The organism is Pseudomonas sp. LB3P58, assembly GCF_054897895.1.
The window spans coordinates 4,816,288-4,873,958 of the sequence record NZ_JBUBVE010000001.1; the positions used below are offsets into that span (position 1 = coordinate 4,816,288).

The 57,671-nt window shown below is 59.3% G+C and carries 49 protein-coding genes and 4 pseudogenes (2 of these 53 only partly in view); 26 read left to right on the plus strand and 27 right to left on the minus strand.

Annotation, left to right across the window (positions count from 1 at the left end):
• Positions 1–161, minus strand: the start of a protein-coding gene (locus ACYZTZ_RS22410) for an HD domain-containing phosphohydrolase (protein WP_461999738.1). It extends 1,204 nt beyond the left edge of the window; 161 of the gene's 1,365 nt are visible here — the first part of the coding sequence; the start codon lies at positions 159–161; its stop codon lies beyond the left edge, outside the window.
• A 260-nt stretch (positions 162–421) separates the two neighbouring features.
• Between ACYZTZ_RS22410 and ACYZTZ_RS22415 the strand changes: the two genes are divergently transcribed.
• The 6 genes and pseudogenes from ACYZTZ_RS22415 to ACYZTZ_RS22440 all read left to right on the plus strand — a co-directional run bounded on the left by ACYZTZ_RS22415 (position 422) and on the right by ACYZTZ_RS22440 (position 8,820).
• The gene (locus ACYZTZ_RS22415; RefSeq protein WP_461999739.1) at positions 422–2,728 is read left to right on the plus strand and encodes a GGDEF/EAL domain-containing response regulator; all 2,307 of its coding nucleotides are present in this window, start codon (positions 422–424) and stop codon (positions 2,726–2,728) included.
• On the plus strand, positions 2,725–4,599 hold the full coding sequence (locus ACYZTZ_RS22420; protein WP_461999740.1) for a putative bifunctional diguanylate cyclase/phosphodiesterase: 1,875 nt from the start codon (positions 2,725–2,727) through the stop codon (positions 4,597–4,599). The genes ACYZTZ_RS22415 and ACYZTZ_RS22420 overlap by 4 nt, the downstream gene beginning before the upstream one ends.
• A gap of 44 nt (positions 4,600–4,643) precedes the next feature.
• Complete coding sequence (locus ACYZTZ_RS22425) at positions 4,644–5,603, plus strand: cytochrome-c peroxidase (RefSeq protein WP_461999741.1); 960 nt, start codon at positions 4,644–4,646, stop codon at positions 5,601–5,603.
• The gene (locus ACYZTZ_RS22430) at positions 5,600–7,411 is read left to right on the plus strand and encodes a DAHL domain-containing protein (protein ID WP_461999742.1); all 1,812 of its coding nucleotides are present in this window, start codon (positions 5,600–5,602) and stop codon (positions 7,409–7,411) included. Before ACYZTZ_RS22425 ends, ACYZTZ_RS22430 begins: the two co-directional genes overlap by 4 nt.
• A gap of 590 nt (positions 7,412–8,001) precedes the next feature.
• Positions 8,002–8,088: pseudogene (locus ACYZTZ_RS22435) on the plus strand (hypothetical protein); the annotation flags it as partial.
• Between the two features lie 57 nt (positions 8,089–8,145).
• A complete protein-coding gene (locus ACYZTZ_RS22440) occupies positions 8,146–8,820 on the plus strand; it encodes an ATP-binding protein (protein WP_462000703.1) in 675 nt (224 codons plus the stop codon).
• On the opposite strand, the gene ACYZTZ_RS22445 is transcribed toward ACYZTZ_RS22440, so the two are convergent.
• A complete protein-coding gene (locus ACYZTZ_RS22445) occupies positions 8,813–10,138 on the minus strand; it encodes an APC family permease (protein WP_461999743.1) in 1,326 nt (441 codons plus the stop codon). The genes ACYZTZ_RS22440 and ACYZTZ_RS22445 overlap by 8 nt on opposite strands.
• Positions 10,139–10,306: 168 nt before the next feature.
• Positions 10,307–11,128, minus strand: coding sequence for a carbon-nitrogen hydrolase family protein (locus ACYZTZ_RS22450; protein WP_461999744.1), 822 nt, complete (start codon positions 11,126–11,128; stop codon positions 10,307–10,309).
• Between the two features lie 125 nt (positions 11,129–11,253).
• On the opposite strand from ACYZTZ_RS22450, the gene ACYZTZ_RS22455 reads away from it, so the two are divergent.
• The 4 genes and pseudogenes from ACYZTZ_RS22455 (at position 11,254) to ACYZTZ_RS22470 (ending at position 14,047) form a co-directional block, all read left to right on the plus strand.
• Complete coding sequence (locus ACYZTZ_RS22455) at positions 11,254–12,054, plus strand: helix-turn-helix transcriptional regulator (protein WP_008147857.1); 801 nt, start codon at positions 11,254–11,256, stop codon at positions 12,052–12,054.
• 33 nt (positions 12,055–12,087) lie between these two features.
• Positions 12,088–12,829: pseudogene (locus ACYZTZ_RS22460) on the plus strand (glutamate synthase-related protein); the annotation flags it as partial.
• Positions 12,830–12,919: 90 nt separating this feature from the next.
• Positions 12,920–13,705 (plus strand): annotated as a pseudogene (locus ACYZTZ_RS22465) (glutamate synthase-related protein); the annotation flags it as partial.
• 57 nt (positions 13,706–13,762) lie between these two features.
• Positions 13,763–14,047: a putative quinol monooxygenase gene (locus tag ACYZTZ_RS22470; protein WP_056742041.1), complete on the plus strand. Its 285-nt coding sequence runs from the start codon at positions 13,763–13,765 to the stop codon at positions 14,045–14,047.
• 9 nt (positions 14,048–14,056) lie between these two features.
• Here the strand turns inward: ACYZTZ_RS22470 and ACYZTZ_RS22475 are convergent, their stop codons facing one another.
• The 3 genes from ACYZTZ_RS22475 to ACYZTZ_RS22485 are packed head-to-tail and all read right to left on the minus strand — an operon-like array spanning position 14,057 to position 16,885.
• Positions 14,057–15,571 (minus strand): glucosyltransferase domain-containing protein, encoded by a 1,515-nt coding sequence (locus ACYZTZ_RS22475; protein WP_461999745.1) that lies wholly within the window; start codon positions 15,569–15,571, stop codon positions 14,057–14,059.
• Position 15,572: 1 nt separating this feature from the next.
• Positions 15,573–16,514, minus strand: a complete 942-nt coding sequence (locus tag ACYZTZ_RS22480; RefSeq protein ID WP_461999746.1) for a glycosyltransferase family 2 protein — start codon at positions 16,512–16,514, stop codon at positions 15,573–15,575.
• Positions 16,511–16,885 carry a GtrA family protein gene (locus tag ACYZTZ_RS22485; protein ID WP_461999747.1) on the minus strand — a complete coding sequence of 125 codons (375 nt, stop codon included), beginning with the start codon at positions 16,883–16,885 and terminating at the stop codon, positions 16,511–16,513. The genes ACYZTZ_RS22480 and ACYZTZ_RS22485 overlap by 4 nt, the downstream gene beginning before the upstream one ends.
• A 240-nt stretch (positions 16,886–17,125) precedes the next feature.
• On the opposite strand from ACYZTZ_RS22485, the gene ACYZTZ_RS22490 reads away from it, so the two are divergent.
• A complete protein-coding gene (locus ACYZTZ_RS22490; protein WP_461999748.1) occupies positions 17,126–18,250 on the plus strand; it encodes an OpgC family protein in 1,125 nt (374 codons plus the stop codon).
• 54 nt (positions 18,251–18,304) lie between these two features.
• Here ACYZTZ_RS22490 and ACYZTZ_RS22495 read toward each other — a convergent pair whose 3' ends face one another.
• Entirely contained in the window at positions 18,305–19,726 is a 1,422-nt protein-coding gene (locus tag ACYZTZ_RS22495; RefSeq protein WP_461999749.1) for an amino acid permease, read from the minus strand.
• A gap of 407 nt (positions 19,727–20,133) precedes the next feature.
• Between ACYZTZ_RS22495 and ACYZTZ_RS22500 the strand changes: the two are divergent.
• Positions 20,134–20,235, plus strand: a pseudogene (locus ACYZTZ_RS22500) (hypothetical protein); the annotation flags it as partial.
• Between the two features lie 498 nt (positions 20,236–20,733).
• Here the strand turns inward: ACYZTZ_RS22500 and ACYZTZ_RS22505 are convergent.
• Both ACYZTZ_RS22505 and purL read right to left on the minus strand, forming a co-directional pair.
• Positions 20,734–21,045 (minus strand): NGG1p interacting factor NIF3, encoded by a 312-nt coding sequence (locus tag ACYZTZ_RS22505; RefSeq protein ID WP_461999750.1) that lies wholly within the window; start codon positions 21,043–21,045, stop codon positions 20,734–20,736.
• A gap of 20 nt (positions 21,046–21,065) precedes the next feature.
• Positions 21,066–24,962, minus strand: coding sequence for a phosphoribosylformylglycinamidine synthase (purL, locus tag ACYZTZ_RS22510; protein ID WP_461999751.1), 3,897 nt, complete (start codon positions 24,960–24,962; stop codon positions 21,066–21,068).
• Between the two features lie 274 nt (positions 24,963–25,236).
• Here purL and mltF point away from each other — a divergent pair, with 274 nt between their 5' ends.
• Complete coding sequence (gene mltF / locus ACYZTZ_RS22515) at positions 25,237–26,697, plus strand: membrane-bound lytic murein transglycosylase MltF (protein ID WP_461999752.1); 1,461 nt, start codon at positions 25,237–25,239, stop codon at positions 26,695–26,697.
• A 142-nt stretch (positions 26,698–26,839) separates the two neighbouring features.
• Here mltF and pdxJ read toward each other — a convergent pair whose 3' ends face one another.
• The 8 genes from pdxJ to lptF all read right to left on the minus strand — a co-directional run bounded on the left by pdxJ (position 26,840) and on the right by lptF (position 35,251).
• Entirely contained in the window at positions 26,840–27,583 is a 744-nt protein-coding gene (gene pdxJ, locus ACYZTZ_RS22520) for a pyridoxine 5'-phosphate synthase (protein WP_095130562.1), read from the minus strand.
• 49 nt (positions 27,584–27,632) lie between these two features.
• A complete protein-coding gene (gene recO, locus ACYZTZ_RS22525; protein WP_461999753.1) occupies positions 27,633–28,316 on the minus strand; it encodes a DNA repair protein RecO in 684 nt (227 codons plus the stop codon).
• Positions 28,317–28,478: 162 nt separating this feature from the next.
• Complete coding sequence (era, locus tag ACYZTZ_RS22530) at positions 28,479–29,381, minus strand: GTPase Era (RefSeq protein ID WP_461999754.1); 903 nt, start codon at positions 29,379–29,381, stop codon at positions 28,479–28,481.
• A complete protein-coding gene (gene rnc / locus ACYZTZ_RS22535) occupies positions 29,374–30,063 on the minus strand; it encodes a ribonuclease III (RefSeq protein ID WP_010463056.1) in 690 nt (229 codons plus the stop codon). Before rnc ends, era begins: the two co-directional genes overlap by 8 nt.
• 184 nt (positions 30,064–30,247) lie before the next feature.
• Positions 30,248–31,102, minus strand: coding sequence for a signal peptidase I (gene lepB, locus ACYZTZ_RS22540; RefSeq protein ID WP_461999755.1), 855 nt, complete (start codon positions 31,100–31,102; stop codon positions 30,248–30,250).
• Between the two features lie 5 nt (positions 31,103–31,107).
• On the minus strand, positions 31,108–32,907 hold the full coding sequence (lepA, locus tag ACYZTZ_RS22545; RefSeq protein WP_008151572.1) for a translation elongation factor 4: 1,800 nt from the start codon (positions 32,905–32,907) through the stop codon (positions 31,108–31,110).
• 171 nt (positions 32,908–33,078) lie between these two features.
• The gene (gene lptG / locus ACYZTZ_RS22550; RefSeq protein ID WP_461999756.1) at positions 33,079–34,140 is read right to left on the minus strand and encodes an LPS export ABC transporter permease LptG; all 1,062 of its coding nucleotides are present in this window, start codon (positions 34,138–34,140) and stop codon (positions 33,079–33,081) included.
• Positions 34,133–35,251 (minus strand): LPS export ABC transporter permease LptF, encoded by a 1,119-nt coding sequence (lptF, locus tag ACYZTZ_RS22555; protein ID WP_461999757.1) that lies wholly within the window; start codon positions 35,249–35,251, stop codon positions 34,133–34,135. Before lptF ends, lptG begins: the two co-directional genes overlap by 8 nt.
• Before the next feature lie 306 nt (positions 35,252–35,557).
• Here lptF and ACYZTZ_RS22560 point away from each other — a divergent pair, with 306 nt between their 5' ends.
• From ACYZTZ_RS22560 to rlmF, 5 genes are all read left to right on the plus strand, one after another.
• Complete coding sequence (locus ACYZTZ_RS22560; protein ID WP_461999758.1) at positions 35,558–37,048, plus strand: leucyl aminopeptidase; 1,491 nt, start codon at positions 35,558–35,560, stop codon at positions 37,046–37,048.
• Positions 37,049–37,108: 60 nt separating this feature from the next.
• A complete protein-coding gene (locus ACYZTZ_RS22565) occupies positions 37,109–37,537 on the plus strand; it encodes a DNA polymerase III subunit chi (protein ID WP_461999759.1) in 429 nt (142 codons plus the stop codon).
• Positions 37,538–37,545: 8 nt separating this feature from the next.
• Positions 37,546–37,941: a DNA polymerase III subunit chi gene (locus tag ACYZTZ_RS22570; protein ID WP_461999760.1), complete on the plus strand. Its 396-nt coding sequence runs from the start codon at positions 37,546–37,548 to the stop codon at positions 37,939–37,941.
• A 233-nt stretch (positions 37,942–38,174) separates the two neighbouring features.
• Positions 38,175–41,021, plus strand: a complete 2,847-nt coding sequence (locus tag ACYZTZ_RS22575; protein ID WP_461999761.1) for a valine--tRNA ligase — start codon at positions 38,175–38,177, stop codon at positions 41,019–41,021.
• Between the two features lie 268 nt (positions 41,022–41,289).
• The gene (gene rlmF / locus ACYZTZ_RS22580; RefSeq protein ID WP_149419039.1) at positions 41,290–42,312 is read left to right on the plus strand and encodes a 23S rRNA (adenine(1618)-N(6))-methyltransferase RlmF; all 1,023 of its coding nucleotides are present in this window, start codon (positions 41,290–41,292) and stop codon (positions 42,310–42,312) included.
• A gap of 103 nt (positions 42,313–42,415) precedes the next feature.
• On the opposite strand, the gene ACYZTZ_RS22585 is transcribed toward rlmF, so the two are convergent.
• Positions 42,416–42,697, minus strand: coding sequence for an HU family DNA-binding protein (locus ACYZTZ_RS22585; protein ID WP_007905514.1), 282 nt, complete (start codon positions 42,695–42,697; stop codon positions 42,416–42,418).
• Positions 42,698–43,092: 395 nt separating this feature from the next.
• On the opposite strand from ACYZTZ_RS22585, the gene yejK reads away from it, so the two are divergent.
• Both yejK and ACYZTZ_RS22595 read left to right on the plus strand, forming a co-directional pair.
• A complete protein-coding gene (gene yejK / locus ACYZTZ_RS22590; protein ID WP_008147593.1) occupies positions 43,093–44,097 on the plus strand; it encodes a nucleoid-associated protein YejK in 1,005 nt (334 codons plus the stop codon).
• A complete protein-coding gene (locus ACYZTZ_RS22595) occupies positions 44,097–44,447 on the plus strand; it encodes a glutaredoxin family protein (protein WP_056743579.1) in 351 nt (116 codons plus the stop codon). The genes yejK and ACYZTZ_RS22595 overlap by 1 nt, the downstream gene beginning before the upstream one ends.
• Positions 44,448–44,495: 48 nt before the next feature.
• On the opposite strand, the gene ACYZTZ_RS22600 is transcribed toward ACYZTZ_RS22595, so the two are convergent.
• From ACYZTZ_RS22600 to ACYZTZ_RS22620, 5 genes are all read right to left on the minus strand, one after another.
• Entirely contained in the window at positions 44,496–45,431 is a 936-nt protein-coding gene (locus ACYZTZ_RS22600) for a glutathione S-transferase family protein (RefSeq protein WP_461999762.1), read from the minus strand.
• An 88-nt stretch (positions 45,432–45,519) separates the two neighbouring features.
• Positions 45,520–45,840 (minus strand): GIY-YIG nuclease family protein, encoded by a 321-nt coding sequence (locus tag ACYZTZ_RS22605; protein WP_461999763.1) that lies wholly within the window; start codon positions 45,838–45,840, stop codon positions 45,520–45,522.
• Positions 45,841–45,880: 40 nt separating this feature from the next.
• A complete protein-coding gene (locus tag ACYZTZ_RS22610) occupies positions 45,881–46,351 on the minus strand; it encodes a nuclear transport factor 2 family protein (RefSeq protein ID WP_461999764.1) in 471 nt (156 codons plus the stop codon).
• Positions 46,352–46,463: 112 nt separating this feature from the next.
• Positions 46,464–47,780: a CynX/NimT family MFS transporter gene (locus ACYZTZ_RS22615; RefSeq protein ID WP_461999765.1), complete on the minus strand. Its 1,317-nt coding sequence runs from the start codon at positions 47,778–47,780 to the stop codon at positions 46,464–46,466.
• Positions 47,770–48,429, minus strand: a complete 660-nt coding sequence (locus ACYZTZ_RS22620) for a FadR/GntR family transcriptional regulator (protein WP_461999766.1) — start codon at positions 48,427–48,429, stop codon at positions 47,770–47,772. Before ACYZTZ_RS22620 ends, ACYZTZ_RS22615 begins: the two co-directional genes overlap by 11 nt.
• 167 nt (positions 48,430–48,596) lie before the next feature.
• Here ACYZTZ_RS22620 and ACYZTZ_RS22625 point away from each other — a divergent pair, with 167 nt between their 5' ends.
• Entirely contained in the window at positions 48,597–48,908 is a 312-nt protein-coding gene (locus ACYZTZ_RS22625) for a type II toxin-antitoxin system MqsR family toxin (protein WP_461999767.1), read from the plus strand.
• Positions 48,905–49,387: a type II toxin-antitoxin system MqsA family antitoxin gene (locus tag ACYZTZ_RS22630; RefSeq protein ID WP_461999768.1), complete on the plus strand. Its 483-nt coding sequence runs from the start codon at positions 48,905–48,907 to the stop codon at positions 49,385–49,387. The genes ACYZTZ_RS22625 and ACYZTZ_RS22630 overlap by 4 nt, the downstream gene beginning before the upstream one ends.
• A gap of 58 nt (positions 49,388–49,445) precedes the next feature.
• Here ACYZTZ_RS22630 and ACYZTZ_RS22635 read toward each other — a convergent pair whose 3' ends face one another.
• The 4 genes from ACYZTZ_RS22635 to ACYZTZ_RS22650 form a co-directional block, all read right to left on the minus strand.
• On the minus strand, positions 49,446–50,210 hold the full coding sequence (locus ACYZTZ_RS22635; RefSeq protein WP_008147575.1) for an amino acid ABC transporter ATP-binding protein: 765 nt from the start codon (positions 50,208–50,210) through the stop codon (positions 49,446–49,448).
• Between the two features lie 10 nt (positions 50,211–50,220).
• Positions 50,221–51,318, minus strand: coding sequence for an amino acid ABC transporter permease (locus ACYZTZ_RS22640; protein ID WP_046048227.1), 1,098 nt, complete (start codon positions 51,316–51,318; stop codon positions 50,221–50,223).
• Positions 51,319–51,328: 10 nt separating this feature from the next.
• Positions 51,329–52,510 (minus strand): amino acid ABC transporter permease, encoded by a 1,182-nt coding sequence (locus ACYZTZ_RS22645; RefSeq protein WP_046048228.1) that lies wholly within the window; start codon positions 52,508–52,510, stop codon positions 51,329–51,331.
• 65 nt (positions 52,511–52,575) lie between these two features.
• Positions 52,576–53,604 carry an amino acid ABC transporter substrate-binding protein gene (locus tag ACYZTZ_RS22650; RefSeq protein WP_033056430.1) on the minus strand — a complete coding sequence of 343 codons (1,029 nt, stop codon included), beginning with the start codon at positions 53,602–53,604 and terminating at the stop codon, positions 52,576–52,578.
• A 467-nt stretch (positions 53,605–54,071) separates the two neighbouring features.
• Here ACYZTZ_RS22650 and ACYZTZ_RS22655 point away from each other — a divergent pair, with 467 nt between their 5' ends.
• The 4 genes from ACYZTZ_RS22655 to ACYZTZ_RS22670 form a co-directional block, all read left to right on the plus strand.
• Positions 54,072–54,728 (plus strand): alpha/beta hydrolase, encoded by a 657-nt coding sequence (locus ACYZTZ_RS22655; protein ID WP_461999769.1) that lies wholly within the window; start codon positions 54,072–54,074, stop codon positions 54,726–54,728.
• A 98-nt stretch (positions 54,729–54,826) separates the two neighbouring features.
• Positions 54,827–56,314, plus strand: a complete 1,488-nt coding sequence (rhlB, locus tag ACYZTZ_RS22660) for an ATP-dependent RNA helicase RhlB (RefSeq protein ID WP_461999770.1) — start codon at positions 54,827–54,829, stop codon at positions 56,312–56,314.
• A gap of 126 nt (positions 56,315–56,440) precedes the next feature.
• On the plus strand, positions 56,441–57,388 hold the full coding sequence (locus tag ACYZTZ_RS22665; protein ID WP_461999771.1) for an ornithine cyclodeaminase family protein: 948 nt from the start codon (positions 56,441–56,443) through the stop codon (positions 57,386–57,388).
• A 166-nt stretch (positions 57,389–57,554) separates the two neighbouring features.
• A protein-coding gene (locus tag ACYZTZ_RS22670; RefSeq protein WP_461999772.1) for an NAD(P)/FAD-dependent oxidoreductase crosses the window boundary here: on the plus strand, positions 57,555–57,671 show its 5' portion. 1,011 nt of this gene lie beyond the right edge of the window; the window shows 117 of its 1,128 coding nt (coding positions 1–117); it begins with the start codon at positions 57,555–57,557; its stop codon lies beyond the right edge, outside the window.

Here is a 57,671-nt window from a genome sequence, read left to right on the forward strand (position 1 = left end):
TGCTCCATGACCTCCAGCGCCTGGGCACCGCTGGTGGCCAACAGCAACTCGTAGGGCTGGCCGCGTAACAGGCGACGCAGGCTGTTGAGGATTGACTCCTCGTCATCGACCAGCAGCACCTTGGGTTTATCGTTCAAAGTCGTGGGGAGTTGCTCTTCCATGGCGTCACCTCAAGTGAAACGGGCACATCGTTGTGGCAGGCCCCGAGGCAAACATCCCCTATTGCCGGAGCCTGACCTACAGGCTAGATGATTTTCAGCCCGCCACCGGAAATGATTCAGTTCATTGAGTTGCGCGAAGTGCTGGACTGACGACTATGCTCAGCTGACTCGGATCCAAATCTGTACGTTCGGCCAGGTGATCAGGGAAAGGAAGCCCCTTCTATGAGTACACCGCATCAAACTGCTGCCGGTACTGGCGTATGTCGATAAAAACGCTGCTGGCACGGACCAACCGACGGATTCTTATCGTCGACGACACGGCCTCGATTCATGCGGACTTCGCCAAGATCCTCAGTCCGCCATCGATCGATGACGACAGCCTGATCAGCGCCGAAAATGCCCTTTTCGGCACTCCTGCGGCGCTATCGCTGCAGAGCTTTGTGCTCGACTCGGCGTTTCAGGGCCACGAAGCCCTGGACAAGGTCGAGACGGCGCTGGCCAACGACATGCCCTATGCGATGGCCTTCATCGACATGCGCATGCCGCCGGGCTGGGACGGGCTGGAAACCATCGAACGGCTGTGGCAGGCCGATCCCAAGCTGCAAGTGGCGCTCTGCACCGCGTATTCCGACTATTCCTGGGAAGACATCGACGAACGCCTGGAACTGGGTGATCGCCTGCTGATTCTGAAAAAGCCCTTCGATGCCATCGAAATCCGCCAGATGGCCAGCGCACTGACGGCCAAGTGGCAAATGACCGAAGACGCAGAACTGAAGATGTCGCTGCTCGAACAGGCGGTCGAAGAACGCACCCGAGAGCTGTCCGACGCCAACATCATCGTGCAGAACAGCCCCACCATTCTGTATCGGTTGCGCGGCGAGCCGTCGTTTCCGTTGATGTATATCTCGCACAACATCACCAAATACGGTCATGTCGCGGCGAAACTGGTCGCCTCGGCCAACTGGGCCCAGGAACTGATCCATCCCGATGATCAAACCAAGGTCGACACCGCCATGGCCCGGGTGCTGGACCGTCATGCAGCGGGCGCTTCCATCGAATTCCGGATGCGCACTGGCGAAGGAGCCTGGCGCTGGGTCGAAAACCGCTACATCCCGGTGCGCGACGATGAGGGCCGTTTGCTGGAAGTCGAAGGCATCATCATCGACATCACTGAACGCAAACTGGCCGAAGAGAAAATCGCCCTGCTGGCCCGCACCGACGGGCTGACCGGGCTGGCCAACCGTGCAACGCTGATCGAGCGGTTGCACCAGGCATTCGCCTCTGCGCGTCGGGGGGCGGCACCGTTCGCCATGTTTTACCTGGACCTGGATCACTTCAAACGCATCAACGATACCCTCGGCCATCCGGTGGGCGACCTGTTGCTGCAAGAGGTTTCCCGTCGGATCAAAGCCTGCGTGCGCGAAAACGATGTGGTTGCCCGACTCGGCGGTGACGAGTTCGCGATCTTGCAGCTGGACGTCGGTGACCCGACCCAATCCGCAGCCCTGGCCGCCAAGATCCGCGATACGTTGGTACTGCCCTACTCCCTGGACGGCAATGATGTGCGGGTCTCGGTGAGTATCGGCATCAGTAGCTGTACCCCGGAAAGCACCAGCGCCGACGGTCTGCTGACCCAGGCCGATATGGCGCTGTATCGCTCCAAGGAACAGGGCCGCAACCAGTACCACTTCCATTCCGAGGAGATCAATCAGGAGGTGGTCGAACGCATGACCATCGCCAGCGACTTGAGAGCGGCCATCGAACACCAGGAACTCGAACTGCATTACTGGCCGGAAGTGGACCTGAGCAGCGGCAAAATCCTCGGCATGGAAGCGCAGGTCAGCTGGAACCACCCTGAGCGCGGTTTACTGGAAGCCCCGGCGTTCCTGCCCGCTGCGGAAAAGACCGGCACCATCGTCGCACTCGGTCACTGGGTGCTGGATCGAGCCTGCCAGCAAATGCGCCAATGGCGCGACGAAGGCATGGCGCCGCCGGTGATTGCGATCAAGCTGTCCCTGGCCCAACTCAAAAGTGGCCCCGAACTGATCTATGACGTGCTGCGCACCACCGCACGCTGGGAACTCTGCCCCTGGGACCTGCGCTTCGACGTCACCGAAGCGACGCTGGCCCAGACCAAATGGACCCACAACGATGTGCTGCCGCGCCTGCGTGAACTGGGGGTGAAGATCGCCATCGACGACTTCGGCACCGAATACTCCTCGTTCGACTACCTCAAGACCTACCAGGTCAATCACCTGAAACTCGCGCAGGCCTTCATCGACACCGCCGCCCGCGATCCGGCCAGCGCGAACACCCTGCGCGCCATCATCAACTTCGCCCGTGAAGTCGGGATCGGCATCATTGCCGAGGGCGTCGAAACCCAGGAACAACGCAGCTCGCTGATGGCCACCGGTTCACCGATGAACGCCCAGGGTTACTTCTTCAGCAAAGCGGTCAGCAGCCAGCAGGCCGCCGAGCTGCTGAAGGCCGGCAGCATTGTGCCCCCGAACCATGACATCGGGCCGATCCGGGACAACCCGCCACGCTTCACGGAGGACAAAGGATGAAAACGCCTTTCGTGCGGACCAACCGGCGCATCCTGATCATCGACGACACGCCCTCGATTCATGAGGATTTTCGCAAGATCCTCGGCCCTGAGGTTGAATGTGAACAGACCCTGGCCGGCGCTGAAGAAGCCCTGTTCGGCACCGTGCAGCTTGATCGGCTGACGTTCCAGCTCGACTCGGCCTACCAGGGTCAGGAAGCCCTCGAACTGGTCACGCGCGCACGGGCCGAAGGTCGCCCCTATGCCATGGCGTTCACCGACATGCGCATGCCACCGGGCTGGGACGGACTGGAAACCATCGAACAACTGTGGAAGGCCGATCCTCACCTGCAAATCGCGTTGTGCACGGCCTATTCCGATTACACCTGGGAAGACATGGCCGAACGGCTGGAGTTCGGCGACCAGTTGCTGGTACTGAAAAAACCCTTCGACAGCCTGGAAATCCGTCAGATGGCCAGTGCCCTGACCTGGAAATGGCAGATGGCACAGGACGCGGCAACGAAAGTCCTGAACCTGGAGCAAACCATCGAGGCGCGGGTCCACGAATTGCTCAAGGTGTCGCACCTGTTGCAGTACGACGTACTGACCGAGCTGCCCAACAGCACATTGCTCGGTGACCGGTTGAACCAGTCCCTGGCCCTGTCCCGGCGCCATGACAAGCAACTGGCCGTGATGTTTCTGGGCCTCGATCGCTTCAAGCGCATCAACAATGCCCTGGGTCATCCGGCCGGTGACGAAATGCTTAAACAGGTCGGGCGCAATCTGGTGGCGACAGTGCGCGAGTCCGACTCGGTGTTCCGCTACGGTTCAGATGAATTCGTGGTGATCCTCGCCGATGTCCGCCATCCCCAGCAGACCAAGGGCATCGCCGAAAAACTCTTGAACGCCATCCGCGCGCCCCAGCACATCGCCGGCCATGACCTGAGCGTGACCGCCAGCCTGGGCATCAGCATTTACCCGGACGACGGCTTCGATGCCATCGCGCTGATCAAGAAAGCCGAAACCGCGATGCGCAACGTCAAGGAAAGCGGCCCGAACGATTTCAGTTTTTTCATCGACGAGATGAACCAGCGCGCCCGGGATCAGCAAAGCATCGAGAGTGGCATTCGCCTGGCACTGGAACGCAACGAATTTGTCCTGCATTACCAGCCAAAACTGGACCTGGGCAGTGGCCAGGTGGTCGGTGCCGAGGCGCTGATTCGCTGGCAAAAACCGGGGCACGGTCTGATCTACCCCACGGATTTCATCAGTGTGGCCGAAGACAGCGGTTTGATCGTGCCGTTGAGCAAATGGGTGCTGGCCGAGGCGTGCCGACAAGCCTGCGCCTGGCAGGCCGCGGGGCTGCCGAAGATCTGTATGTCGGTGAACATGTCGGCCATCGATTTCCGTCAGCGGGACTTTGTCGACGGCATCGAACAGACACTCAAACAAACAGGTCTGGAGCCGGCCTTGCTGGAGCTGGAAATCACTGAAGGCGTGTTGATGCAGAACATCGAAACCACGGTGAACGCCCTGACCCGGCTCAAGGTCATGGGCGTGCGACTGGCCATCGATGACTTCGGTACCGGTTATTCCAGCCTGAGCTACTTGCGGCGCTTTCCCATCGACGTGCTGAAAATCGACCAGTCGTTCATTCGCGGTTTAAGCAGAGACAGCAACGACGCCGCGCTGGTCAGCGCCATCATCAGCCTGGGCCGGAGCCTCAAGCTGACCATCATTGCCGAAGGGGTGGAAACCCTCGAACAACTGGATTTCCTCAAGGCCCATCAATGCGAGGAAGGCCAGGGTTACTACTTCAGCAAAGCCGTGGAGCCGGACGCCTTCGTCCGGTATCTGGGGTCGGTGAAGCCCTCTTCATCCGCAGCCACGTGAACGATGCGCAACGACACACAGGCCCTACGCCAAGGAATTATCAGATGTCGCCTTCCTTTCTCCGTCTGCTATTGGCGCCGTTGTTCGGACTCTGCCTGAGCGCTGGTGCCGCGCCGCTGAATGAAGCGCTCAAACCACTGCCGGCGGTGCCCCAACAGAATCCGCTGCAGGTCGAACTCGGTCGTCAGTTGTTCAATGAACCGCGCTTGTCGGTCGACAGCTCACTGTCCTGCGCCAGTTGCCATCGACTGGAAAACGGCGGCGCCGACAACAAGGCGTTTTCTATCGGTTTCGCCGGCCTTCCGTTGACGATCAACACCCCCAGCGTATTCAACGCCAGCCTGAACTTCCGGCAATTCTGGAACGGCCGCGCCGACACCCTGGAAACCCAGATCCACGGCGTGGTGCAAAGCCCCAGTGAAATGGGCAGTAACTGGGAGCATGTGGTGCAGATGCTGAGCGCCGATCCGGCTTATCAGACCTCGTTCGCCAACGCCTACCCGGACGGCGTGACCATGAACAATGTGCAGAATGCCCTGGCCACCTATGAACGCACGCTGATCAGCGCCAACTCGCGTTTCGACCAATACCTGCAAGGCGATACCGACATTCTCACCCTCGACGAGAAATACGGTTACCAACGCTTCAAGGACTACGGCTGCATCGCCTGCCATCAGGGCGTCAACATCGGCGGCAACATGTTCCAGAAGTTCGGGGTCATGGGCGACTACTTCAAGACTCGGGGCAATCCCACCGAAGCCGACCTGGGCCGCTATCTGGTCACCAAAGACGAAGAGGACCGCAACGTGTTCAAAGTCCCGAGCCTGCGCAACGTCGCCGTGACCGCGCCGTACTTTCACGATGCCTCGGCCAAAACCCTCGAAGAGGCGGTGGATGTGATGTTCAAGTTCCAGCTCGGTCGTACTCCCTCTGCCGACGACAAGACGCTGATCATCAAATTCCTCAAGACCCTGACCGGTGAATGGGGAGGCAAGCCCTTATGAAAACGTCTAACCGCAGCAACCTGGCGTTGCTCGGCGTCGTGGCCCTGATGCTGGCTTCAGTGCTGCTGTTCCTGTACCTCAAATCCAGCTCGAACCAGACGACGACCTACACCGAATCCCGGGACTTGATCGGCCGGATCAAGCAGCTGAACGCACAATGGGAAACCGAGATCCTCAAGGCCAGGGTCGCCATCAGTCATAACTACGATCCATTGGTCTCACCACTGACCGAGATAACGACCCTTTGGGAGCGGTTCGACACCATGGAGTCGAACCATGGCCGCAACGACTCGCCCATCTGGCGCGCCAGCCATGATGCGTACCTGACCGCCATTCAGGAAAAGACCCGCTTGGTGGAGCAGTTCAAGTCTCACAACGCCGTGCTGCGCAACTCACTGGCGTTCCTGCCCACCGCCGAGGACGACATTCAGGAACAGCTGTCCCGGTTGGTGGATGAGGACCAACTACAACTTCAGAACATTGCCACCGACACGTATGACTTGCTGCTCAGCAGCCTGGAATTCGCCCAGGTCACTTCCGATGACAGGGCCGCCGACATCCTGCTCGGGCTGAACAAACTGGGGGTGAACAAACAGCGTCTACCTGAACAGTTCCACAGTACGATCGATATTATGAGCAACCACATCGCGTTGATCCTGCGCGAACAACCCGTGGTCAATCGGTTACTGGAAAACATCGAAGCCGTTCCCGTGGCCCAACGCCTGGACGACATTACCAACCTGCTGAACACCGACCAGCAGCGGGCCGACGCGGTCGATCAGCGATATCACTTCTACATGCTGTTGTTTTCGGTGCTGCTGGTGTTGCTGCTGGTGTACCTGGCAATTCACCTGATGCGTAGTTTCACCGTGATCAAACGCGTCAACAAAGCCCTGCAAAGCGCCAATGAGGACCTCGAACTGCGCGTTGAAGAGCGCACCCGCGAACTCAAGGATACCCAGAGCGAACTGCTCGACACCGCGCGTCAGGCCGGCATGGCCGAGATCGCCACCAATGTGCTGCACAACGTCGGCAACGTGCTCAACAGCGTGAACATTTCGGCCGACCTGGTGACCCGCAAACTGCGCGCCAGCAAAGCGCAGGGCCTGGGCAAGGCCATGCAGCTGATCAACGAACATCCAGGCGACCTCGGCACCTTTCTGACCGAGGACGCGAAAGGCAAGTTGCTACCGGGTTACCTGAATCAACTGGTGGACGCGATAGCCCTGGAACAACAAGGCATGACCGAAGAACTGGCCCAGCTGACCAAAAGCGTGGACCACATCAAGGACATCGTCGCCACCCAGCAATCCTACGCGGGCGCCAACAGCCTGATGGAACCGCTGCACATCAGCGAATTGCTGGAAGACGCCCTGCGCATGAACTCTGGCGCCCTGACCCGACACCACGTCACGGTGGTCAAGGAGTACAGCGATGTGCCGCGGGTCATGGGTGACAAGCACCGGTTGCTGCTGATCCTGATCAACCTGATCAGCAACGCCAAATACGCCATGTCCGACCTCAGCAACCGCCCGCGGCAAATGACCCTGGGGGTCAAAATCGTCGAAGACAAGACCCTGCAAGTCAGCGTCAAGGACGACGGCGAAGGCATCGCCGAGGAAAACATGACGCGCATCTTTGCCCACGGTTTTACTACCCGCAAGGAAGGACACGGCTTCGGCCTGCACAGCTGCGCCCTGGCCGCCATTGAGATGAACGGCCACCTCACCGCCCATAGCGACGGACCGGGCAAGGGCGCGCTGTTCACGTTGCAGATCCCGCTGAAAACCGTCAAGGAGGAAGCATGAGCGAGCTTTCGAACCGACGCATTCTGCTGATCGATGACACCCTGTCCATTCACGTGGATTTCCGCAAGATTCTCATGCCCATGCCGGAGCAGACCGTCGAACTGGACGAGATGGAGGCCGCGCTGTTTGGCAGCGAAGTGAAATCAACCAGTGCGCTGTTCGAGCTGGATTCGGCCTATGGCGGCCAGGAAGGCCTGGGCAAACTGAACGAAGCCTTGCAGGAAAACCGCCCCTACGCCCTGGCCTTCGTCGACATGCGCATGCCCGAGGGCTGGGACGGTGCGCAGACCATCGAACATTTGTGGCAGGCCGACCCGAGCCTGCAAGTGGTGGTGTGCACCGCCTATTCCGACTACTCCTGGGATGAATTGCTCGATCGATTGCAGGCCCATGACCGGCTGCTGATCCTGAAAAAGCCGTTCGACAATATTGAAGTCCAGCAGATGGCCAACACCCTGCTGACCAAATGGGACATGACCAAACGGGCCAGCGTGCAGATGGACCATTTAGGGCAAATGGTCGAACGCCGAACCCGACAGTTCACAGAGGCCAGCGTTGAGTTGCAGCGGGAAATCGACGAACGCAAACAGCTGGAAACCCAATTGGTGCAATCGGAAAAACTCGCCTCATTGGGGCAACTCGCGGCTGGCGTTGCTCATGAAATCAACAACCCCATCGGCTTCATTTCCTCCAACCTCGGCACCCTGGATGGCTACTTCAAACAGCTGCAGGAAATGCTCGACGCCTATCGGGATGCGGAAGAGGCAATCGGCTCCAGCGAGCTCGTCGAACGTTTGCACCAACTGCGCGAACGGGTCGAGCTGGAGTTCCTGCGCGAGGACATTCCACTGCTGATCAAGGAATCCAAGGACGGCATCAACCGGGTCGGGCAGATCGTCAAAGACCTGAAGGACTTCTCCCGGGTGGACTCCAATCAGGAATGGCAGTGGGCCAATCTGCAACAGGGCATCGAATCGACCTTGAACATTGTCGCCAACGAACTCAAGTACAAGGCCGATGTGCTCAAGGAATATCAGGTCCTGCCCGACATCGAATGCCTGCCTTCGCAAATCAATCAGGTGATCATGAACCTGATCGTCAACGCCTCTCAGGCCATCGGCCCGGAGCGCGGCACCATCACCTTGCGCACCGGGCTTGAAGCGGAAACGGTATGGATCGAGGTCGCAGACACCGGCGCCGGCATTGCGCCGGACTGCCTGCAGAAAATCTTCGACCCGTTCTTCACCACCAAACCGGTGGGCCAGGGGACAGGGCTGGGGTTGTCCCTGTCCTATGGCATCGTGAAAAAACATCGGGGGGATATTACGGTGCGCAGTGAAGTTGGCGTGGGGACCACGTTTCGGGTCCAGTTGCCGATTCACCAATCCAAACCGTTCCCGCCTACGTAGCCTCCTGGAAATCCATCTCCGGCGGCTGGCGACGGAAGCCACCGGTCAGCACCGCCAGGTACACCACGCCAATCGCCAGCCAGCTCAGGCCCAGATAGATCGCCAGGTGATCGAGGCTGACCATCAGCCACAAATCCGCCACCAGACCGATAAACGGGAACAGCAGGAACAACACGAATTCACGCAGCCCTTTGTTTTCACCGCCGATCCAGTAGTGAAAGATCACCGACAGGTTCACCAGACTGAACGCCAGGAACGCGCCGAAGTTGATGAACGAGGTCGAGGTGGTGACGTCCAGCTTCAGTGCCAGCAACGCGACCACGGCGCACAGCAGGATGCTGTTGACCGGCGTGCCAAAGCGTTCATGCAAAGTGCCGAAAAACGATTTTGGCAGCACACCGTCACGGCCCATGGCGAACAACAGTCGCGAGCCGCTGGCCTGAGCCGACAGGCCCGACGCAAACTGGCCGACGATCAAGCCGATCAGGAAGATCGACACGAACAGGTCACCACCAATGTTGCGGGCAATTTCATAGGCCGCCGAGTCGACGCTGTCGAACTGGAACGACGGATGCGCGATCTGCACGAAGTACGACACACCGACGAAGATCAACCCGCCGATCAGGGTGATCAGCATGATCGCTCGCGGGATGGTGCGGCGCGGGTCGCGGGTTTCTTCGGTCAGGGTGCTGACCGCGTCAAACCCGAGGAATGAATAACAGGCGATGGCTGCACCGCTCATGATCAGCGGCATCTGCATGTCACCGTTGAAGAACGGTTTGACCGACCACAACGGCGTGCTCGCATCGCCACCGACGTAATGAACGCACAGCGCAACGAAGGCGATCAGCACCAGGAACTGCACCAGCATCAGTAACGCGTTGATACCGTTGGCCAGTTTCAGACCGACGATGTTGATCGCACTGGTGATGCCGATGAAGGCTAGCACCCAGATCCACTGCGGCACGGCCGGGAATGCGGAGTTGAGGTAGGCCGCGCCGATCAGCCAGATCGCCATCGGCAGGAACAGGTAGTCGAGCAGCACGGCCCAACCGGCGATGAAACCGAGTTTCGGGCTGATCGCCTTGCGGACATAGCTATAGGCCGAGCCAGCGACGGGAAACGCCGAGGCCATTCGGCCGTAACTCATGGCGGTGAAAAACATCGCCACCAGCGCCGCCAGATAAGCGGCCGGGACCATGCCGGCGGTGGATTGAGCGAGGATGCCAAAGGTGCCGAGCACGATGATCGGCGTCATGTAGGCGATGCCGAACAGCACCACCGAACCCAATGACAGGGTGCGTTGCAAACGAGCCATGAGCGACTACTCCGAATTTATTAGATTTATGGCAGAGCCGAGTTCGGCGCAATGATCGTTCCCACGCTCCGCGTGGGAATGCAGCCGGGGACGCTCCGCGTCCCAAAAGCGGACGCGGAGCGTCCGTAGATGCATTCCCACGCAGAGCGTGGGAACGATCGGTCTTCTTCAGTTTTTAGGAATCATCAGCTCCCGCAATCCACAAGCATGCTCAACAATCTCCCCAGGCAACCGCAGCCGCTGATCATCCAGATACCGATAATCCTGCCGCGCCGCCGTCAGCTGATTCAGGTCCAGCTCCACTGCAAACTGCCCCTCCTCGCGCCCGGCTTCGAACAACAAAGTCCCCAGCGGATCCACCAGCGCACTGCCGCCCGCAAACACCAACCCGCCATCGCCCTCTACCACCCGGTTGACCATTAGCGCAAACGCCTGGTTTTCCTGGGCGCGGGCCATGATCGCGGTGCGGTGAGTCGGGCCGTAAGGGTCCATGTTGCCGTTGGTGACGATCAACAGTTCGGCACCCAATTGCGCCAGGGCCCGGGCGGTTTCCGGGAACTCGATGTCGTAGCAAATCAACAGGCCAACGCGCACACCGTTCCACTCACACGTGGCGTAACGGTCGCCGGCCTCGAACACACCGCGATCCGATGCCCAGAGGTGCGTCTTGCGGTATTTCAGCGCGATACCTTCGGGGGTGATCAGCAGCGTGGTGTTGTAGAAGCAGCCGTTGTCGTTCTCGGCCATGCCGATCACCACGGCGATGTTGCGTTCACGGGCCGCAGCCAACACTGCGCTGACGGTCGGACCGTCCAGCGGTTCGGCGGTTTCGGCCAACGCCTCGAGGGACGGAAAGCCCATCAGGTGAGTTTCGGGAAACACGATCAACTGCGTATCGGCAGCACAGGCAGCCATCGCCTTCAGAGCGCGTTCGAGGTTGTAAGCCGTGTCGTTGTCACGGCCCGCCAACTGGGCGAGTTCGACTTTCATGGGTATTCCTTGTTCTTGACCAGGCTGGCAGAAAGATTGCCCGGTCGGTGTCTGTGCGCCAGTATGCGCAGCAAGCCACCGGCCGGGAAATCACGCCGCTGGGGTAACCCGATAGGGGTAGAGGCATGACACTTTCGTTAGACGACATCGCGTGGCACCGCTCGGTCGGGCAACTGATCGATGCCCTGGACAAGCCCAATTTCTGGACGCAGCTGGTACGGTTGCTGGATCAGTACGTGACCTTCGACAGCTGGGTAGCGCTGCTTTTCAGCGCCGATCAGCACCCGCAAGTGTTCGCCGAATGCCCCGGTGCAGACGGCAGTCCTGATCAGTTGTTCCAGGATTACCTGCGCGGTTTGTACCTGCTCGACCCGTTCTACATCGCCTGTCGCGAGCAGTCGCGCACCGGGCTCTATCGCCTGTCGGAAGTGGCACCGGAGCATTTCGAGCTGACCGAGTATTACCAGCGCTACTTTCGTCTGAATGTGGTCGCCGACGAAATCCAGTTCAATTGCCAGCTCGAAGGCGACCGCACGCTGTGCCTGTCACTGGGCAGCAAGCAACGTTTCAGCGGCCAGCAGATCGCCTTGCTGTCGCTGATCCAACCCTGGGTGCTCGGCCTGTTGCGCCAGCGCCTGCCCTACGAAATCAACGAAGTCGTGGCCCTCGCGCCGGCACCGCCGCAAGTCGACTGGCGCGTGCAGCTGGAGGCGTCGGTGCAGCAACTCAAAGGCGCGCAACTGACCGCCCGGGAGCTGGATGTCGGGCGCTTGATGCTCAGCGGTTGCTCCAGTAAAGAAATCGCCCGTAAGCTGGAAATCTCTGTCGAAACCGTGAAAGTCCATAAGAAACACATGTACAGCAAACTGGGGATCAAATCCCAGTCAGAGCTGTTTTCGATTTTTCTCCAGGCACAAAATGCCTGACTGCCCCACCGAGTCCGAACCCAAGGAAACCGTATGAGCCTGTCACTCCTGAGCCGCTACGCCTTCTTTGCCGTCTGTGTGATTTTCACCCTTGCCAGTCTGCCCTTCCTGGAGCACGACTGGCTCTGGCCGATCACCGTCGTCACCGGCATTCTCAGCCTCGTGGGCCTGTTCGATCTGCTGCAAAGCCCTCACGCCGTGCGCCGTAACTACCCGATCCTCGGCAACATCCGCTATCTGGTGGAGGGTATTCGCCCGGAAATCCGCCAGTACCTGCTCGAATCCGACAGCGACGCCCTGCCCTTCTCCCGGGCCCAGCGTTCGCTGGTCTATTCACGGGCCAAGAACGAAAGCGCCGACAAACCCTTCGGCACGTTGATCGATGTGTATCAGTCGGGTTTCGAATTCATCGGCCACTCCATGCGCCCGGCGCCGTTGAGCGACCCGAACAGTTTCCGGGTAACGGTCGGCGGCCCGCAGTGCACGCAGCCATACTCGGCGTCCGTGTTCAACATCTCGGCCATGAGCTTCGGCTCCCTCAGCGCCAACGCCATTCGCGCGTTGAACCAGGGGGCGAAACTCGGCAACTTCGCCCACGACACCGGCGAAGGCAGCATCAGCGCCTATCACCGGGAAAACGGCGGCGACCTGACCTGGGAACTCGGCAGCGGCTACTTCGGCTGCCGCACCGCTGACGGGCGCTTCGACCCTGAACGCTTCGCGGCACAAGCGCAGACGCCCCAAGTGCGGATGATCGAAATCAAGATGAGCCAAAAGTTATATTGTCAATGTGATGACCTAAAAAAATCTAACATTTTTTACACATTGAGTGCTTGAAAATAGCGCCTCACAGCGTAAATTTAGCATCTCGCCGTCGCGACACAGCGCGTTTTCCACACCGATCGAACTGATGCACTTCATCCAGCAGTTGCGCGAACTGTCTGGCGGCAAACCGGTGGGTTTCAAGTTCTGCCTGGGCCACCCGTGGGAATTCATGGGCATCGCCAAGGCCATGCTGGAAACCGGCATCCTCCCCGACTTCATCGTGGTCGATGGCAAGGAAGGCGGCACCGGCGCCGCGCCCGTGGAGTTCACCGACCACATTGGTGTACCGATGCGCGAAGGCCTGCTGTTCGTGCACAACACGCTGGTCGGCCTGAACCTGCGGGACAAAATCAAACTCGGCGCCAGCGGCAAGATCGTCAGCGCCTTCGACATTGCCAGCGTCCTGGCCATCGGCGCCGACTGGGCCAACTCGGCACGCGGCTTCATGTTCGCCATCGGCTGCATCCAGTCGCAAAGCTGCCACACCAACAAATGCCCGACCGGCGTCGCCACCCAGGACACCCTGCGCCAACGCGCACTGGTGGTTCCGGACAAGGCCCAACGCGTCTTCAACTTCCACCGCAACACGCTCAAGGCCCTTGCCGAAATGCTCGCCGCTGCCGGGTTGGAACATCCTTCGCAATTGTCGGCCAAGCATTTGGTGCGGCGCATGTCGGCGACCGAGATCAAACTGTTCTCGCAGTTGCATGTGTTCCTGAAACCGGGGGAATTGCTGAGCGGTGAAGTGAATGGCGAGTTTTACTCGCGGATGTGGCAGATGGCGCGGGCGGACAGTTTTGAGCCGAATGAGTTGGCTGCCGCGTAAACAACGTTTGAACGCCAACCTCATCGGGAGGTTGGCATTACATCAAGGAAGAACACCATGCTGAAAGTCATCGCTCAGGATTTCATCAAACCCGAACACATTGAAACCGTTCGCCCGTGGTACGCCGAACTGGTCGAGAAGACTCGACTGGGACCTGATTGCATCGCTTACGACTTGTTCATCGATCAAAAAGACCCCGGGCACTTTATCTTCATCGAACAATGGCCGAATCAGGCGGCGCTGGATGCTCATTGCCAGTCGGAGCATTTTCGGCGGCTGGTACCGCAGATCAACGCTTACCAGGCCAGGGATTGCATTGTCGTGCGGATGGATGCGTTCTGACGCCCGCCGTCACCAGTGCAGCGTCTTAATCGGCGCTGGCTCTTTCATGACAATAAAACCGTAATCCCCCAGCAGATAAATTCGGTAGTACAGGTTCTCCACCACCGGTGGATAACCCTGATAACCCACCCGGGTCGCGTTACGTCGTTCCTTCTCCGCAACAACGTTCGTGATGCCCACTTTCGGCAGGTTCTCGGCCAGCATGAAGAAGTCGATATTCAGCAGATAGTGCAGCACCGGCATTTGCTTGAACGAGCCCGCCGCCCCCCGCAGCCAGTGATCGGAATAGGTCACTGACATGTAAATGCGCTTGGCCTCGAGCAGCTGTCGATTCGACGCGATGTCGTGTTCAAGACTCAATAGCGCGCTGGCCGCGAAGGCTTTCTGCACGGTCAGCACGCGCCCATAGGCGTACGACAGCGAAAGCATCGCCAACATTGGAACCATCAACAACAGCGGCAACCGCTGGTGGATTCGTGCCAGCGCCAGATGGCTCAAATAGAACAACAGCACCAACAGGACCGCGAAGCCCATCAGGGTCCTGGCGCCTTCATTGAAGTCCCGGAAAAACAGCGCCATACCCGACACCAGTAAGGTCACGACCGGTAACGCCAGCACACAGATCAGGCCGATCAGCATTTTGTTCGCTGTGCTGTCCTGACGCGCCACGACGTTGAGCCCCAGGCGAACCGCGCCGGCAATGGCACACAGCAGCAACCCGGCGAACACCCAGGCAAATCCGCCGTGAAACAGCAGCACGACTTTTTCCAGCACTCTGGCGATGTTGACGTGCAGTTGCAGCAACGGCTCCGCGGTCCAGTTCAGCAGCTGGGTGCGATTCTGCTGAGTGAACGGATAAGCACTGACGGCGTAAATCAGGCAGCCCAGGAAGGCCTGAGCGATTTTCCAGCCGATCAACTCGCACCACTTCGGCCAGGCCAGTTTGTCATTGGCGCCCCTGAGCACTTCCAGGCAACACAACCCGAGAAACACATTGAAGCTCACCTGATAGAGCCCCAGCGCCAGCGCAATCAGGAACGAAGGCACCAGCCAATGAACGATGCGCGAGGGATGACGAAAGGTGATCGCATAGATGACCGCCACCACGCTCAACGCCATGGCGGGCCCGTCGTATTGATAAGACAGGTTTTGCAGAAAGAACGGGTTGTACCAGAGCGGCAACGGCACCAGGCAGCAGGCAATCGTCGGTTGCGGGTAGTAATGAAACGTCAGGCTGGTCAATGCCGCGGCCATGGCGAGCGAGGCGATCAACAGTGGCAGCGGAAAGATGTTCGGCGCGGCATTGCTGAAGGTCAGTGCGTTGTAGAACAGCTCGGTGAATAACCGTCCCTGCTCCGCCCAGGCCGAACCGGCCGCGGCCGACAACGATCGCCAGTTGTCGTCGATATACGGATAGTCCGCGAGGATCAGCGGCACCACATACACAAAGGTCGCCAACAGAAAAAACAGCCAGACCTGCCGACGCCCGAGTTCCTTGCTGAAAAAGTCGCTGAACCTGCCCATGCTAAATTCCGAGCCGGTCTTTGCCGCCGACGACGTCTTTCACCACATAGCGTGGCCGATGCTTGGCTTCGATGTAGATGCGGCCGACGTACTCACCGAGGATGCCGATGCCGATCAGCTGCACGCCGCCGAGAAACAGAATGGCGGTCATCAACGACGGGTAACCGGGGACGCTGTTGCCGAAGAAAATCTTGTCCAGCACCATGTACACCGCGTAGAGCACTGCGAAGATCGAAATACCGCCACCGACGTAAGTCCATAAACGCAACGGCACCGTACTGAACGAGGTCACGCCTTCCAGCGCCAGGTTCCAGAGCTTCCAGCCATTGAACTTGCTGGTGCCCGCCACTCGCTCAGCTCGCTCGTACTCCACCACCACGGTGTTGAATCCGGCCCATGACAGCACGCCCTTCATGAACAACTGGTGCTCGGGAAGCGCACGAATCACGTTGACCACCTTGCGATCCATCAGCCGGAAATCCCCGACGTTTTCTTCGATGCGGGTGTAAGCGATACGGTTCAGCACACGGTAGAACAGCGACGCGCTATGGCGTTTCAGGTAACTGTCGGCGGTGCGATCCCGGCGTTTGGCGAGCACCACATCCGCGCCTTTTTGCCATTCGCCAATCAGCCGCGGGATGACGCTGATCGGGTCCTGCAAATCGACATCCATGGGAATCACCGCATCGCCGGTGGCATATTCCAGGCCGGCGAACAACGCCGGTTCCTTGCCGAAGTTGCGTGAGAAGTTGATCAGCAAGACCTGTTCATCGGCCTGCGCCAAGACCTTGACCTCCTCAGCCGTCCGGTCGGAACTGCCATCGTTGATGAACACGATTTCGATCTCGGCCTGGTCAAGCCTCAACTCGCGACGCACTGCCTGATAAAACAGGCTGATCGCCTGTTCTTCATTGAATACCGGAACGATCAACGAGACTTTCATGCGTTACGCTCGCGAAAGACCACGTACTTTGAAAACAGAAAGCCAAGCACCAGGCTCAATGCCGAAAAGATAGCCACCGTCAGCAGGCCGTGAAGTCTCCACACGTCGCCTGCATGGCCGACGCCCAGACTCAGCGCCCCCATGGCTCCCAAGAATAGAAGATAACCGCCGACCGACGCCTTGGTATCGAAGGTGTACAGCGCATTCATGTAGAAGGAAAACGAGGCAGCAACGCAGAAGGCAGCCAGGTTACTGACAGCCTGACTGAGGCCGGCACCCACGCTCAGCAGGAAAAAAATTTGCCAGTGGATCAGCGTGTTGGCGACCCCGACCACCGTGTAGCTGGAAAATCCTTTCCACAAAAGTTTCATGGTGACCCTCCTGTTTCACGTCATAAAACTTTGAACCTGTCTACTGTCAGAAATCACAGGTCTGACCGCCTTTCAGACCAGCGGTTAAGGCTTTCCTCACGCCAGGAGACATCCCGTAATATCCCGGTTTTGCAATTACCTGCGAATCACGCCACCCTGCGCGCCGCCGATATGCGGCGCGCAACCTTTGGCGCCTTCGGCTACTCCTTATTCTCAACACCCGTTCACGAGCCCGCCGTCATGACGTTTGAGCGCGACCACCGAATCGACTTTTTTCGCGGCCTGGCACTGATCTTCATTTTTTGGGATCACGTGCCTCACAACCCCCTTGGCCAAATCACCCTGCGCAATGTCGGTTTCAGCGATGCCGCAGAAATATTCGTGTTTCTCGCCGGCTACGCGGCCGTTCTGGCCTACGGCAAAATCCTTGCGCGCGATGGCTACCTGATCGCCTGCGTGAAGATTCTGCGGCGCGCCTGGGTGCTCTACGTGGTCCATATTTTCCTGCTGGCCATGCTGATGGGCATCGTGTTCTTCGCCAACAGCCATGTGGAAACCCGCGATCTGGTGGAGGAAATGGGCCTGCATCACTTCATCACCAACCCCCAGCAAGCGTTGACGGATGAGTTACTGCTGCGCTTCAAGCCGAACCTGATGGACCCGCTGCCGCTGTACATCGTGCTGCTGGCGGGATTGCCACTGGTCCTGCCGTTGCTGGTGCGCAAGCCGTGGGCGGTCGTGGCGGTGTCATTGGCGGTGTACTTGCTGGCACCGCGGTTTGGCTGGAACCTTGCGGCCATCAAGGACGGTGTGTGGTACTTCAACCCCGTCACCTGGCAACTGCTGTTTATCCTCGGCGGCTTTGCGGCGATTCACGGGCTGCGGCCACGGTTGCCCGACACTCGCCCGCTGTTGCGCCAGCCCTTGTTTGTCAGCGCGGCGGTGTACGTGGTGGTGACCGGCGTGATTACTGTCTCCTGGCGGTGGTCGGAAATACACGATGCCCTGATGCCAGCCAGCCTGAGCAACCTGCTGTACCCGATCAGCAAGACCGATCTGTCGCCGGTCCGTCTGCTGCACTTCCTGGCGCTGGCTTATGTCACCGCCAGGCTCTTGCCCGGCAACGGCTGGACACAAAACTGGCTGGCGCAGCAATGCTGTCGCATGGGGCGCTACTCACTGGAAGTTTTCTGCCTCGGCGTGCTGTTGGCGCCCTTGGCGGACATGCTCAACGCCCTGACCGACGATGCGTTTGCCATGCAGGTTTTCACAGCGTTGGTGGGTGCCGGGGTGATGGCGTTGCTGGGCGCGTGGCTGGACTTCAATAAACGCCTGAACCGATCAGTGCAAACCGCCACAGCCTGAAATGCAAAAGCCCCGGCCAATGGACCGGGGCTTTTTCATTTCAAGCGTTACGCCTTACGACGCCGAACGCACCGCACCCTGCGACACATTGGTCGGTTGCAGCTTGAACACGTAGAACAACACCGTCAGCAGGACCAGGAACGCCGGGCCCACATACAACGCCACGCGAGTGTCCGGGAAGTACGCCATCAGGCCGACCACCAGCACCAAAAACGCCAGCGCCAGATACGAGCTGACCGGGTACAACCACATCTTGTATTTCAGGCCGGCACACTCGCTGGCGCTCAGGCCTTTGCGGAACTTGAGCTGGGCCAGCAGGATCATCACCCAGGTCCAGATCGCGCCGAAGGTGGCAATCGCCGTCACCCAGACGAACACTTTCTCAGGCACCAGGTAGTTGAGCAGCACGCCCAGCAACAAGGCACCGATCGACAGCAGCAAGGCGCGACGCGGCACGCCGTTGTTCGAGGTCTTGGCGAAACCGGCCGGGGCCTGACCGTTCTGCGCCAGGCTGTACAGCATGCGCCCGGTGCTGAAGATGCCACCGTTGCAGGAAGACAGCGCCGCGGTGATCACCACGAAGTTGATGATGCCGGCGGCAGTCTTGATGCCCAGACGCTCGAAGGTCATCACGAACGGGCTGCCCTGGGTGCCGATTTCGTTCCACGGGTAGATCGACAGAATCACGAACAGCGCGCCGACGTAGAACAGCAGAATCCGCCAGAACACCGAGCCGATGGCATTGGGAATGGTTTTCTGCGGGTTCTTCGCTTCACCGGCGGTCAGGCCGATCATCTCGACGCCGAGGTAGGCGAACATCACCATTTGCAGGGACATCAACACGCCTTGCACGCCGTTGGGCATGAAGCCGCCGTGCGCCCAGAGATTGGAAACCCCCAGCGCCACGCCGTCGTTGCCGAAGCCGAACGCGATCACGCCGATCCCGCCAACCACCATTGCAATGATGGTGACGATCTTGATCAGGGCGAACCAGAACTCGAACTCACCGAAGGCTTTCACCGCGATCAGGTTGATCGAGCCCATGCTGATCAACGCAGCGAGCGCCCAGATCCAGCGCGGCACATCGGGGAACCAGACGCCCATGTACACCGCCACCGCGGTGATTTCCGCAACGCAGGTCACCAGCCACAGGAACCAGTAATTCCAACCGGTCAGGAAGCCCGCCAATGGGCCGAGGTAGTCTTGAGCATACCGACTGAAGGAGCCGGCGACCGGGTTGTGCACCGCCATTTCGCCGAGGGCGCGCATGATCACCAGGATCGCCAGACCGCCGATGATGTAGGAAAGCATGATTGCCGGACCGGCCATCTCGATGGCCTTGGCCGAACCGAGGAACAGACCGACGCCGATACAGGCACCGAGTGCCATCAAGCGAATATGCCGTTCGCCGAGTTCGCGTTTGAGCGGGCCGCCTTGAGCGGTCTCGCCATTGGGCAGGTGATTGCCAACTGGCATAGGGGTACACCTCATCTTGTTATTGGATATGACCACCGAGTGTCGAAGCGCTGACCGATGGGCCATTGCTTCTGCGAAACCGGGCCTGCTTCGTGGGCAAACCTGTCTTGTAGGACAAAACCTGCAAGATCAGCGGGGCGTGCAGTATAAAAAGCTTCCTACAGGGCATTTCACTCTATAAACCACAACATTTAGCGAGAACTCTCGGGAAAAGCCGGGTTTACGGAGGGGCATTACCTGCCTTACGTAGGATTATTCGCCAATGAAACGTCGCGGAGTATTGCACGGTAATGGTGCATCGTCTTCCCCCTATCCAGCCTGCATTCGCACGGAGATGGCTCTAGCTCAAACCTTTCAGGCGACTCAACCTCTGTGGCGAGGGGATTTATGTGGCGAGGGGACGCTGGATACAGCGCCCGGGTAAGGGTGCGAGTTTGCAGGTCGTGATCCGGCCGATGGCAGACAGCATTGCCGATGAGATTCGCTTGGCAATGCCTGCGTTGGGGCGCATCGCGAGCAAGCTCGCTCCCACAAAAAGCAAAGCAGTGCATACCCGTCTCGCTCCTCACCACTCAACAGGCCGAGCGTTAGCTCGCCTGCAGCTCTTGACCTTGATCCACCCGCCCCATCGGGAGGCTGAGTGGAGGTGTTCATCCGGGGAGTGGCGCGCAGCGCCGTTCGACGCAGTCGAACACGCTGCATGTAGGTCGTCGCGAAGCAGACCGGAGGGCAGTGTCCCCGGATGGATACCGGAACGAAGGAACGCCGAGCCTAAGCGAGGGGCCGGACGCTCGGGGCGAGCCTTTTTTTGCTTACTTTATTTTGGCGTTTGAAAAAAAAGTGAGTCGCCGTAAGGGCGAAACCCTAAGTGGCCGTTACCGCAGAAATGGATATGTACTCGATCAACAAAAGCCAGGCCGGCTTCCAGGCCGCCTCGCTCCAAATCGCAGGCAACAAAAAACCCGCTGATATTCATCAGCGGGTTTCTCATTTCAGCGGCAGGCAGATCAAAAATCCTCCAACCGCCACACCTCATAAGCCGGCGTCTCGTAGGGATGACTCTGCTTCAGAGCCATCACCACAGAACGAATCAACTCATCCGCCACGACAAGCTCAACCTTCCATTCCTCAACCTGCTCGACCTGCCCCGCTGCACCAATAAACGGCTGACTGCCATCCAATGGACGAAACTGGCCAAGGCCGAGCACTTGCCATGCGCAATGGTCGTAAGCACCAATCCGTCCGCCACCAGCGGCGAATACGGCACTTTTGACCTGTTCCACATGACTGGCCGGAACAAAAAAGGAAAGCTTATACATAGCCTTCAGTTAACCCGCTCTTAGTTAACCCAAACACGAGCATTACGGAACATACGCATCCAAGGCGCGTCTTCGTTCCAGTCTTCCGAACGCCACGAGTTCTGCACCGCGCGGAACACACGCTCCGGGTGCGGCATCATGATCGTCACGCGACCGTCGCGGCTGGTCAAACCGGTGATCCCGCGCGGCGAGCCGTTCGGGTTGGCCGGGTAGCTTTCGGTGACCTTGCCGTGGTTGTCGACGAAACGCATCGCCACGCAACCCGACAGATCAGCTTCCAGCAACGCTTCTTCGCTGGCGAACTCGGCATGACCTTCACCGTGAGCAATAGCGATCGGCATACGCGAACCGGCCATGCCTTGCAGGAAGATCGAGTTCGATTCCTGGACCTGAACCATCGCCACACGGGCTTCGAACTGCTCGGAACGGTTACGCACGAAGTGCGGCCAGAACTCGCTGCCCGGGATCAGTTCGTGCAGGTTGGACATCATCTGGCAACCGTTGCACACGCCGAGAGTGAAGCTGTCGTTACGTTCGAAGAAGCCCTGGAAAGCATCGCGAGCACGGCTGTTGAACAGCGCGGACTTGGCCCAGCCTTCGCCGGCGCCGAGAACGTCGCCGTAGGAGAAACCGCCGCAAGCGACCAGACCTTTGAACTCGTTCAAGTCGACACGGCCGGCCAGAATGTCACTCATGTGCACGTCGATCGCGTTGAAACCGGCGCGGTCGAACGCGGCCGCCATTTCCACCTGACCGTTGACGCCCTGCTCACGCAGCACGGCAACCTGTGGGCGGATGCCTTTCTTGATGTAAGGCGCGGCGACGTCCTGGTTGACGTCGTAGCTCAGCTTGACGCTCAGGCCTGGGTTGTCTTCTTGCAGCAGCACGTCGAACTCTTGTTCGGCGCAGTCGGCGTTATCACGCAGACGCTGGATCTGGTAGCTGGTTTCGGCCCACTGACGTTGCAGCAGACGACGCTGACCTTCGAACACGGTTTCGCCGTTGAAGGTGATGCTGATCTGGCCGTTGTTCATCGGCTGACCGATCACCGACACGCAGTCACCCAAACCGGCAGCGCTGAACTGCGCGAGGATGTCTGGAGTAGCGTCCTGGCGAACCTGGATCACGGCGCCCAGTTCTTCGTTGAACAGGATTGCAGCGATGTCGGCAGAGGTTTCTGCCAGACCGTCGAGGTTCAGGCTCAAACCGCAATGACCGGCGAAGGCCATTTCCACGGTGCTGGTCAACAGACCACCGTCGGAACGGTCGTGGTAAGCCAGCAGGTGACCGTCGGCGTTGAGGCCCTGGATCACGGCGAAGAAGGCTTTGAGGTCTTCGGCGTCGTCGACATCCGGTGCTTGCGAGCCGAGCTTGCCGTGAACCTGGGCCAGGATCGAGGCGCCCATGCGGTTTTGGCCACGGCCCAGATCGATCAGGATCAGGTCGGTGGTGCCCTTGTCCATGCGCAGTTCCGGCGTCAGGGTCTGACGGATGTCAGCCACTGGCGCAAAACCGGTCACGATCAGGGACATCGGCGAGGTCACGGTCTTGTCGACGCCCTCGTCGTTCCAGCGCGTGGCCATGGACATGGAGTCCTTGCCCACAGGAATGGTGATACCGAGGTCCGGGCACAATTCCATGCCGACCGCTTTCACGGTGTCGTACAGACGCGCATCTTCGCCTGGGTGACCGGCAGCGGACATCCAGTTGGCCGACAGTTTGATGTCGGAGATCTTGTTGATGCGCGAAGCCGCGATGTTGGTCAGGGTTTCGCCGATGGCCATGCGGCCCGACGCCGGAGCGTCCAGCAGTGCCAGCGGAGTACGCTCGCCCATGGCCATGGCTTCACCGGTGTAAACGTCGAAGCTGGTGGCGGTGACGGCAACGTCGGCTACCGGAACCTGCCACGGGCCGACCATCTGATCACGGGCCACGAGGCCGGTGATGGTGCGGTCGCCGATGGTGATCAGGAAGCTTTTGCTCGCAACGGCCGGGTGATGCAGGACGCGTTCAACGCAGTCTGCGATCTCCAGGGTCGACGGATCGAAATCGTCGCCCATTTCGTTTTCACGAACGGCCGAACGGTGCATGCGCGGGGCTTTGCCCAGCAGCACTTCGAGTGGCATGTCCACCGGGCTGTTGCCGAAGTGACTGTCGGTGACGGTCAGTTGCGGCTCGGCAGTGGCTTCGCCGACGACGGCGAACGGGCAACGCTCGCGTTCGCAGATCGCCTGGAAGCGTTCGAAGTCAGCCGGACCGACTGCCAGAACGTAGCGTTCCTGGGATTCGTTACTCCAGATTTCGTGCGGGGCCATGCCCGGCTCGTCGTTTGGAATGTTACGCAGTTCGAAGCGACCGCCACGGTTGCCATCGTTGACCAGTTCCGGGAAGGCGTTGGACAGACCGCCTGCGCCGACGTCGTGGATGAAGCTGATCGGGTTGTGTTCACCCAACTGCCAGCAACGGTCGATGACTTCCTGGCAGCGACGTTCCATCTCAGGGTTTTCGCGCTGTACGGAGGCGAAGTCCAGATCCGCCGAGCTGGTGCCGGTGGCCATGGAGGAAGCGGCGCCGCCGCCCAGACCGATCAGCATCGCAGGGCCGCCGAGCACGATCAGCTTGGAGCCAACGGTGATCTCGCCTTTCTGCACGTGTTCGGCACGGATGTTACCCATACCGCCAGCCAGCATGATTGGCTTGTGGTAACCGCGAACTTCGTCGCCACGCGGGGTGGTGATCGACTGTTCGAAGGTACGGAAGTAACCGGTCAGGGCCGGACGACCGAATTCGTTGTTGAACGCGGCACCACCCAGTGGGCCTTCGATCATGATGTCCAGCGCAGTGACGATGCGCTCAGGCTTGCCGTACGGCACTTCCCACGGCTGTTCGAAACCCGGGATTTGCAGGTTGGACACGGTGAAGCCGGTCAGGCCAGCCTTTGGCTTGGCACCGCGACCGGTTGCGCCTTCGTCGCGAATCTCGCCACCGGAACCAGTGGACGCGCCCGGGAACGGGGCAATCGCAGTCGGGTGGTTGTGAGTTTCGACTTTCATCAGGATGTGCACCGGTTCCTGCACCGCGCCGTACTGGCGGGTTTCAGGGTCCGGGAAGAAACGACCGGCGACGTTACCGACGATCACCGAAGCGTTGTCCTTATAAGCCGACAGAACGCCTTCGCTGTGCATCACGTAGGTGTTCTTGATCATGCCGAACAGGCTTTTTTCCTGGCTCTGACCGTCGATATCCCAACTGGCGTTGAAGATCTTGTGACGGCAATGCTCGGAGTTCGCCTGGGCAAACATCATCAATTCGATGTCGTGCGGGTTGCGCTTCAAGCCGACGAAGGCGTTGACCAGGTAGTCGATCTCGTCTTCGGCCAGGGCCAGGCCCAGCTCGGTGTTGGCTTTTTCCAGCGCGGCGCGGCCGCCACCCAACACGTCGATCGCGGTCAGCGGCTTTGGCTCGGCGTGGCTGAACAGGCCGGCGGCTTGTTCAAGGTTGGCCAGAACGATCTGCGTCATGCGGTCGTGCAAGGTGTCGGAAATCAACTGTGCTTCGGCGTCGCTGAACTGGCCGGCGACGTAGAAGGCGATGCCGCGTTCAAGACGCTGGATTTTCGTCAGGCCGCAGTTGCGAGCGATGTCGCTGGCTTTACTGGACCATGGCGAGATGGTGCCGAACCGCGGCAACACCAGGAACAGACGACCGGTTGGCTCTTGTACCGGAACACTTGGGCCGTACTTCAGAAGGCGCGCGAGCACCTGCTGTTCGTCGCCGGTCAGGACGCCGGTAACTTCGGCGAAGTGAGCGAATTCAGCATACAAGCCGCTGACAGCCGGGACTTTCTGGCTCAGTTGCTCAAGGAGTTTGCTGTGGCGAAAGGCAGAAAGGGCAGGAGCGCCGCGCAGGATCAACATCTTCGGGACAGCCTCGGGAAGGGGTGTGCTTTGAGGCCGTGCATTCTAGCCTAAACAGGCCGCGACATCACCCGAAACGGTACGGGCGGCTGCACCCGGGCGTCGGGCCGGGTGTTCGGACCTCAAACAGGCGCGCGCCGAGCGTTATTTTTTCTGTCACAAAATGCTGCTCGGGCCCATTCCTGCGGGCTCCGGAGCGGTTTTCAGCTGCCTAGCAGACAAGCCCTTCGCTGTCGAGATATGGCGCTCGTGGTCCTTTGCGTATACTGCGCAGATGTTTTCCCCAACGGCTTTGCGTCCGCGGTTCGCCAAATGGCTGATCGCAACCGGACTCTTCCTGGTGCTCAGTGGCTGTGTTGATAAACCCAACACGCTGGAGCGCGTAAAGGAGGATGGCGTGCTGCGGGTGGTTACCCGTAACAGCCCCGCCACCTACTTTCAGGATCGCAACGGTGAAACCGGCTTCGAATACGAGCTGGTGAAGCGCTTCGCCGACGATCTGGGGGTGGAACTCAAAATCGAAACCGCCGACAACCTCGACGACCTGTTTAACCAGGTGGGCAAACCCAACGGCCCGGTGATCGCTGCTGCCGGCCTGGTCAGCAGCGAAGCACGTAAAAAGCAGGTGCGGTTTTCCCACTCCTATCTCGAAGTCACCCCGCAGATCATCTATCGCAACGGCCAATCCCGGCCGACCGACGCGAAGGATCTGGTGGGCAAGAAGATCATGGTGCTCAAGGGCAGCACTCACGCCGAGCAGTTGGCGGAGCTGAAAAAGAAATTTCCCGGCATTGAATACGAAGAGTCCGACGCCGTTGAAGTCGTCGACTTGCTGCGGATGGTCGATGAAGGTCAGATCGATCTGACCCTGGTCGATTCAAACGAAGTCGCGATGAACCAGGTCTACTTCCCCAACATACAAGTGGCCTTCGACCTCGGTGATGCCAGCAACCAGAGCTGGGCAGTGGCCGCTGGCGACGACAACAGCTTGCTCAACGAGATCAACGACTACCTCGACAAGGTGAAGAAAAACGGCACCCTGCAGCGCCTGAAAGACCGCTATTACGGGCACGTCGATGTACTGGGTTATATGGGCGCCACCACCTTCGCCCAACACTTGCAGCAACGTCTGCCCAAATACGAACAGCACTTCAAGGCGTACGCCAAGAAAGAGAAAGTCGATTGGCGCCTGCTGGCCGCGGTCGGCTATCAGGAATCGCTATGGCAACCGGCCGTCACGTCGAAGACCGGCGTGCGCGGCCTGATGATGCTGACCCAGAACACCGCGCAGGCCATGGGTGTATCCAACCGACTGGACCCCAAACAAAGCATCATGGGCGGCGCCAAGTACCTGGCTTACATGAAGGAACAGCTGGATGAGTCGATCCAGGAACCGGATCGCACATGGTTTGCACTGGCAGCCTACAACGTTGGCAGCGGTCACCTGGATGACGCGCGCAAACTGGCGGCCAAGGAAGGACTGAACCCGGACAAGTGGCTGGACGTGAAAAAGATCCTGCCCCGCCTGTCTGAGAAGAAGTGGTTCAGCAAAACCCGTTACGGCTATGCCCGTGGCGGCGAACCCGTTCACTTCGTGGCGAACATCCGCCGCTACTACGACATCCTGACGTGGGTGACGCAACCGCAGCTGGAAGGCAATCAGGTCGCCGAGGGCAACCTGCATGTGCCGGGGGTCGACAAGACCAAACCGAATCAGGAAACCCCACAGCTTTAACGCCAGGCCACAATCCAATGTGGGAGCGGCGGTGCGACGATTCGACTTGCTCGCGAATGGGGTGTGTCATTCAACAGATAAGTTGACTGATATTCCGCATTCGCGAGCAAGCCCGCTCCCACATTTTGGTTTTGTGTTCGGCTTAGGCTTTTGCGGCAGCCAGAATCAGCGCCTTCATCTCGGAAACAGCCGACTTGAACCCGACGAACAACGCATGAGCCACCAGCGCATGACCGATGTTCAGTTCGTTGATGCCCTTGATCGCCGCGACGGCTTCAACGTTGTGGTAGTGCAGACCGTGGCCTGCGTTGACGATCAAACCTTGAGCCAGACCAAACGCCACGCCATCCGCCACACGCTTGAGCTCTTCAGCCACATCGGTCGGCGTCTCGGCATCGGCATAACGACCGGTATGCAGCTCAATAGCCGGCGCACCAACACGACGGGACGCTTCAATCTGCCGCTCGTCAGCGTCGATGAACAGCGACACTTCACAGCCGATCTTTGACAGGCGATCCACCGCCGCCTTGATCCGCGCTTCCTGCCCCGCCACGTCCAGACCACCTTCGGTCGTCAGCTCCTGACGGGTTTCCGGCACCAGGCAAATGTGCGCCGGACGAATGCGTTCGGCGAACGCCATCATCTCTTCGGTGACGCCCATTTCGAAGTTCATGCGGGTTTGCAGCACATCCTTGAGCAGCAACACGTCGCGTTCCTGTATGTGCCGACGGTCTTCGCGCAGGTGCACGGTGATGCCGTCAGCGCCCGCCTCTTCCGCGTCCAGAGCTGCCTTGACCGGATCCGGATAGCGCGTGCCCCGGGCCTGACGCAGGGTGGCAACGTGGTCGATGTTCACGCCAAGAAGAATGCGATTGCTGGTGGTCACGGAAGCGCTCCTGAAAATGGAAAAGTTCGGCGCACAGCATACGGGGTGATCAGGGCTTGCGAAACAACTCGCGACTCACCAAGGGACGACCGCCCAGATGAACGGCCAGTGCCTGGCGCATCAAGCGCTTGGCTGCCGATAGTGCGCCAGGGGCTGACCAATCTGCATCGGCCATGGCCAACAGTTCGGTGCCGTTGAACAGACCGGGTTGCAGCAGGTAGACCCGTTCGAGCCCCGCATCCACTTGCAGACGGTAGAGACCGTCCGGCGCAATGGGATCGCCATGGATGTCGGTGGTCAAGGCAAAACCGTAACCGAGATCATCGAGCAGCCGCCACTCGAAGGAACGCAACAACGGTTCCAGCGGACGACCTTCGGCAAGCGCAAGCAGGGTCGCAGCGTAGTGGTCAAACACAGCGGGATGCGGGTCTTCGGACGGCAACAGCCGAATCAACAGCTCATTGAGGTAGAGACCGCTGAACAACGCCTCACCATTGAGCCAGGTGGAAACACCGGCGCTTTCCATGCGACCGACGTTCTTCAATTCACCACGCCCACGGAACTCGACCTCCAGCGGCACGAATGGCCGCGCCAGCGTTCCGGCCTTGCCCCGAGCACTGCGCAACACCGCCCGCAGCCGACCTTGCGGCGTGAGGAAATCCACCAGCGCGCTGTTTTCGCGGTAGGCGCGACTGTGGAGCACGAAAGCGGGTTGGCCGGGGGGTTGGGACATAAAGCTCTCGATGAAGGATTGCAGTTTTTCAGACAACCCAAAACCAATGTGGGAGCGGGCTTGCTCGCGAAGGCGGTGTGACAGTCAACATCAATGCTGAATGTTACATCCTCTTCGCGAGCAAGCCCGCTCCCACAGTGGATCTATGTGCTGCCAGACGATTTACAGGTCGCCGTAACCCAGCGAACGCAAGGCGCGTTCGTCGTCGGACCAGCCGCCTTTCACCTTGACCCAAAGGTTGAGCATGATCTTGGAGTCGAACAGCAACTCCATGTCCTTGCGCGCCTCGGTGCCGATGCGTTTGATCCGCTCGCCCTTGTCGCCAATGATGATTTTCTTCTGGCCGTCGCGCTCGACGAGGATCAAGGCATGGATGTGCAGGGTTTTGCCCTGTTGCTTGAACTCTTCGATTTCGACGGTGATCTGGTACGGCAGCTCGGCGCCCATCTGGCGCATGATTTTCTCGCGTACCAGTTCAGCGGCGAGGAAGCGGCTGCTGCGGTCGGTGATCTGGTCTTCCGGGAAGAAGTGATCGTTTTCCGGCAGGTAACCGGCAATCACGCGCTCCAGGGTTTCGAGGTTATGCCCGTGCTGGGCCGAGATCGGCATGATCTGCGCGTTCGGCAACTGTTCCTGCAACCAGGTCAGGTGCGGCATCAGCTCGGCTCTGTCTTCGATGCGGTCAGTCTTGTTCAGCGCCACGATCAGCGGGCCGGTCACGTATTGAACGCGCTCGAGGACCATCTGGTCTTCGTCGGTCCACTTGGTGCGGTCAACCACGAAGATCACCACGTCGACGTCTTTCAACGCCGCCGAAGCGGTCTTGTTCATGTAGCGGTTCAGGGCTTTCTCGCCACCTTTGTGCATGCCTGGGGTGTCGACGTAGATCGCCTGCACGGCGCCTTCAGTCTTGATGCCGAGCATGTTGTGGCGGGTGGTTTGCGGTTTGCGCGAGGTGATCGCCAGTTTCTGACCCAGGATGTGGTTCAGCAGCGTGGACTTGCCCACGTTGGGACGGCCGACAATGGCAACATAGCCACAGCGAGTTGCAGTTGAATCAGTCATTGCCATTCTCCACACCCAGGGCAATCAGTGCTGCGGCGGCCGCTACCTGTTCGGCAATACGACGACTCACACCCTGACCTCGGCTTTTTTCATTCAGTAAGGTGATTTCACATTCGACGAAGAACGTCCGGCAATGTGGCTCACCCTGGATATCCACCACTTCGTAACGTGGCAGCTCACAACCACGCGATTGCAGGAATTCCTGCAGGCGGGTTTTTGGATCTTTGTTGGTGTCGACCAGCGTCAGGCCTTCGAACTCCCCGGCCAGCCAGGCCAACACACGCTCGCGCGCCATGTCCATGCCGGCATCCAGGTAGATCGCACCAATCAGCGCTTCCAGAGCATCGGCCAGAATCGACTCGCGACGGAAACCGCCGCTTTTCAATTCACCGGAACCCAGGCGCAGGTATTCGCCCAGATCGAAACCGCGAGCCAGTACGGCCAGGGTCTCGCCTTTCACCAGGCGTGCGCGCAAGCGCGACAACTGACCTTCGCGAGCCAGCGGGAAGCGATCGAACAGCGCCTCGCCAGCGACGAAGTTAAGGATGGCATCACCGAGGAATTCCAGGCGTTCGTTGTTACGCCCGGCAAAGCTGCGGTGAGTCAGGGCCAGAACCATCAGTTCCTGATCCTTGAAGGTGTAGCCGAGCTGACGCTCGAGACGGCTTAAGGAGACGCTCACGGTTTACCCACGCTGAGTTCGTGGTTGGATTCCACCGCCATCGCCGTGATGCGGCGCAGGCTTGGGACAATTAACGCTGTGTTCAAAAATAACGTCCTGAATATCATTGTTTTCATGCTTCTGATGCCGATTGTGCCGGCTCCAAAAATGCATTCGGCGCTGTGTTCAACAGCGCCGTGTGTGATTACTTGATCAGGCCAACCCGCGAGAAATTCGGCAGGTGACTGAGTTTAGGTTCCGGCCAGCTCATCCAGACTGCGAAGGCCTTGCCGACGATATTCTTGTCGGGAACCATGCCCAGCAGATCCTTGGGAATGCTCGGATCATCCCAAAAGCGACTGTCGTTCGAGTTGTCGCGGTTGTCGCCCATCATGAAGTAGTGCCCGGCAGGCACGGTCCACGAATGGTCCGGCATTGCGCGGTAACGGCTCATTTCCTTGCGGATCAGGTGCTCGGCGACGCCGAGTTTTTCCTTGTAGAGCTCAGCGCTGCCCAACGTGCCCGGCTCGGAGCCGACCAGTTGTTCGGCAATCGACTCACCGTTGACGAACAGACGCTTGTCGGCGGTGTAACGAATCTGGTCACCCGGCAGGCCCACCACACGTTTAATGTAGTTGACGTTCGGATCGCTAGGGTAACGGAACACCATCACATCGCCGCGCTGTGGATCACCGACTTCGATGACTTTCTTGTCGATCACCGGCAAGCGGATCCCGTAAGAAAACTTGTTCACCAGAATGAAGTCGCCAACGTCCAGGGTCGGTTTCATCGAGCCGGAAGGAATCTGGAACGGTTCCACCAGGAACGAACGCAGTACCAGCACGATGAACAACACCGGGAAGAACGACTTGCCGTATTCGACCAGCAGCGGCTCTTTGTTCAGTTTCTCGACCACCACCCCATCAGGCTGGCTGACGCTGCCCTGATAGGAGGTAATGGCGGCACGCCGACGCGGCGCCAGGAAAACCAGATCGAGCAACGCCAACAGGCCGCAGACGAACACGGCGATGACCAGCAACAGCGGGAAATTTAGTGACATAGGACCTAACTATCCAACCTGAGCACTGCAAGGAAGGCTTCTTGTGGAATTTCCACGTTACCGACTTGCTTCATGCGTTTCTTACCGGCCTTTTGCTTTTCAAGCAGTTTCTTCTTACGGCTAACGTCACCGCCGTAGCATTTGGCCAATACGTTCTTTCTGAGCGCCTTGACAGAGGTCCGCGCAATAATCTGCCCGCCAATGGCGGCCTGGATCGCGACGTCGAACATCTGACGTGGAATCAGTTCTTTCATCTTTTCGGTCAACTGGCGACCTTTGTAATGCGCGTTATCCTTGTGCACGATCAACGCCAGGGCGTCGACCTTGTCACCGTTGATCAGCACATCCAGTTTCACCAGATTAGCCGATTGATAACGATCGAAATGGTAATCCAGCGAAGCATAGCCACGGCTGGTGGATTTCAGACGGTCGAAGAAGTCCAGGACCACTTCGTTCATCGGCAAATCGTAGGTCACTTGAACCTGGGTACCGAGGAACAGCATGTCGTGCTGTACGCCACGCTTCTCGATGCACAGGGTAATGACGTTGCCCAGGTGCTCTTGCGGCACAAGAATATTGGCCCGCACGATCGGCTCGCGCATGTCTTCGATCGAGGACAGGTCTGGCAGCTTCGACGGGTTGTCGACGTAAATCGTTTCACCGGTTTTCAGCAGCAGCTCGAAAATTACCGTCGGCGCCGTGGTGATCAGGTCCAGGTCGTACTCGCGCTCCAGGCGCTCCTGGATGATTTCCATGTGCAGCATGCCGAGGAACCCGCAACGGAAGCCGAAGCCCAGTGCGTCGGAGCTTTCCGGGGTGTATTGCAGGGACGAGTCGTTGAGCGTGAGCTTTTGCAGGGCTTCACGGAAGTCTTCGAAGTCGTCGGAGCTGACCGGGAACAAGCCGGCGTAAACCTGCGGCTGAATGCGTTTGAAGCCTGGCAGCACGTCGACGTCCGGCGTGGAGCTCAAGGTCAGGGTGTCACCCACCGGTGCACCGTGAATGTCCTTGATGCCGGCGATGATGAAGCCCACTTCGCCGGCCTTCAGGTCAACGGTGGCGGTGTGTTTCGGGTTGAAGACACCGACGCTGTCCACGAGGTGGATCTTGCCGGTGGACTTGACCAGGATCTTGTCGCCCTTCTTCACACGACCGTGGCGCACGCGCACCAGGGAAACAACGCCCAGGTAGTTGTCGAACCAGGAGTCGATGATCAACGCTTGCAGCGGATCTTCATAGTTGCCGGTCGGCGCAGGAATGGTCTTGACCAGACGTTCCAGCACTTCGTCGACGCCCAGACCGGTCTTGGCACTGCACTCGACCGCGTCGGTGGCATCGATGCCGATGATTTTTTCGATTTCTTCTTTCACGCGGTCCGGATCGGCCTGAGGCAGGTCGATCTTGTTCAGGACCGGCATCACTTCCAGGCCCTGCTCAATCGCGGTGTAGCAGTTGGCTACCGACTGCGCTTCAACGCCCTGACCGGCATCGACCACCAGCAACGCGCCTTCACAGGCCGCCAGCGACCGGCTGACTTCGTAGGTGAAGTCAACGTGGCCCGGGGTGTCAATGAAGTTCAGCTGGTACTTGATGCCATCGCGAGCGGTGTAATACAGGGTGACGCTGTGGGCCTTGATGGTGATCCCGCGTTCACGTTCCAGGTCCATGGAGTCCAGAACCTGGGCTTCCATTTCGCGCTCGGCAAGGCCGCCACACATCTGGATGAAGCGATCGGCCAGCGTCGACTTGCCATGGTCAATGTGGGCGATGATGGAGAAATTGCGGATATGACTCAAATCACTCACGGATCAACACTCAAAAAGGCTGCAGGCATAGCCCGCCGAAAAATAGCCGGGAATTGTACCTGATCCACGGCGCAAGCGTCACGTTCGCAGGTCAGACGGCGCCTACAAAAACGCCCCGGTCTTGCGACAGGGGCGTTTTGAGTGACCTGCAAGGTCAGGAGAAACCCTTGTTCAACCGGCCCGGCGCAACAACCAGACCCCGGCCAAGGCACAAACACCCGCCGGAATAAGCACCGCAAACAGTGGCGAGAAACCGAAGACCAGGCTCGAAGGACCGAGCAAATCCTGAACGATGCGGAAGGTAAAGCCCACCAGCACGCCGGTGAACACCCGCTGACCGAGGGTCACCGAGCGCAACGGACCGAAGATGAATGAAATCGCCATCAGCACCAGCGCGGCGGTAACCAGCGGTTGCAACACCTTGACCCAAAATGCCAGCCAGTAACGACCATTGCTCAAGCCCTGGTCAGCCAGGTAGTGGATGTACCCCCACAGACCACTGATCGACAGCGAATCGGGCGACATCACCACGGTATCCAGCAGTTGCGGGCTCAACGCCACGTTCCAGCGCTCGACCGGAGCGGTCACCACTTCGGTGTTCTTGTCATGGAATAACGTCGTCGTGACATCGCTGAGCTGCCAGTGATCCTTGTCGAATTCGGCGCGCTTGGCGAAGCTCGAGGACAGCATGTGGCGCTGATCGTCGAAGCGATAACGGGTCACGCCATACAGCAAACCGTTTGGCTGCACGGAGTTGACATGAATGAACTCGTCCCCCTGACGGTGCCACAGGCCATGCTTGGCGCTTTGCGCGTCGCCGCTGCCCTGAGCCAGGGAGCGATTGGCCTGAGCGGTGACTTCGGTAGCCGGCGCAACATATTCGCCGATCAGCACACCCACCACCATCAGGATCAGCATTGGCTTCATGACCGCCCAGACGATTCGCCCGATCGACACGCCCGCAGCGCGCATGATGGTCAGCTCGCTGTGGCTGGCCAGGCTGCCGAGGCCGATCAGGCAGCCGATCAACGCCGCCATCGGCAACATGTCGTAAAGACGACGCGGCGCGGTCAGCAAGACGTAGATCAACACGTCCATCAAGGTGTACGTATCGCTGACCTCACTCATTTCATCAATGAACGCGAACAGCGTCGCCAGACCGAGAATGATCCCCAGCACCGCCAGAATTGCCACGAACACGCTGCTACCAATGTAGCGATCGAGCTTATCCACGAGCCATCTCCAGCGCGCTGCGGCGACTCGCCAATTTCAATTGCATTGCCTCCCAATAGAGCAAGCCCAGGCCAATCGCCAGGAATATCGCGTGAACCCACCACAACCCTAGAACAGCCGGAATCTTGCCTTTTTCAAGGGCGCCACGAGCGGCAATCAGAATACTCAGGTAAGCCATATAAAGAAGAATCGCCGGCAACAGCTTGAGGAAACGGCCCTGACGCGGATTGACCCGCGACAGCGGCACCGCCATCAGGGTCACGATGAAGACCAGCAATGGCAGGGATAGACGCCATTGCAGTTCGGTGCGGGAGCGAATGTCATCGCTGGCGATCAGGGTACTGGTGGCCATCGCGTCACGGTCGGTCACTTCATCGCTGACGTCCGGCTTGGGCAGCAATACGCCGTACTCGTCGTACTTGATCGCCCGGTAATCAGCCTGTCCCGGATTGCCGTCATAGCGATAGCCATTGTCGAGAATCAGGTAACGGTTACCGTCGGGGCGAATTTCCTGACGGCCCTTCTCGGCCACCAGCACGGAAATCCCGCGATCCTTGTTATCGGACGAGACGTTTTTTTGCGAAATGAATACGCCACCTAGGTTGATGCGGTCATCCGACAGCGTTTCGGTGTAGGTCACCCGTGTCCCGTCGCGCAGTGCCTGGAAACGACCCGGCTCGAGGGTGTCGAACTCGGTCAGGGCATCCTGCTTGTTCAGCAGCAACTGGAATTGATTGGCGCCTTGTGGCGCCAGGCTCAGGCTCAGCCATGCCACCACCAATGCGACCAGGGTGGCTGGAAAAAGGGTCATGGCAAACAGGCGCTGCTGGCTCATGCCGGTGGCCGACAGCACGGTCATTTCGCTTTCGAGGTACAGGCGACCGTAGGCCAGCAGGATCCCGAGAAACAGGCCCAACGGCAGAATCAGTTGCAGGAAACCCGGCAGACGGAAACCCATGATCAGGAATAGCGAGCCCGGATCCAGGAGACCAGAGGCCGCCTGGGCGAGGTATTTGATGAAGCGACCGCTCATGATGATGACCAACAGCACGGCGCTGACGGCGCTCAAGGTCAACAGGACTTCGCGGGATAGATAACGGAAGACGATCAAACCAGACACTCCAGGGTTGTCAGGCTAAGGCGGCCAAACAAGCAAACGTATCGGGCAGCCCGCAAGGCAGAGCCGCCGAAAAAGATGGCGCATTATCCTGTGATTGGGTGCGCCTGTCACTGCGCATGCTCAAGCAGGCGGGTAAAGCGCTGAAGATCGTGCGACCGAGGGTTGTCAGGCTCAGGGCACGAGGTTCAAACTGCGGCCTTTGTCGCGGGCCGTGACCTGCGTCTTTCTATCTATAAGCAAGTTCGAACGCATGCCGTCGAACACTTGCGTGTTGACCATTAATTCAGGGACCCGGACATGGAACTGGTTGTAAAAAGCGTTAGCCCAGAAACGTTGAAAACCGCCACTCTGGTGGTCGCCGTCGGCGAAGGCCGCAAGCTCGGCGCCGTCGCCAAACAACTCGACGAACTGAGCGGTGGCGCCATCAGCGCTGTGCTCAAGCGCGGCGACCTGGCTGGCAAAGTCGGTCAGAGCCTGTTGCTGCACAGCCTGCCGAACCTCAAGGCCGAACGCGTGCTGCTGGTCGGCGTTGGCAAGGACGAAGAGCTGGGCGACCGCCCGTTCCGCAAAATCATCGCCGGCATCCTCAGCACCCTTAAAGGCCTGGGCGGCAGCGATGCAGTGCTGGCCCTGGACGAAGTCGTGGTAAAAGGCCGTGACAGCTACGGCAAGACCCGCCTGCTGGCCGAAACCCTGGTGGACGGTGAATACACGTTCGACCAGTTCAAAAGCCAGAAAGCAGAGCCTCGCGCCCTGAAGAAAATCACTTTGGTGACCATCAAGGCTGCCCAGGCTGAAGTCGAGCGCGCCGTGGCCCACGCCACCGCCATCGCCAACGGCATGGCGTTCACCCGCGACCTGGGCAACCTGCCGCCGAACATCTGCCACCCGACGTTCCTCGGTGAGCAAGCGAAGAACCTGGGCAAAGAATTCAAGAGCCTGAAAGTCGAAGTCCTTGATGAGAAGAAGATCAAGGACCTGGGCATGGGCTCGTTCTACGCCGTCGGCCAAGGCAGCGCCCAGCCACCGCGCCTGATCGTCATGCAATACAACGGCGGCAAGAAATCCGAGAAGCCGTATGCACTGGTCGGCAAAGGCATCACCTTTGACACGGGTGGCATCAGCCTGAAACCGGGCGCCGGCATGGATGAAATGAAGTACGACATGGGCGGCGCTGCCAGCGTATTCGGTACGCTGCGTGCCGTGCTCGAACTGAAACTGCCGATCAACCTGGTGTGCATCCTGGCCTGCGCCGAGAACATGCCGAGCGGCAACGCTTCGCGTCCTGGCGACATCGTCACGACCATGAGCGGCCAGACCGTGGAAATCCTCAACACCGACGCCGAAGGCCGTCTGGTGCTGTGCGACGCCCTGACCTACTCCGAGCGCTTCAAGCCACAGGCAGTGATCGACATCGCGACCCTGACCGGCGCTTGCGTCGTTGCGCTGGGTTCCCACACGTCGGGCCTGCTGGGCAACAACGACGAGCTGATCGGCCAACTGCTGAGCGCCGGCCAATCGGCTGACGATCGCGCCTGGCAACTGCCGCTGTTCGATGAGTACCAGGAACAGCTGGACAGCCCGTTCGCCGACATCGCCAACATTGGCGGCCCGAAAGCCGGCACCATCACCGCTGCCTGCTTCCTGTCGCGCTTCACCAAGAACCTCAACTGGGCACACCTGGACATCGCCGGCACGGCCTGGACCAGCGGCGGCAAGGACAAGGGCGCCACTGGCCGTCCGGTTCCATTGCTGACCCAATACCTGCTGGACCGCGCCAAAGCCTGAAACCGATGACCTTGGGCGGCGTCACTTTCGGGCGGCGCCACCCAAGGCTCAGGAACCGCAATGACCAAAGTCGACTTCTATATCCTGCCCAGCGCCGATCCTTCAGCGCGGCTGGACTTTGCCTGCAAGCTCACCGAAAAAGCCTGGCGCATGGGCCACCGCATCTACCTGCATTGCAGCGATGCCGCCCAACGCGACGATCTCGATGCGCGCTTGTGGGCCTTCAAGGGCGAAAGCTTCGTGCCTCACGGCCCCGCTGAAAATGAGCCGGACGGTTTGATTGTGTTGGGCTTTGGCGATGACTGCGGTCCGCATCAGGACCTGCTGGTCAATCTCGCCTTGAAAGTCCCGGCATTCGCCAACAAGTTCGCCCGCGTGGCGGAAGTAGTGGTGGAAGATCCGACGATTCGTACGGCTGCGCGGGAGAGTTTCCGTTTCTACCGCGAACAGGGCTATCCTCTGCAAGATCACCGTTTACAGCGACTCTGAGCATTCCGATGGACACTCCAAAACCGCAGCAAAAGTCCGCGCACCTGCTGGATGACCTTGAGTCGATCCGCCAACTGCTCGGCGATGACAACCTGCAACCGCCCTTGCTCACCGACACGGTCGAGGAAGGTGATCAGGAACAGATTCCGATGCTGTTCGATACCGTCGGCGCCAGCCCGCCAATTCTCGAACCGGCGCCACCCGCCCCTGCTGCCCCAGTCGCCCAACCGGCACCCGCCGCCAGCAAAGGCCCCGACGACCTGCTGCACCTGGATGGCGAACTGCGCGCCGCCGCGCAATTGATCATGCAAGACGTGATCGACGACTTCGCCCCGCACATCGAAACCGAAATCAAACGCCGCCTCAGCGCGCGGATGGAACGTCTCCTCAGCCAATACGAATAACCCCGCCCTACTTGTGGGAGCGGCGGTGCGGCGATCCGACTTGCTCGCGAAAGCGATGTATCAGCCAACATCAATGTTGAAGGTGATGGCCCCTTCGCGAGCAAGCCCGCTCCCACATTTGATCTGCGTCGTTTTTGATGATGCGCCCTGTCTGCACTCACTCGCCCTACGCCCCATGCCCCGCTATACTTGCCGGCTTTTCCTGAATAAATGCCAATAGGGTCCCGCCGCGCATGGATAAGACCTACCAGCCGCACGCCATTGAAACTTCCTGGTACAACACCTGGGAGTCAGAGAATTACTTCGCCCCGCAAGGCGCGGGCGAGTCCTACACCATCATGATCCCGCCGCCGAACGTCACCGGCAGCCTGCACATGGGTCACGGCTTCAACAACGCGATCATGGACGCCCTGATCCGTTTCCGCCGCATGCAGGGTCGTAACACCCTGTGGCAGCCGGGTACCGACCACGCTGGTATCGCCACGCAAATGCTGGTGGAGCGTCAACTCGAAGCTCAGGGCCAGAATCGTCACGACCTGGGTCGTGAGAAATTCCTCGAGAAAGTCTGGGAATGGAAGGATCAGTCCGGCGGCAACATCAGCCGTCAGATCCGCCGTCTCGGCTCGTCCGTGGACTGGGGCCGCGAGCGCTTCACCATGGACGACGGCCTCTCGGAAGCCGTTAAAGAAGCCTTTGTGCGCTTGCACGAAGACGGCCTGATCTACCGCGGCAAGCGCCTGGTCAACTGGGACACCAAGTTGCACACGGCGATTTCCGACCTCGAAGTGGAAAACCACGACGAGAAAGGCTTCCTGTGGAACCTGAAATACCCGCTGGCCGATGGCGCCAAGACTGCTGAAGGCCAGGATTACCTGATCGTCGCGACCACTCGCCCGGAAACCATGCTCGGCGACGCCGCCGTAGCGGTTAACCCGAACGATGAACGCTACCAGGCCCTGATCGGCAAATTTGTCGAGCTGCCGCTGGTCGGCCGCCGCATTCCGATCATCGCCGACGATTATTGCGATCCTGAATTCGGCACCGGCTGCGTGAAAATCACCCCGGCCCACGATTTCAACGACTACGAAGTCGGCAAGCGTCACAACCTGCCGCTGCTGAACATCTTCGACAAGAACGCCGCTGTATTGCCGGCCTGCCAGGTATTCAACCTCGACGGCACGCTGAACGAAAGCATCGACGGCAAGATTCCGGCCGAATACGCCGGCCTTGACCGCTTCGAAGCGCGCAAGCAGATCGTTGCTGCATTCGATGCCGCCGGCCTGTTGGTCAGCGTCAACGACCACGCGCTGAAAGTGCCGAAAGGCGACCGCTCCGGCACCATCATCGAGCCGTGGCTGACCGACCAGTGGTACGTGTCGACCAAGCCATTGGCTGAGCCAGCTATCGCTGCTGTTGAAGACGGCCGCATCGCGTTCGTGCCGAAACAGTACGAAAACATGTACTTCTCGTGGATGCGCGACATCCAGGACTGGTGCATCAGCCGTCAGTTGTGGTGGGGCCACCGGATTCCGGCCTGGTACGACGAGTCGGGCAAGGTCTACGTCGGTCGCGACGAAGCCGAAGTACGCGCCAAGCACAACCTCGGCCCGGACGTGGCGCTGCAACAGGACAACGACGTTCTCGACACCTGGTTCAGCTCGGGTCTGTGGACGTTCTCGACGCTCGGCTGGCCTGAGCAGACCGAATTCCTGAAGAAATTCCATTCCACCGACGTGCTGGTGACCGGTTTCGACATCATTTTCTTCTGGGTTGCCCGGATGATCATGCTCACCATGCACTTGGTGAAGAACGAAGACGGCACGCCGCAGGTTCCGTTCAAGACCGTTTACGTTCACGGTCTGGTGCGTGATGGCCAGGGCCAGAAGATGTCCAAGTCCAAGGGCAACGTCCTGGACCCGCTGGACATCATCGACGGCATCGAGCTCGAAGACCTGGTGCAGAAACGCACCTCGGGCATGATGCAGCCGAAACTGGCGAAGAAGATCGAGAAGCAGACCCGCGACGAGTTCGCCGACGGCATCGCCAGCTATGGCACCGATGCCCTGCGCTTCACCTTCTGCTCGCTGGCGTCCACCGGTCGCGACATCAAGTTCGACATGGGCCGCGTCGAGGGCTACCGCAACTTCTGCAACAAGATCTGGAACGCCGCGCGCTACGTGCTGGACAAGGGCGAAGATTGCGGTCAGAACGGCGAGGCTTACGAGCTGTCGCTGGCGGACCGCTGGATCATTTCGCAGCTGCAACGCACCGAAGCCGAAGTGACCCGTCAACTCGATCAGTTCCGTTTCGACCTGGCCGCACAAGCCTTGTACGAGTTCATCTGGAACCAGTATTGCGACTGGTACCTGGAACTGTCCAAGCCTGTGCTGTGGGACGAAAACGCGCCGGTCGAACGTCAGCGCGGCACCCGCCGCACGCTGGTTCGGGTATTGGAAGTCGCGCTGCGTCTGGCGCATCCGTTCATGCCGTTCATCACCGAAGAAATCTGGCAGCGCATCGCGCCGCTGGCCGGTATCGAAGGCAAGACGATCATGCTGCAACCGTGGCCAGTGGCCGTTGAAGCACGCATCGACCAGGCTGCCGAAGATGACATCGAGTGGCTGAAGACACTGATGCTCGGCACGCGCAACATCCGCGCCGAGATGAACATCGGTCCAGGCAAGCCGTTGAACCTGTTCCTGAAAAACGTCAGCGCCGAAGATCAGCGTCGTCTCACCGAGAACGAAGCCCTGCTGAAGAAGCTGGCTCGCCTCGAATCGATCACTGTGTTGGCTGCTGGCGAAGAAGCACCGCTGTCCGCCACCGCACTGGTGGGCGAGATGGAAGTGCTGGTGCCGATGGCCGGCCTGATCGACAAAGACGCCGAACTGGCGCGTCTGGACAAGGAAATCCTGCGTTTGCAGGGTGAAGTTCAGCGCGTGGGCGGCAAGCTGTCTAACGCCGGTTTCGTCGACAAGGCTCCGGCCGAAGTCATCGAGAAGGAACGCGCCAAACTGGCTGAAGCTGAACAGGCTTTGGGCAAGTTGGCCGAGCAGCATGCGCGGATTGCCAGCCTGTAACGGCAAATCGCAATGAAAAAGGGAGGCCCGAAACGGCCTCCCTTTTTTATGCCCGACGCTTTCTCCCAAACACTGCAAATCCCCTGTGGGAGCGAGCTCGCTCGCGATGAGGCCATAACATTCAACATCAATATTGGCTGACAGTCCGCTATCGCGAGCAAGCTCGCTCCCACAGGGGAGATGGCGGTATTTGTCACAATTGGGTTCGCAGCGGCTGGATGTGGGACAATACCCGCCACTTTTAGCCATACCCGAATCGACAACGCCCATGAACGCCCCCCGCACACCAAGACCTGCGCGCAAAAAGCCTGATTCCGCCACCCCGGCCAAAGCCGTGGAGCCCCGCGAGAAGGCCAGCCTGCATCCGCGCAACCGCCATCAGGGTCGCTACGACTTCCCGGCGCTGATCAAAACCACGCCGGAACTGGCGAAGTTCGTGATCATCAATCCGTATGGCAAGGAAAGCATCGACTTCGCCAGCCCGGACGCAGTGCGGGTGTTCAACCGGGCGTTGCTCAAGTCGTTCTACGGCGTCGCCCATTGGGACATCCCGGCTGATTACCTCTGCCCACCGGTTCCGGGGCGTGCCGATTACGTGCACTTCCTGGCCGACCTGCTGGCCAGCGTCAACGACGGCGAGATCCCGCGCGGCGCACCGGTCAAGGTGCTCGATATCGGCATGGGCGCCAACTGTGTCTATCCGTTGATCGGCTACAGCGACTACCGCTGGCACTTCCTCGGCTCGGAAATCGACCCGACGGCCGTGGCCGCTGCCAAAGCCATCGTGCAGTCCAACGGGCTGAACAAAGCCATCCAGTTGCGCCTGCAAAGCAATCCCAAGCACATTCTGCTGGGCCTGCTCGAACCCGGCGAACGCTTTGACCTGACCATGTGCAACCCGCCGTTTCACGCCTCGATGGACGAAGCGACCAAGGGCAGCGAGCGGAAATGGCGCGCCCTGGGCCGTGCCGATCCAAAACGCAAACTGCCAGTGCTGAACTTTGGCGGTCAATCGGCAGAATTGTGGTGTGAAGGTGGCGAAGCACGATTTGTGACGCAACTGATCGCCGAGAGCGCGCATTTCCAACACAAAGTGCTTTGGTTCAGCACCCTGGTCTCGAAAGCCTCAAACCTGCCGGCGATCCAGACGGCGCTGAAAAAGGCCGGCGTACTGGAAAGCCAGGTTGTGGAAATGTCCCAGGGCCAGAAGCAAAGCCGCTTCGTCGCCTGGACCTTCCAGACCAAATCCGAGCAGCAGGTCTGGCGCGAACGCTGGGCTCGCAAAAGCTGATTAGTCACTGAAACAGCGACTGGCCCTCGGTCAGTCGCTGAATCGCAGGCACAAAAAAGCCGTGCCCGGATCACTCCGGAGCACGGCTTTTTTTTACTGCGTCTTACTTGTTAACAGCGTCGGTCAGGCCTTTGGCCACAACCAGCTTGATAACTTTCTTGGCAGCGATTTCGATGGCAGCGCCAGTCGAAGGGTTGCGGCCGGTACGGGCAGGACGCTCAGTCACTTTCAGCTTGCCGATACCTGGCAGGGTGATTTCGCCGCCGTTTTCCAGCTGATCGGCAACGATTTGGCCCAGTTGGTCCAGAGCGTTACGCGCGGTGGTTTTTGGCGCGTCGATAGCTTCAGCGATGTCGGCGATCAGTTGGTCTTTAGTAAGAGCCATGTAATGTTCCTTCCCTATCAAATTCATATGGATTGCAGAGTGCAGTGTCAGCCATCGAGCCCGATCTTCTGGATCTGGCACCCTCGGCCATAACCACGACGAGTCGGGGTTATAGATACCGAAATCAGGGTTTGGTTCGACCTGACAAATGCTGAATGCACGCTTAACGCAGTGACTTCGCGTAAGACCGGGCAAAACTAGCACAGAGACGGGGAAATATCCGCCTCTAGCTACCCATTTGGTCAGCTTTATTGCTCTAAAACTGTAAAAAACAGCATAAGCGCCATCGGACACCTGCGAATTGCCCTTCGTACCGCGCCAAAACCAGTGGTTGCGGTACACTTGGCACTTTTTGGGGGAGCACGCCCTCCTCTCTTCAATCAGCCGAGAAGCCCATGCCGATCCGTCATTGCATCGTCCACCTGATCGACAAAAAACCCGACGGCACACCTGCAGTTCTCCACGCTCGCGATTCCGAACTGGCCGAGTCGAGCGCCATCGAGTACATGCTTGCCGACCTCAATGAGAGCTACAACGCCAAACAAGGCAAGGCATGGGGTTTCTTCCATGCCGAGTCCGGGGCGCATCCGTTCAGCGGCTGGCTGAAGGAATACCTCGATGGCGGCAAGGATTTCACCGCGTTCAGCCGGGTGGCGGTGGAACATCTGCAAAAGCTGATGGAAGAGTCGAACCTCTCTGTGGGCGGCCACGTGCTGTTTGCGCATTATCAGCAAGGCATGACCGACTACCTGGCGATCGCCCTGCTACACCACAGTGAAGGCGTTGCAGTGACCGATCAGCTGGACGTGACCCCGTCCCGGCACCTGGACCTGGGCCAACTGCACCTGGCGGCGCGGATCAACGTTTCGGAGTGGCAGAACAACAAGCAGTCCAAGCAGTACATTTCGTTCATCAAAGGCAAGAACGGCAAAAAGGTTTCGGAGTATTTCCGCGACTTCATCGGCTGCCAGGAAGGCGTCGACGGCCCCGGCGAAACCCGCACCCTGCTCAAAGCCTTCAGTGACTTCGTCGAAAGCGAAGACCTGCCGGAAGAATCCGCCCGCGAGAAGACCAAGACCCTGGTGGATTACGCCAGCAGCCAGGCAAAACTGGGCGAACCCATGGGCCTGGAAGAACTCTCGGAGCTGATCGACGAAGAGCGCCCGAAAGCTTTCTACGATCACATCCGCAACAAGGACTACGGCCTGTCGCCGGAGATTCCGGCAGATAAACGTACCCTCAATCAGTTCCGCCGCTTCACCGGTCGCGCCGAAGGCCTGTCCATCAGCTTCGAAGCGCACCTGCTGGGCTCGAAGATCGAATACGACGAAGAAGCCGGCACGCTGATCATCAAAGGTCTGCCGACCCAGCTCACCGATCAGCTCAAGCGACGTAACTGATGCTCGGCGGCGTACTGAAGAAGTTCCTGCTGATCCTGCTGGTGGTTGTGGTCTACCAGAACTGGGGCAAGATCGAGCGGGTGTTCCATCCGGCACAGGTGGTGTCCGAGCAGACTCAGGCCAAGGCCAACGTCGTGCTCTACACCACTGAATGGTGTGGCTACTGCAAACTGACCCGACGCTTTCTCGATCAGAAGGGCATTCCATACAAGGAGTTCGATATCGAGAAGGATGCCGAGGCACGCAAGGCCTACGAAGCGCTGGGTGGACGCGGGATACCGCTGATCGATGTGAATGGGACGTTGATTCGCGGGTATGACCCGGATGAGATTCTCGCCGCGTTGAAGTAACCCAGACATGAAAACGCCCAGCATTGCCGGGCGTTTTTTGCTCAGTATTTATTGGGCTTCAATGCGAAACCCGAATCGCGGAAAGTGCACATGCACCACGCCGCCACGTTCGTCTTCGCGACGCAGAATCAATTCTTCACTGCCCGCAAACAACAACTCACCCACCACCGGGTCAACGCCATAATCGATGGCGGCAATGACCACCTGCTGACCAGCCTCAAAACCATTCGGCTCGTCGAATTGCTCATCCGGCAATGCGGCCGGTGTGGCATTGCGCGCAGCTTCCAGCGCCTCTTCGGACGTCATCTCGCTGAATGCGCCATGACCGAAGCCCAACACGCGACCCAGCCACGCCGTAACCGCAGGATAAGCATCGACCAACGGTGACGTAACGGGCGTGGCTTTTAGAAACCACAACGGATGGGCCAGGGCGAAGTCGGCAATCGACGGCTCACCGAACAGGAAGTCGCCCTGCTCACGCTGAAGCTGTTGCTCCAGACGCGTCATGATGGTCGGCCATTGATGCCGGGCCTGCTCTGCCGACAACCGTGTGGCGCTGCCACCGCTGAACAACTCCGCGCGATCGGCAATGAACGCCTTGATCGCTTCCGGCGGCATATTGCCGAAGCGCACGGCGATCGATTCCGGTTGAAACACCAGGCTGACCGCGTGCTGGAACACCACCGAATCCGCCCATGCGGCGAACGTGGCGGTGGTCATTTCCTGACCTTCCGGGAAGAACGCCGGCAAGGCTTTTTCCTGTTCCAGACGACGGGCGATCAGCGACGTGTCGCAATAGATATCCGCGCCGATCTGCAATACCGGCGTCTTGCGATAGCCGCCGGTCAACGCGGTCAGATCGGGTTTTGGCATCACCGGCGAGATCTTCACCGAGCGCCAGGACAGCCCCTTGAAGCCCAGCAGCAAGCGGGCCTTTTCGGCGAAAAGGGACGTCGGGTAATGATGCAAAATCAACTCGGACATGCTCGGCTCCGCCGCACGGATAGGGAATCCGCAGCTTAGCGCGCATTCCCTGAGCAGCCCAGCCATCTGCCTGATGAGCACTTATCAGTCAGATTGATAAGCCTGCAGCAGCACTCGCCACCAGGCATTCCTTGGCGCTTTTCTTGAGCTTTTTGATCAGCCGTTCCTGACGCAGCGCTTCGCTTTTGTCGCGGCAGGCTTCGGTGTAGACCAATGCCACGGCCGGGCTGGAGAGGAAAAAACGCGCGCCCTTGCCACTCTGGTGGGTGGCGAAGCGGCGCACGGGATCATCGCTGATCCCGCAGTAGAGCGAACCATTGGCCGCGCGAACGAGGTAGACGAACCAGGGTTTGCTGACAGGCAGCGTCGGTTCGGCGGTAATGACGGAAGATTCGCTGGCGGTGTTCACGTGACGATCAAGGCTTGAAAGAAAACAAGCCGCGATCTTATCAGCGACTGGCCTGAAATGCCTTCAGCCCCTTCAAGGCTTGCGCGCGCACGGCGTTTCTCACCGCCGGCGTCCAGCCCAACAACAGCCCTTTGAAACCCAGCGCCTGTCGGGACCAGACCCACAGATCGAAGCTGTCGTGATGCTCGCAGATTTTGCCGTCGCGAAAAACAAAACGTGCCTGAATGTCGTTGACCACGGTGTTGCCGGTCTGGCTGAACAGGTACGTCGCCACCCAATGGGCGCCGCCTGTGCGCTCATCGCTGCGCACGTTATCGAACGTCAGGGAAAAATCCTTGGCCCGAGTGGTGAGCATGCGCCACATGTCGCCGGCCTCTTGGCCGCGCAGCTCGCCGAACGCCGGATCACTGAACACCACGTCGTCGGTATAGCAGGCACTCATGGCCTCGGCATCCAGCCGCTGGAAGGCTTGGTAGAACTGGGTGATCAATGCGTTGTGGGCATCACTCATGGACAGGCTCCCTGATGTGCAAAGTGGTTTCAAAGGATTGCCTGCACGATAGTCAACAAAGGCGCGAAACACTATCGGCATTCGTGAGCCGAATACCGACAGTGTGCGGCTGTCAGACCCTTTCGCTTTCGACCTGGACGTACAGCGAACGTCCGGCGCCGAGACCAGCGATGATCGCCCCAAGGCCGATGATGCCGAAAATCCAGCCCAAGGCGTTCCAGCCGCCGGTCCAGTCATGCACGATGCCGACCGCGAACGGCCCCATGGACGCCAGGGTGTAACCGAAGCCTTGGGCCATGCTCGACAGGTTCGCCGCGACATGGGCGTCCCGCGAACGCAGCACGATCAGGGTCAACGCCAGACTGAACGTACCGCCCTGCCCCAGACCGAGCAGGATCGCCCAACCCCACAAGCCTTCGAGCGGTGCGTAAAGACAACCGAACAAGCCGCCAAGGGTCAGCAGCATGACGATGACGATCGCCAGACGCTGATCCTTGCCACGCGTCGCCAGCCATGGCGCCGCCAGTGAACTCGCCAACTGAACGATGACCGAGCCTGACAGCACCAGACCCGCCTGGGTCGGTGTCAGGCCGCGACCGATCAGGATCGACGGCAACCAGCCGAACACGATGTAGGCCAGAGAAGATTGCAGGCCCATGTACAGCGTCACTTGCCAGGCCAGTGGATCACGCAACAGTCCGCGAACCCGATACGCGACGTTGTGCGCGCCGTGTTTCTGGCCGACTTGTGGCAACCAGAAAATCGCCGCGACCAATGCCGGAACCACCCAGAAGCCGAGGCCCAAGGCCCAGCTCTTGTCGAAATGCTCGCTCAACGGCACGGTCGCCCCTGCTGCCATCGCCGCCCCAAGGCAGAGGGCCATGGTGTAGACGCCGGTCATGGTGCCCGCGTGTTTCGCGAAGTCGCGTTTAACGATGCCGGGCAGCAATACACCGATCACACCGATGCTCGCGCCGGCCAGCACACTGCCGGCAAACAGGCCGATCTCGCCGAACGAACTGCGCAGGATGATCCCGCCGGCCAACATCAAGAGAAGGCCCAACACCACTCGCTCGGCGCCGAAACGTCGTGCCAGCACGGGCGCCAGCGGTGCAAACAAGCCGAGGCACAGCACCGGCAACGTCGTCAACAAACCAGCCTGGGCCGCCGACAAACCGAGGGTTTTCGAAACCTCACTGAGCATCGGCGCCATGCTCGACAGCGCCGGGCGCAGGTTCAGCGCCACCAGAATCAGACCCAGCAACAGCAGCCACGGACGGCGCAGGATCGGGTGACTTTGCTGGACCTGTTCGTCATCCGCCTCGGCGTCGATCAGCAGCTCTTCGAGCTCCGCCGTGCGCTTGGCCTGGGGAATGCTGCTGTTGTTGACCTGCTGGCTGGACATGGGGTTCTCGGCTTCAAGGTTCATTGATCAACTGCCTCGACAGGGCTTTGGCCCGTTCCGGGTCGCGTTGCTCGACGGCATCAAGCAGTGCGATATGAAGGTCGAACACTTCTTGGCGTCGAGGGGAAATGTTCAGGGTCTCGCGCAAATGCGCACCGACGACGCTGGAGAAATAGCGGTACAGCTCGCTGAGCGTCGGGTTATGCGCGGCGTCCACCAGTCGACGGTGGAACACCAGATCGCAGGCGATATAGGTGTCGAGATCGCCGTGATAGTGGCTGCCGCTGACGCCCAACGCCTCGCGCAATGCCACCAGGTCTTCGTCGGTACGACGCAACGCGGCCAGGCCGATGGCCTCGACTTCCAGAATGTGCCGTGTTTCCCGGGCTTGCTCGTGGGAGCAGCGGGACAACGCCTTCAGGGTGTCGAGCGGATCGACCACCGCCCGCAGGTAACTGCCGTCGCCCTGACGAATTTCGATCAACCCGGAAAACGCCAATACGCGCATGGCTTCACGCACGGTATTGCGGCTGATGCCCAGCTCGGCGGACAGCTCAGGTTCGGTGGGCAGGCGTTGGCCGACCGTCCAGAGGCCTTCGTTGATGCGCAGGCGCAACTGCTCCAGCGCTTGGTCGACCAAAGATCGTTTAATTAATGGAGAAATGTCTGACATAGGATTCGCCCTTTCATCCAATCATAGGATGAATTTTCTGACATGTTAGTCAGCTACGTGTAGGACGGCAACCGCCTACGGTCAGGGAGAGGGAAATGGAGCGGGATTTTCGATTAGTCAAAATTACCCTTTAAGGGTAATTTCAGGGACAGGACTTACGGTTTCTTATGGAGAAGAACACACCCCATTACAATCTCTCGGTGATAAAGGCGGATGTCAGGCGGCTTGGCAAAGGCTCGTTTACCAAGACCGCACTGAAAAGCGGCATGGACCTCGGCTTCAGCATCAGGGAGATGCAAGAAGTCATTTTCGAATTGCACAGCAAGATGTTGTACAAATCGATGACCACCTATGACGATCATCGAATCTGGCAAGACGTCTACCACATCACTTCGCACGATCTGGAGATTTACATCAAGGTCACTTATTGCTCAGGCGGTGAACCTCCGGTGATCTCCTTCAAGGAGAAAAACCCATGATTACAAAACAATGCTTCAGCTGCGGCGCGCGTGAGGGAATGAGGCACTTCGAAGGTCGCGGCGAAACCTTGAGCGTCAAGGGAATGGAGCGCCGGGTCGATGACTTGTCTGGATGGGAGTGCCAGGCATGCGGGGAAGTGATATTCGACCCCGGTTGTGTGGAGCGCTATGCAGACGCAGGTGATGAACTGGTCATGGCCGGCAGACAAATGATCGGCAACGAGATGAAGCGCATCCGCCGTAAGCTGCATCTATCGCAAAAAGAAGCGGTGCTGCTGTTGTCCGGTGGTGGACACAACGCGTTTTCCCGTTACGAGCGCGGCGAATTACTCCCGCCCAAGGCGCTGATGGTGCTGATGCGCTTGCTTGATCGCTATCCGCACTTGCTCGCGGATGCGAGAACCTTGGGCGAAGGCGCAGACTTGAGAGGGTTCAAGGACACCGTTCACAAAGAGCATGAAACGCTCACCGCATCCTGAACAGCAAACATAAAAAACCCGGCGCGAGGCCGGGTTTGTTTAACCAGTCATCCTGACATCAATGCAGGATCTGGCTCAAGAACAGCTTGGTACGTTCATTCTGCGGATTATCGAAGAAGTCGTTCGGCGCGGCCTGCTCAACGATTTCACCCTTGTCCATGAAGATCACGCGGTTGGCCACGGTGCGGGCGAAGCCCATTTCGTGGGTCACGCAGAGCATGGTCATGCCGTCTTCGGCCAGGCCGATCATGGTGTCGAGAACCTCTTTCACCATTTCCGGGTCGAGTGCCGAGGTCGGTTCGTCGAACAGCATGATTTTCGGTTTCATGCACAGGGCACGGGCAATCGCCACACGCTGTTGCTGACCGCCGGACAGTTGCCCCGGGAATTTATGCGCCTGCTCCGGAATGCGGACGCGTTCCAGGTAATGCATGGCGATTTCTTCGGCCTTGCGCTTGGGCATCTTGCGCACCCACATCGGCGCCAGGGTGCAGTTCTGCAGGATGGTCAGGTGCGGGAACAGGTTGAAGTGCTGGAACACCATGCCGACTTCACGACGGACCGATTCGATCTGCTTGAGGTCGTTGGTCAGCTCCACGCCATCGACCACGATGCGACCCTGCTGGTGCTCTTCCAGACGGTTGAGACAACGAATGGTGGTGGATTTGCCGGAACCCGACGGGCCGCACAGGACAATACGCTCGCCCTGTTTAACGTTCAGGTTGATGTCTTTCAACACGTGGAACTGGCCGTACCACTTGTTCACGCCCTGCATCTGAATAATGCCTTCAGGGCTCACAGGCTTTTTGATTGCTTCGCTCATCAGAGAACTCCTAACGCTTGTGGCCAGTGTCGAGCTTGCGTTCCAGATGCATGGAATAGCGCGACATACCAAAACAGAAAATCCAGAACACCAGGGCCGCGAACACATAGCCTTCGGTGGCCATGCCCAACCATTTCGGGTCGGCGGCGGCTTGTTTGACGCTGTTGAGCAAGTCAAACAGGCCGATGATGATCACCAGGCTCGTGTCCTTGAACAGCGCAATGAAGGTGTTGACGATGCCAGGGATCACCAGCTTCAGGGCTTGCGGCAGAATCACCAGGCCCATGCTGCGCCAGTAACCGAGGCCCATCGCTGCAGCCGCTTCGTACTGACCTTTGGGGATCGCTTGCAGACCACCGCGCACCACTTCGGCGACGTAGGCCGACTGGAACAGGATCACGCCGATCAGTGCCCGCAACAGTTTGTCGAAGTTCATGCCTTCAGGCAGGAACAACGGCAGCATCACCGAGGACATGAACAGCACCGTGATCAACGGTACGCCGCGCCAGAATTCGATGAAGGTCACGCAGACCACACGAATCGCCGGCATGTTCGAACGACGGCCCAGCGCCAGGACGATCCCCAGCGGCAACGCACCGGCAATACCGACAGTGGCGATCACCAGGGTCAGCATCAGCCCGCCCCACTGGCTGGTCGCCACGGTGCTCAGACCGAAGAGCCCGCCATGCAGCAGGAAGTAGGCAATGATCGGGTACAAGAAGAGGAAGCTCAGGCCATACACCGCTTTACGGTGAAAGCGCGAGATAAACAGCGGTGCCACGCCGATGACCGCCAGCCACACGGTCAGGTCCACGCGCCAGCGCAGGTCTGTCGGGTAGTAGCCGTACATGAACTGGCCGAAGCGCTGTTGGATGAACACCCAGCAGGCGCCCTCCTTCGTGCAGTCGGCACGCGTGGTGCCGACCCAGTTGGCGTCCAGGATCGCCCAATGCAGGATCGGCGGCACCACCAGGTAGATCAGGTAGAACGCGAACAGGGTCAGCAGGGTGTTAAGCCAGCTGGAGAACATGTTCGCGCGCATCCACGCCACGACACCGATGCTGCGGCTCGGGGGTGGCATGTCAGGCTTGAAAGTATGAGTCGTCATGCGCTTTTCCTTACCGCTCGATCAGCGCAATGCGCTTGTTGTACCAGTTCATCAGCAGAGAAATGCTGATACTGATCGCCAGGTACACGCTCATGGTGATGGCAATCACCTCGATCGCCTGCCCGGTCTGGTTCAGCACCGTACCGGCAAACAACGAGACCATTTCCGGATAACCGATACCGGCCGCCAGCGAGGAGTTCTTCGCCAGGTTCAGGTATTGGCTGGTCAGCGGTGGAATGATCACGCGCAGGGCTTGCGGGATGATCACCTTGCGCAGGGTCGGGCCGTTGCGCAACCCCAACGAGTGCGCCGCTTCCGTCTGGCCGTGGCTGACCGACTTGATGCCCGAACGCACGATCTCGGCGATAAACGCCGCGGTGTATACGGTCAGGGCCAGGGTCAGCGCCAGCAGTTCCGGGATCAGTACCCAGCCACCGACGAAGTTGAAGCCTTGCAGCTTCGGCATTTCCCAGTGCAGCGGCGCGCCGAAGATCAATGCGCACAGCGCAGGGATCACCAGGAACAGCGCCAGGCCGACCCAGAATTTGTGGAACGGTACGCCGGTCGCTTCGAAGCGTTTGGTCGCCCAGCGGCTCATCAGCACGATGGCGACAATGGCCACGACGATGCTCACCACAAACGGCCAGAAACCGTCCGCCGTCAACGCGGCCGGCATGTTCAGGCCACGGCTGCTGACAAAGAAGGTGTCACCGAAGTTATGGCTGTTGCGTGGCCCCGGCATGGTCAGGAACACCGCGAAATACCAGAACAGGATTTGCAGCAGCGGCGGAATGTTACGGAAAACCTCTACATACACCGTCGCCAGCTTGGCAATGATCCAGTTCTTCGACAGCCGTGACACACCAACGATGAACCCGAGGATCGTCGCCAGGATCACGCCGATGAAAGTCACCAGCAGCGTGTTGAGCAGGCCGATGACAAACACCCGGGCATAGCTGTCCGATTCGGTGTAGTCGATCAGGTGTTGAGCGATGCCGAAACCGGCACTGCGCTCCAGAAAGCTGAAGCCGGAGGTAATGCCCCGGTGTTGAAGGTTGGTCTGCGTATTGTCGAACAGATACCAGCCCATCGAGACCACCGCCACAATGGTGATGATCTGAAATAGCCACGCACGCACTTTTGGATCGCTGAGGCTGAGCCTCTGCTTTGGTGCGCCGATTGAATTTTGCATGAAGTGCCCCGCAAATAATGGAACAGAACATCACCCGGTGGTTGGCCCACCGGGTGATAGAACCATCAGCGCACTGGTGGTGCGTATTGAATGCCGCCGTTGTTCCACAGAGCGTTCAGCCCGCGGTCGATGGCCAGTGGAGTGCCTTTGCCGAGGTTTTTCTCGAACACTTCACCGTAGTTACCCACTTGCTTGACGATCTGAACGACCCAGTCTTTCTTCACTTTCAGGTCTTTGCCGTATTCACCGTCAGTGCCCAGCAGACGAGCGACGTCCGGGTTCTTGGTGGCTTTGGCTTCAGCTTCAACGTTTTTCTGGGTGATACCCATTTCTTCAGCGTTGAGCATCGCGAACAGGGTCCACTTGACGATGCTGAACCACTCTTCGTCGCCTTTACGCACGACCGGGCCTAGAGGCTCCTTGGATATGGTTTCCGGCAGAACGACGTAGTCGGTCGGGGTCGCCAGCTTGCTGCGTTGTGCGTAAAGCTGGGATTTGTCGGAGGTCAGCACGTCGCAACGACCGGATTCCAGCGACTTGGCGCTTTCATCGGAGGTGTCGAAGGTGATCGGGGTGTATTTCAGACCGTTGCCGCGGAAGTAGTCGGAAACGTTCAGCTCGGTGGTGGTACCGGCTTGAATGCAGATGGTGGCGCCGTCGAGCTCTTTAGCGCTCTTCACGCCCAGCTTGTTGTTCACCAGGAAGCCGATGCCGTCGTAGTACGTCACGCCGGCAAACACCAGGCCCATGCCCGAATCGCGGGAACTGGTCCAGGTGGTGTTACGCGACAGCACGTCGATTTCGCCGGACTGCAGCGCGGTGAAGCGCTCTTTGGCGTTCAACTGGCTGAATTTGACCTTGGTCGCATCGCCGAAAACGGCAGCGGCCACAGCGCGGCAGACGTCAGCATCGATGCCGATGATCTTGCCAGTCGAGTCCGGTACCGAGAAGCCAGGCAGACCGTCACTGACGCCGCACTGTACGAAACCTTTCTTCTGCACTGCATCCAGGGTTGCACCCGCCTGAGCGAACCCACTGACACCGAGTACTGCGGCTGCAGTCACGATAGCCAGGGTGGATTTCAACATCTTCATTCAAACCTCCAGTTTTGCTCTTGTTGTGTCGGAGCTTGAGTCCAGTCGCACCCTTATGAGGCGTTGTTGACCCGTGTTGGCTTTTTTTGGGGTCAACCGACGTAAGACCTGCGCTATGAGTCTAGTAGGAGAAAATCCACATCATGGACAACTCACTTCTCACCAATCGGCCGAACGGGCGGTAGCCCTTTCACGTTCGCGAAGCCCGTAGCGGCCACTGGCGAACATCCATCACCGGATTCTTTGCTATCCCACCGCCAGCAGTACACTGATAGTGTTACCGCAAGGCGCGAGATGGGTTGCACCGTTTCCCCATAGCAAAGCCCGTACCAGACCGCTCGCTGAAGCGATTTAGCGACAGGTCAATAGCAAAACTTGTAGCCTTGCGACATCTTATTAACTGATCAACCAGACGTGCACTCGGGCCTCGCACCCAATGAGAGCGTCTGCACAACATTGGAGCAACCATGACCGAGCCCTTGATTCTTCAACCCGTCAAGCCCGCAGACGCCTGCGTTATCTGGCTGCACGGCCTGGGCGCCGATCGCTACGACTTCTTGCCGGTGGCCGAGGCGTTGCAGGAAAGCCTGCTGACCACCCGCTTCGTTCTCCCTCAGGCACCGACCTGCGCCGTGACCATCAATGGTGGTTACGAGATGCCGAGCTGGTACGACATATTGGCCATGAGCCCCGCGCGCGCGATCAACCGCGAGCAGCTGGAAGAGTCGGCGCAGAGGATCGTCAATTTGATCGAAGTGGAGCGCGCCGTCGGAATAGACGCCTCGCGGATATTCCTCGCAGGTTTTTCCCAAGGTGGCGCGGTGGCGTTACACACCGCGTTTCTGAAATGGCAGGGGCCGCTGGGTGGCGTACTTGCCCTCTCGACCTATGCACCGACCTTCAGCGATGAACTGGAGCTTTCCGCCAGCCAGCAGCGCATTCCCGTGCTGTCTTTACACGGCCAGTACGATGACGTCGTTCAAAACTCCATGGGCCGCACCGCCTACGAGTATTTAAAGCAGCATGGTGTCACCGTGACATGGCAGGAATACCCAATGGGCCACGAAGTGTTACCCGAGGAGATTCGCGACATTGGTGTCTGGCTTGCCGAACGCTTGCGTTAACTGTTTATGTGAAAAGCAGCCCATTGATCCATCCCACTACGCCGCGCCCGATTCTTGCATTACACTGGCCGGCGTATATTCCTTAATCAATTGATGAGATGACCGTGCTCAAAGCACTCAAGAAAATGTTCGGTAAAAGCGAGACTGAGCAGCTCGCGCCAGTCTCCAGCGCTCCGTCTCACCATCCCAGCCACCGCACCGACGGTAATCAGTCTGGCCGGACCGCAACCGTAGCGGTACCGAAGCACGAGCCGATGACCACACCGGCCGTCCAACCCGTTGAGGCTCAGGCCTCTGAAGAACCGAGCAGCGAAGCTGCGAAACCTGCCAAACCGCGTCGCGAACCCAAGCCAAAAGCACCGGTTATCCCCTGGAAACTCGAAGACTTCGCCGTCGAGCCCCAGGAAGGCAAAACCCGATTCCACGATTTCAAACTCGCCCCCGAACTGATGCACGCCATCCAGGACCTGGGCTTCCCGTATTGCACGCCGATCCAGGCGCAGGTGCTTGGCTTCACCCTCGCGGGCAAAGATGCCATCGGTCGCGCCCAGACCGGCACCGGCAAAACCGCTGCATTCCTGATTTCGATCATCACCCAGTTGCTGGAAACCCCGCCGCCGAAAGAGCGCTATATGGGCGAGCCGCGGGCGCTGATCATTGCACCGACCCGTGAACTGGTGGTGCAGATCGCCAAGGACGCAGCCGACCTGACCAAGTACACCGGCCTCAACGTCATGACGTTCGTTGGCGGCATGGACTTCGACAAGCAGCTCAAGCACCTCGAAGCCCGTCACTGCGACATCCTCGTGGCCACGCCGGGTCGTCTGCTGGACTTCAACCAGCGCGGCGACGTGCACCTGGACATGGTCGAAGTCATGGTCCTGGACGAAGCCGACCGGATGCTCGACATGGGTTTCATCCCACAAGTGCGTCAGATCATTCGCCAGACCCCGCCGAAGAACGAGCGTCAGACGCTGCTGTTCTCCGCGACCTTCACCGAAGACGTGATGAACCTGGCCAAGCAATGGACCACCGACCCGTCGATCGTCGAGATCGAGTCGCAGAACGTGGCCAGCGAAAACGTCGAGCAGCACATCTACGCCGTGGCCGGTGCCGACAAATACAAACTGCTCTACAACCTGGTCAACGACAACGGTTGGGAGCGGGTGATGGTGTTCGCCAACCGCAAGGATGAAGTGCGGCGCATCGAAGAGCGCCTGGTGCGTGACGGCGTCAACGCCGCGCAGCTGTCCGGCGACGTGCCGCAGCACAAGCGCATCAAGACCCTGGAAGGTTTCCGCGAAGGCAAGATCCGCGTCCTGGTCGCCACCGATGTTGCCGGTCGCGGCATTCACATCGACGGCATCAGCCACGTGATCAACTTCACCCTGCCGGAAGTCCCGGACGATTACGTGCACCGTATCGGTCGTACCGGTCGTGCTGGCGCCGATGGCGTGTCCATCAGTTTTGCCGGTGAAGACGACTCCTACCAGCTACCGTCCATCGAGGCGCTGCTGGGTCGCAAGATCAGCTGCGAAACGCCACCGACGCATCTGCTGCGGGCGGTTGAGCGCAAGCGCCCGTAACGCGGGTCGCATTAAAAGAGGCGCAGCCGGAAACGGACTGCGCTTTTTTTTCGTCCGGACATTGATCGAGACAACTAAAAGTCCATAATGGACAAATTAGTTTACTTCCAGCTCCCGGAGCCGACCATGTCCAGTACGCCTTATGTGATCACCCAACCTCAGGCTCGTGAGCTGCTGGCGCAGGTCGACGTGCCGCAGATCCTGCGCAAACTGTTCCGCGACCTGGCCGCCGGGCAAGCCGTGCAACCGGCGCAGCAACTGGTGGAGTTCCCACAGGGCGCTGGCGACTTCATCAACTACCTGGGCGTGCTGGCCGAAGACGGCGTTTACGGGGTCAAGACCTCACCGTACATCGTACGTGAACAAGGTCCGCTGGTGACCGCCTGGACGCTGCTGATGTCGATGCAGACCGGCCAGCCGTTGCTGCTCTGCGATGCCGGCGAACTGACCACGGCGCGCACCGCCGCAACCACAACAGTGGCGGTCGACGCCCTCGCCCCGTTGAAGGCGCAGCGCCTGGCGATCATCGGCAGCGGCAAGGTCGCCCAGGCGCACTTGCACTACGTCAAAGGCCTGCGCGACTGGCAGAGCATCAGCCTCTACTCGCCGAGCCTGAGCGATAAGAATCCCGACGTATTGGCACAGCTCCAAAGCCTCGACCCACGCCTGACCATCGTCGACAGTCGTGAAGCGGCCGTTCAAGACGCCGACGTGATCATGCTCTGCACCTCGTCCGCTGGCCCGGTGATCGACCCTTCAAGCTTGAGCAAACCGGCGCTGATCACCTCCATCAGCACCAACGCACCGCGGGCCCACGAAGTGCCGCCGCAGAGCCTCAATGACATGCAAGTGTTCTGCGATTATCGTCTGACCACCCCGGGCTCGGCCGGCGAGATGCTGATTGCCGGTGAACAACATGGCTGGGACAAGGGCGCGATCATCGGCGACCTGCCCGATCTGCTCAGCGAAAAAGTCCAGCGCCCCGACTACGACCGTCATGTGTTCTTCCGCTCCATCGGCCTGGGCCTGGAAGATATCGCACTGGCCAATGCCATCTACCGCCTACAGCACTAACACCACAAACCCTGTAGGAGCTGTCGAGTGAAACGAGGCTGCGATCTTTTGATCTTGCCTTATAAAGCAAAGTCAAAAGATCGCAGCCTCGTTTCACTCGACAGCTCCTACAGTCCTACAAGGGATCTCTACAATTTTCGGCCTTTGCGCCCATCAGGAGATGTTCATGAGCCAGGCAGATTTCATTATCATCGGCGGCGGGATTGCCGGCGCTTCCACCGGTTTCTGGTTGTCGCAGCACGCTCGAGTGATCGTGCTCGAACGCGAGTCCCATCCGGCTTAC

What these genes read in the sequence shown, in the direction of transcription:
- ACYZTZ_RS22415 (WP_461999739.1), top strand. Translation starts at nt 422, where the DNA reads ATGTCGATAAAAACGCTGCTGGCACGGACCAACCGACGGATTCTTATC.
- ACYZTZ_RS22420 (WP_461999740.1), top strand. Translation starts at nt 2,725, where the DNA reads ATGAAAACGCCTTTCGTGCGGACCAACCGGCGCATCCTGATCATCGAC.
- ACYZTZ_RS22425 (WP_461999741.1), top strand. Translation starts at nt 4,644, where the DNA reads ATGTCGCCTTCCTTTCTCCGTCTGCTATTGGCGCCGTTGTTCGGACTC.
- ACYZTZ_RS22430 (WP_461999742.1), top strand. Translation starts at nt 5,600, where the DNA reads ATGAAAACGTCTAACCGCAGCAACCTGGCGTTGCTCGGCGTCGTGGCC.
- ACYZTZ_RS22440 (WP_462000703.1), top strand. Translation starts at nt 8,146, where the DNA reads ATGCTCGACGCCTATCGGGATGCGGAAGAGGCAATCGGCTCCAGCGAG.
- ACYZTZ_RS22445 (WP_461999743.1), bottom strand. Translation starts at nt 10,138, where the DNA reads ATGGCTCGTTTGCAACGCACCCTGTCATTGGGTTCGGTGGTGCTGTTC.
- ACYZTZ_RS22450 (WP_461999744.1), bottom strand. Translation starts at nt 11,128, where the DNA reads ATGAAAGTCGAACTCGCCCAGTTGGCGGGCCGTGACAACGACACGGCT.
- ACYZTZ_RS22455 (WP_008147857.1), top strand. Translation starts at nt 11,254, where the DNA reads ATGACACTTTCGTTAGACGACATCGCGTGGCACCGCTCGGTCGGGCAA.
- ACYZTZ_RS22470 (WP_056742041.1), top strand. Translation starts at nt 13,763, where the DNA reads ATGCTGAAAGTCATCGCTCAGGATTTCATCAAACCCGAACACATTGAA.
- ACYZTZ_RS22475 (WP_461999745.1), bottom strand. Translation starts at nt 15,571, where the DNA reads ATGGGCAGGTTCAGCGACTTTTTCAGCAAGGAACTCGGGCGTCGGCAG.
- ACYZTZ_RS22480 (WP_461999746.1), bottom strand. Translation starts at nt 16,514, where the DNA reads ATGAAAGTCTCGTTGATCGTTCCGGTATTCAATGAAGAACAGGCGATC.
- ACYZTZ_RS22485 (WP_461999747.1), bottom strand. Translation starts at nt 16,885, where the DNA reads ATGAAACTTTTGTGGAAAGGATTTTCCAGCTACACGGTGGTCGGGGTC.
- ACYZTZ_RS22490 (WP_461999748.1), top strand. Translation starts at nt 17,126, where the DNA reads ATGACGTTTGAGCGCGACCACCGAATCGACTTTTTTCGCGGCCTGGCA.
- ACYZTZ_RS22495 (WP_461999749.1), bottom strand. Translation starts at nt 19,726, where the DNA reads ATGCCAGTTGGCAATCACCTGCCCAATGGCGAGACCGCTCAAGGCGGC.
- ACYZTZ_RS22505 (WP_461999750.1), bottom strand. Translation starts at nt 21,045, where the DNA reads ATGTATAAGCTTTCCTTTTTTGTTCCGGCCAGTCATGTGGAACAGGTC.
- purL (WP_461999751.1), bottom strand. Translation starts at nt 24,962, where the DNA reads ATGTTGATCCTGCGCGGCGCTCCTGCCCTTTCTGCCTTTCGCCACAGC.
- mltF (WP_461999752.1), top strand. Translation starts at nt 25,237, where the DNA reads ATGTTTTCCCCAACGGCTTTGCGTCCGCGGTTCGCCAAATGGCTGATC.
- recO (WP_461999753.1), bottom strand. Translation starts at nt 28,316, where the DNA reads ATGTCCCAACCCCCCGGCCAACCCGCTTTCGTGCTCCACAGTCGCGCC.
- era (WP_461999754.1), bottom strand. Translation starts at nt 29,381, where the DNA reads ATGACTGATTCAACTGCAACTCGCTGTGGCTATGTTGCCATTGTCGGC.
- lepB (WP_461999755.1), bottom strand. Translation starts at nt 31,102, where the DNA reads ATGTCACTAAATTTCCCGCTGTTGCTGGTCATCGCCGTGTTCGTCTGC.
- ACYZTZ_RS22560 (WP_461999758.1), top strand. Translation starts at nt 35,558, where the DNA reads ATGGAACTGGTTGTAAAAAGCGTTAGCCCAGAAACGTTGAAAACCGCC.
- ACYZTZ_RS22565 (WP_461999759.1), top strand. Translation starts at nt 37,109, where the DNA reads ATGACCAAAGTCGACTTCTATATCCTGCCCAGCGCCGATCCTTCAGCG.
- ACYZTZ_RS22570 (WP_461999760.1), top strand. Translation starts at nt 37,546, where the DNA reads ATGGACACTCCAAAACCGCAGCAAAAGTCCGCGCACCTGCTGGATGAC.
- ACYZTZ_RS22575 (WP_461999761.1), top strand. Translation starts at nt 38,175, where the DNA reads ATGGATAAGACCTACCAGCCGCACGCCATTGAAACTTCCTGGTACAAC.
- rlmF (WP_149419039.1), top strand. Translation starts at nt 41,290, where the DNA reads ATGAACGCCCCCCGCACACCAAGACCTGCGCGCAAAAAGCCTGATTCC.
- ACYZTZ_RS22585 (WP_007905514.1), bottom strand. Translation starts at nt 42,697, where the DNA reads ATGGCTCTTACTAAAGACCAACTGATCGCCGACATCGCTGAAGCTATC.
- yejK (WP_008147593.1), top strand. Translation starts at nt 43,093, where the DNA reads ATGCCGATCCGTCATTGCATCGTCCACCTGATCGACAAAAAACCCGAC.
- ACYZTZ_RS22595 (WP_056743579.1), top strand. Translation starts at nt 44,097, where the DNA reads ATGCTCGGCGGCGTACTGAAGAAGTTCCTGCTGATCCTGCTGGTGGTT.
- ACYZTZ_RS22600 (WP_461999762.1), bottom strand. Translation starts at nt 45,431, where the DNA reads ATGTCCGAGTTGATTTTGCATCATTACCCGACGTCCCTTTTCGCCGAA.
- ACYZTZ_RS22610 (WP_461999764.1), bottom strand. Translation starts at nt 46,351, where the DNA reads ATGAGTGATGCCCACAACGCATTGATCACCCAGTTCTACCAAGCCTTC.
- ACYZTZ_RS22615 (WP_461999765.1), bottom strand. Translation starts at nt 47,780, where the DNA reads ATGAACCTTGAAGCCGAGAACCCCATGTCCAGCCAGCAGGTCAACAAC.
- ACYZTZ_RS22620 (WP_461999766.1), bottom strand. Translation starts at nt 48,429, where the DNA reads ATGTCAGACATTTCTCCATTAATTAAACGATCTTTGGTCGACCAAGCG.
- ACYZTZ_RS22625 (WP_461999767.1), top strand. Translation starts at nt 48,597, where the DNA reads ATGGAGAAGAACACACCCCATTACAATCTCTCGGTGATAAAGGCGGAT.
- ACYZTZ_RS22630 (WP_461999768.1), top strand. Translation starts at nt 48,905, where the DNA reads ATGATTACAAAACAATGCTTCAGCTGCGGCGCGCGTGAGGGAATGAGG.
- ACYZTZ_RS22635 (WP_008147575.1), bottom strand. Translation starts at nt 50,210, where the DNA reads ATGAGCGAAGCAATCAAAAAGCCTGTGAGCCCTGAAGGCATTATTCAG.
- ACYZTZ_RS22640 (WP_046048227.1), bottom strand. Translation starts at nt 51,318, where the DNA reads ATGACGACTCATACTTTCAAGCCTGACATGCCACCCCCGAGCCGCAGC.
- ACYZTZ_RS22645 (WP_046048228.1), bottom strand. Translation starts at nt 52,510, where the DNA reads ATGCAAAATTCAATCGGCGCACCAAAGCAGAGGCTCAGCCTCAGCGAT.
- ACYZTZ_RS22650 (WP_033056430.1), bottom strand. Translation starts at nt 53,604, where the DNA reads ATGAAGATGTTGAAATCCACCCTGGCTATCGTGACTGCAGCCGCAGTA.
- ACYZTZ_RS22655 (WP_461999769.1), top strand. Translation starts at nt 54,072, where the DNA reads ATGACCGAGCCCTTGATTCTTCAACCCGTCAAGCCCGCAGACGCCTGC.
- rhlB (WP_461999770.1), top strand. Translation starts at nt 54,827, where the DNA reads ATGACCGTGCTCAAAGCACTCAAGAAAATGTTCGGTAAAAGCGAGACT.
- ACYZTZ_RS22665 (WP_461999771.1), top strand. Translation starts at nt 56,441, where the DNA reads ATGTCCAGTACGCCTTATGTGATCACCCAACCTCAGGCTCGTGAGCTG.